Genomic DNA, 56,326 nt, shown 5'->3' with positions numbered 1-56,326 from the left:
CTCGCATCGGAATCGGGCCGGTACTTGATGAACACCGAGGCCGACGACGGCTTCATCTGCTGCGCAAGCGGGTCGTTGTTGGGCAGCACGATCTGCACGCGCGCGACGATCACGCCGTCGATCTTCGAGAGGGTCGCCGAGAGTTCCTGCGACAGGCCGTAAATGAAGCGCACACGCTCCTCGGTCGGCGTGGAGACGAGGCCGTCCTTCTTGAAGAGGCTGCCCAGATCGTCGTAGCGGTTGTGCGGCAAACCGCGCTCGCGCAGCACCTGCATGGCGCGAACCAGTTGCTTGTCGTCGACCTCGAGCGTCCAGGTCTTGCCGTTGTCGACCGTGCTCTTCGACGCATCGACGCCCTGCTCCAGCAGCGCCACGACCATCTCGTTCGCATCCTGTTCGGTCAGGTTGCGATACAGCTCCTTCTGGCAGCCGGCGAGCACCATGCAGCCGGCCAGCGCCAGCCCGAGCGCGCCCGCGCGCACTGCGCGAGCGAATGGCCGCGCCGCCGCATGCGTCTTGTGCTTGAGTTCCCGCATCGCCTATTGATTCTTCATCAACGTTTCGACCGACGACTTCGACGAGTTGACCACGCCCATCTTGGCCTCCATGTCGAGCTGCGTGCTGGCGAGTTCGAGCGTCGCCTTCATCGCGGCGGCGGTCATTTCCTGCACCGACATGCGGTTCGCGTCGCCTGACAGCGCGAGCACGTCGTTCACGGACTTCTGGATCTCCGCGTCCTGCGACGCCGCCATCTTTGCGATCACATTGGTGCTCATGTCGTCGCCGTGATTGGGCGGCGCCATCCGCGGGTTGTGCATCAACGCCTTGAAGCGGTCGCCGGCCTGTTGCAGCGATGCGTCGCCGCCGGCCGCGTGCGCCGCGGGCGCAGCCGCTTGCAACGCGGCCGCGATCTGCTGGTTCGTGACGGACAGTGCCATGCTCAGCCTCTTTGAATGAGGGGTTCCCGACGACGCCGCTGCGCCGCCCGCCGGATTCAGATACGCATTCAGATACGCAGATAGCCCTGCTGCGCGAGCGCCTCGTTGTGAGCGGCGGCGGGCGGCGGCGCGGCGACGACGGGCGGCTCCTGCGGCAGCTCGTCGTTGAGCGAGGTGATCGACAGCGGCACTTCGAACGTGCCGCCGTTGCGATAGACGCGAATCGCCTCGCGCAGGTCGTCGCGGGCTTCGAGGGCGCGCACGAGCTGCCGCGTGTCGCGATCCGGATTCTGCGCGAGCGCGGCGCTCGCCCATTGCCGCCAGCCGGTATCGCCCTTCACGGAGAGGCAAAACGCGAGCAGCGCCTTCGCATACGAGAAATGCGGCGCGCCTTCGATCACGCGCGAAAACACACGAATGGCGTCGTCCCAGTGGCCGCGCTGCATGTAGAGCACGGCTTCCATCGTATCCAGTTCGGCCATGCGCGGACGCAACAAACGCAGCGCGTCCAGTGTCAGTTCGATGTCGTACGGATCCGCTTCGAGGGTGGGGAAATTGTTGAGCAGCGCGCAGGACAGCGTGTCGATCAGACCGCCCACGATGGCCTGACTGCAGTTGAGGTAATCCGGCGTGGCGGTACTCATGGCGAGAACTCCTGCTGATGGACTTGTCGACGAAGCACTGCGCACGCGGCCGAACAAGGCATCGGCAGTGCGGCGCGCAGCGATGCACCAGGATACCGTCCGCGGTAATCCGGCACATGCGCGATACGAAGCGAGCGTGATCCACGCGAAGCGCGCGAACAGGTTGGATGCGCGTCGCGAGCGAGGCGGCTCGCATGAGATTGCGGCGAACGCGCGCTTGTCACGCCGGGCCACGCCGGCTCCTGTCGCGTCGCGCCGCGCACCGCGCACCGCGCCGGGAGCGTCGCTTCGTTTGCCGCATGCGGGCTTCGCATCCGCGTCACCCGGTGGCGAACGGCCCGTTACCGTCGGGCTACGAAGGAGCGTCGCGCGTCGGGCATCGCATGCGACGAGGCAGAACAGGACGACGCGCAGCCGGTGACCCGAGCAGGAACTCATGAGCGAAGAAAAGACCGAGCAGCCCACCGACAAACGGCTGCGCGACACGCGCAAGGACGGCGAGACGTCGAAGAGCACCGACCTCGTCGATGCCGCGACGATGGCCGCCGTCGTGGGCGTGCTCGCGTTCGCGGCCGCGAACTTCGGCGGTGCGCTGCGCTCGATTGTGAGCACGGCGCTCGAATTCGCGTCGGGCCGCCATGACGAGCCGCTCATGTTCGGCAAGCTCTTCGATCTCGGCAAAGAGGCGCTGATCGTCATCGTGCCCTGCGTCGGGGCAGCGGCGTTGGCGGCGGTGGCCGCGCTGATGCCGCAAGTGGGCTTTCAGATCGCGACCAAGCCGGTCGTGCCCGATCTCAAGCACGTGAGCCCCGTCGACGGCGTCAAGCGGATTTTCTCGTGGCGCACGGTCATCGACCTCGTGAAGATGGTGATCAAGGCGGCCATCATCGGCGCGGTGATGTGGTTCACCATCAAGTGGATTCTGCCGTTGATCGTCGGTTCGCTCTATCAGCCGCTGCCGGAATTGTCGAAGCTCTTCTGGTCGCTCGTGATCAAAGTGTTTGCTGTGGCCGTGGCGGTCTTCATCGTAATCGGTGTGGTCGACGTCAAGCTGCAGCGCGTGCTGTTCCTGCGCAAGCTGAAGATGTCGAAAGACGAAGTCAAGCGGGAGCGCAAGCAGATGGACGGCGACCCGAAGATCAAGGCAGAGCGCAAGAAGCTCGCGCGCGAGTTCGCGACCTCGGCCGCGCCCGCGCAGCGCGTCGGCTTCGCGAATGCGCTCATCGTCAACCCGACGCACTACGCGGTCGCGATCCGCTATGCGCCGGCCGAGCATCCGCTGCCGCTCGTGATCGCGCGCGGCATGGACGAAAGCGCGGCGCAACTGCGGCGCTTCGCGCGTGATGCGAACGTGCCGATCATCGGCAATCCGCCGGTTGCGCGTGCGCTCTACAAGGTCGGCCTCGACGAGCCGATTCCCGAGGAACTGTTCGAGACCGTCGCCGCGATCCTGCGCTGGGTCGACGCGATCGGCGCACGCCACATGGAAAACCAGGGCGGCACGCCCACGCGCGACTCGCGCGACAACCTGGAAAGCCGCAATGTTCAAGACACTTAAGCTGCCCGCCGGCGGCGAAATCGGCATCGCGATGCTGGTGGTCGCGATCATCTCGCTGATGATCCTGCCGCTGCCGCCGTTTCTCATCGACATCCTGCTCGCCATCAACATCACGATCAGCGTGACCTTGTTGATGGTGACCATGTATGTGCCGAACGTGGTGTCGCTTTCCGTGTTTCCGTCGCTGCTGCTGTTCACCACGTTGTACCGTCTCTCGCTCAACATTGCATCGACCAAGTCGATCCTGCTGCATGCGGATGCGGGCAATATCATCGAAAGTTTCGGCGAGCTGGTGGTGGGCGGCAACCTCGTGGTCGGCATGGTCGTGTTCGTCATCATCACGACCGTGCAGTTCATTGTGATCGCGAAGGGCTCCGAACGCGTGGCCGAAGTCGGCGCGCGCTTCACGCTCGACGCGTTGCCCGGCAAGCAGATGAGCATCGACGCCGATTTGCGCGCGAATCTGCTCACGCCCGAAGAGGCTCGCCGCAAGCGCGCCACGCTGGCGGTCGAAAGCCAGCTGCACGGCGGCATGGACGGCGCGATGAAGTTCGTCAAGGGCGACGCGGTGGCCGGGCTCATCATCACGCTGATCAATATCATTGCAGGCATTGCGGTGGGCGTCGCGTATCACGACATGTCGGCGGGCGAGGCGGCGAACCGCTTTTCGATTCTCTCGGTCGGCGACGCGATGGTCTCGCAGATTCCCTCGCTGCTGCTCTCGGTGGCCGCGGGCGTGATGATCACGCGTGTCTCCGACGAACGCGACGCGCGACCGCTGTCGCTCGGCGACGAAATCGGCCGGCAGCTTTCGGCCAGCGCCCGCGCGCTCTACTTCGCGAGCCTGCTGCTGCTCGGCTTCGCCGCCGTGCCCGGCTTCCCGAGTTCGCTGTTCCTGCTGCTCGCGGCGATCCTCGCGTTTTGCGGCCACCGGCTCGGCAAGCGCAAGCCCGCGGCCACGACGCATGCCGGCGAAGCCGTCAACGCAATGCAGCGCGCCGGCTCGAAAGCGGAGACGCCCGCCATCCTCACGCGCGCGCCGCAATTCACCTGTCCGCTCGGCGTGCGTATTTCGCCCGACCTGGTCGCGCGCCTGTCGACCGCCGCGCTCGACCGCTCGTTTGAAACGGAACGCGCACGTCTGCAGGAGTATCTCGGCTTGCCGTTTCCCGGCATCACGATGTGGACGAGCGACGCATTGCCCGCATCGAGCTGCGAACTGCTGATGCACGACGTGCCCTATTGCGCGATCGAATTGCCGCCCGGCAAGGTGATGCTGCCGGACCCGGCGCTCACCGGCACGCGCGAGCCGCTTTCCGCCGACGCCGAAACGCTCGCCGCCGGCGCCGATGCGCGGGCTGAAAAGCGCCGCGGACTCGACGGCGGTCCGGGGCCCACATGGTGGATCGACGAAAAGAGCTTGCCGCCGAAGCAACCGGCGTGGCGCGCCGAGCAGGTGATCGCGCATGCCTCCGTGGCGATGTTGCGCAAGCACGCGTCGCTCTTTCTCGGCATTCAGGAAGTGCAGTGGATACTCGATCAGCAGAACGCCGAATATCCCGGTCTCGTCGCGGAAGTGCAGAAAGTGCTGCCGCCGCAGCGCATTGCCGACGTGCTGCGGCGGCTGTTGGAAGAGCAGATTCCGATTCGCAACGTCCGCAATATTCTGGAGAGTCTCGTCGTGTGGGGCGCGAAAGAAAAGGACATGCTGATGCTGACCGAATATGTGCGCGGGGACCTCGCGCGCTTTCTCGCGCATCGCGCGGCGGGCGCGGGGCGGCAATTGCCCGCGGTGCTGTTCGATCTGCCGGTCGAACAGCATATCCGCCAGGCCATCAAGCAGACGCCGACGGGCAACTTCCTCGCGCTGCCGCCCGACGAAGTCGGTTTCCTGATCGACCGGATCCAGTCTTTTGTCGGCGATACGCCGCGTGACGGCGTCGCGCTCGTCACGTCGATGGACATTCGCCGCTACGTGCGCCGCATGATCGAGGCGCGGCTCGGCTGGCTCGCCGTGTACTCGTATCAGGAACTCGCCGAGCACGTCGAACTGCAGCCGCTCGGCCGCGTGACGATCTAGCCGCGCCGGCGTCATTCACGTTCACGCTCATGACCCTTATCGAACCGCGGCCGCTGCGCATCATTACCTCGGACGCCGGAGAGCGCCCCGCCGCCGATGCCGACGCCGCGCGCGCGCGGCGCTTCGATTACGCGGCCCTCGTACGCCGCGCGCGCGCGCAGCGCGCTCCCGTGTCATTCGAGGAAGCGGCGACGGCAACGCAAGCGGACTGTGCGGGCGAAGAAAGCGGACACGCCCGGAACAGCGCGCACGCGCTGCGCAAGCGGGATGGCCACGCCCACGATTCGAGCGCCGGCCCCGAGGCCGATGCGCCAGAGGACGGCGCGTTGGCATCGGCAGCCGCCATGGCCGCGCACGACGCGCTGCTGCAGCGTTTGCCGGCGGCGACGATGCCTGCCGTCGACGCCCTCTTTCGCACGCAAGGTCACTTTCTCGAACTGGCCCGCTCGCTCGCGCGAGAGGTCGCGGCTTTCTGCGCCGACCCGGCCATCGGTGACGCCGGCAACTGGGAAGTGCGTATTGCACTCGACGAGCGCATTCTGCCGGACACGACGCTGTATCTCTCCCTTTCGCGTTTCTGGTTGTCGCTTCGGTTCGACACGCGCGGCATCGAAACGCGGCAGTTACTCTTCGACCACAGTGCGATGCTCGAACGCGAGCTCGCTGCGCTGCTGAACGCGTGGGGCACGCCACGCGACATCGAGCTGACGGTGTGGTGAGCGCGCCGCCATCGTTGATCCCGGCCGACGCAGGCCGCATCCTTGAACCGACGCCGCATGGGTTATTCGATTGCCGAAATGCCAGGGCTGGATGTTGCCGCCGAAGAGCCAGCCTCGCATGCCGCGCTGGACGCCCGCTTGCATGTCTCCGCACATACGGCACCCATCGCCCCTCTGCCGCTGCCCGCCGTGCCGCCGCTCACGGCGCGCCTTGCGCGGCTCGTCTGCCATGCGGGCAGCGCGCAGTGTCTCGAGCGCGACGCGGCTGTCGTCGAATGGCAAGCGAGCGTGGAAGACGAGGCCCATGACACGCGCGCATCTTTCGAACAGCCGGGCGTACTCGATCTCGCCCATCCGGCCGGCGCGATCCGCGTGCTGTTCGATCTCGCCGCGTTCCCCGCGCTCGCCATTGCCGCGCTGCCCGACGGCTCGCGCGCACCGGTGCCCGGCGACACCGCGCGTGCGTTGCGGACCGCGGTCGCCGGCGTGCTGCTCGCGCCGCTCCTTACGCACCTCGCTGCGCTCGGCCTTGGCGCCATGCACGTCGCGCAGCTTGCGCACAGCGGGTCGCACGCGCTCAAGGAAGCCGACGCCGGGAATAGCGCGGCATTCGACGCCACTTTCTCGCTTGACGGAACACGGCACCGCGCGCGCGTGCGGGTCGCGGCGGCCGTCGTCGAGGCGCTCGAAGCCTTGCACGCCGCCCGGGCGGCCACGTGGACGGCGAATGCTGTTGCGGCGCACAGTTCGTCGCGAAGAGATGCCAGTGCATCGGAGTTGGGCGGCTGCATGATGCCGGGACGTCTGATACTCGGGTCGCGGCGCCTGCCCGTCGACACGTTGCGCGCACTCGAACCGGGCGACGTCCTGCTGCGTTCGCTGCCGGGCCATTTGCGCGCGCTGCTGCAGGAGAACGGCGCGGGTCATGTCGACAAAGCCGGCGTAGCCCACGCAGCCCACGCAGCCGAGGGAGCCGGCGGCCACGCCGCGCCAATCGCGCGGCCTGTCAGCGCGACCATGGCCTGGGGCTCGCCTGGCCTCATGCGCGTACACGCGCAAGTCAACCTGGAAGGCCGCAGGCTTTCACTCACGAAGGAGCCCATCATGACCGATGAGCTGGATCCCGTTCGCCCGGACGATCTGCTCGCGCCGGATCAGCAATCGAATCCGATCGACATCGGCGAACTCGATCTGCCCGTCCAGTTCGAAGTCGACACCGTCGCGCTGCCGCTCTCGCAACTGTACGCGCTGCGCCCCGGCTATGTGCTCGAACTGCCGACGCCGGTCGCCGAAGCGCAGCTCAAGCTGGTCACGCATGGCCAGACCATCGGGTACGGCGAACTCGTTACCGTGGGCGACCATCTCGGCATCCGCATTCTGCGCATGGCGCACGGCGATGGTCCAGTTCAGTGACATCACGGGACTGCTGATCGTCATCGTTGCGATCAGCCTCGTGCCTTTCGTCGCGATGGTCGTCACCTCGTACGCGAAGATCGTCGTCGTGCTCGGCCTGCTGCGCAATGCGCTCGGCGTGCAGCAGGTGCCGCCCAACATGGTGCTCAACGGCGTCGCGATTCTCGTGTCGCTCTACGTGATGGCGCCGGTCGGCATGCAGGCCATGCAGTCCATGCAGGGGCAGGCCATTGCCGGCCAGCCCACTCAGGCGTTGATCCAGGTGTTCAGCGCCGCGCGCGAACCGTTCCGCACGTTCTTGCAGAAGCACACGAACGAACGCGAGAAACGCTTCTTCATCCGCTCGGCGAACGTGGTGTGGCCGAAGGACGCCGCCGCCAGCCTGCACGAGAACGACCTCATCGTGCTCGCGCCCGCCTTCACGCTGACCGAGTTGACCGACGCGTTCAAGATCGGCTTTCTGCTCTACATCGCCTTTATCGTCATCGACCTGATCATCGCCAATGTGCTGCTCGCCATGGGTCTGAACCAGGTGACGCCGACCAACGTGGCCATTCCGTTCAAGCTGCTGCTGTTCGTCGTGATGGACGGCTGGTCGACTCTGATTCACGGCCTCGTGATGACCTATCGCTAGCGCGGCCCTGCTGGCTAGCCAACCGGAGAGATCGGCAGATGGATATCGACACGCTCGTACGCTTCACGACGCAGGGCATGCTGCTGTGCATGTACATTTCGCTACCTATTGTGATCGTGGCCGCGCTGGTGGGACTTGGCGTGTCGTTCCTGCAGGCCATCACGTCGATGCAGGATCAGACGCTCTCGCACGGCGTGAAGCTGATCGCGGTCACGCTAGCGATTGTGATCGCCGCGCCGTTTTCGGCGGCGGCGCTGTTGCATTTCGCGAACGAAATCATGCACACGGCGGTGCCGCAATGACGCGTGTCGTCACACCTGTCGCTACGGCCTCGCCAACGGCGCACGCGGATGCCGCTCGCGCACCTTCGCAGCAGCCGGCCGTGCCCCGCTTCGCGGTGCTGTATCGCGGCACGACGACCTTCAACTATGGCCGCGCGCAGCAAGCGGCATTGCGCGGTTCGCTGCTCGCACGCAAGCTCGCGGGGCTCAACGCGCGCAAGCGCCAGGCAGCGCACCGCGCGGGCGGGCGGCGGCCCTTCGTCGCGACCGGCAACGCTGCGAGCGAGCATGCGTCAGAGGCCGGCGACGCGGTCCGTATCACGCGCGACGCAGGCGGCGGGCGCGGCAGCGGCGGTCAATCGCATGACGGGCGCGATGGCGCGGAAGGCGACGATCACGCACCGCGCCCGCGGTTTCGCGCGTGCGGCGGGCACACGGCGATCGCGCGTGCAGCGCCTCACGCACTGCAGACATTCGTCGCGGCACGAGCGCCTTCGACCGATCTCCACGACACGCTGCCGCGCCTCTGGTGCGACACGCTGCTCGCCTTGCGCGACGAGGCCGCCGCGCGTCCGCACGCGCCGCTCGACGCGTTGCTGCACGAACGCTTCATCGACCTGCTAGGCGTGCAGTTACACACCGGTGCACCCGGCGATGCGAGCCTCGCCGCGTGGCGGCAGCGTCTCATCGACGCGTCGCGAACGCGAGGCGCGGGCGCTTGCCATGCGCCCGTGGAAGGCCGCGCATCCACGGAACGAATTAGCCGCGCCGGCAGGCTGAATCTGCTGTTGCCGCTGCTGCTGCTCGCGTACGGCAGGCCCTCGACCTTGCCCATGCGCGAGCGCGCGATGAACGTGCGCATCGTGCAGCGCGGCGCGGCGCTCATGGCGGCCGGGCGCAGCTGATGCATCGCGCCTGGGGCGCCTGTGCGCGCAGTTTCGCTTTCCATGTATCCGCTTCGCATTGTGTGCTGGAACGTCATCGGCGGCGGCTAGAGTAAGTGTCGAAAGGCGTGCCGCCGTGCGCCGCATCATTCCTTCAACGGGCTTTCCATGACGAAGCTGCTGCGTATCCTGACTGGCGTGCATGCCGGCGCGGAACTGCGTCTTGGCGCCGGCGCGCACCGGATCGGCGCGGACGACGATGCCGACATCCGCATCTCCGACTGGCGCGGCGACGAGGTGTCGCTTGTCGTCGAAGCCGGCGGCGTGGTGAGCGCGCGCCGCTTGACGCCGGTCATGGCCGCGTCAGAGGGCGAAGTCGAGTCCGGGTTCGCCGCTAACGAAAGCATCCGGCACGACAGCAACGCGGCGAAAACCGACGACGTGCGTGCATCGGAAGGCGATGACGAGCCGGGCACGGTCATCCTGCTCGAGTTCGTGCCGATGCAGTTCGGCGATACGGTCATCTGCATCGGCTCCGACGACGCCGCGTGGCCGAGCGATCTCGATCTGCTCTCCACGCTGCTTGTGAAGCCGGACGAAGCGCGCCGCGCCGCCGAGCGCTCGCGCCGCCGCAGAATGACCGGCATCGTGTCCGCCTGCGCGATGCTCGGCGCGGTGCTCGTGATCGGTTCGGTGATGCTGACCACGGCGGTCAGCCGCGCCGCGTTGCCGCGCGACGCCGGCGACCTCGCACAGCGGGTGAATCTGGAGCTGGCCGCCGCGCATCTGAAGGAGCTGCACGCACAGGCGCGCGGCTCCACGGTGACCGTGAGCGGCATGGTCGCGACCGCTGATGAAGACACGCAAGTGCGCAAGATGCTCATGCGGATGTCGCCGAACCGCATCGCGCGCCATTACGACATCGCGCAGAACGACGTGCGCAATATCGCGGATTCGCTCGCCTTGGAGGGGCTCAAGGTCGCGTACACCGGGCGCGGCACCTTCGAAATCAGCGGCAAGGCTGCGAATCCGCACGACGTGGAAGCGGCCGTTGCGCGAATGCGCCACGATCTCAGCGACAACGTGAAGGACGTGCGCGTACGCGTTGCCCAAGCGGAGGACACGATGCCCTCGGCGCCTTCGTTCTCCTTCCTGATGTCCTCCGACGACGTGCGGTACGGACAGACGCCCGACGGCGTCAAGCATATCTATACGCTGCCGGAAGATCCGGCTGCGTCGGCGGCCGCTGCTGCGAACGCTCCCGCCGATACGCACGGCAACGCCGAGGCCGCCGCGAAAAGCAGCGCCGAGCAAACGGCCGGCGCCAGACTTGCGGATGACACGCCTGCCGCCGGCTCGCAGATTGTCACGAGCGGCGCCGCGCGTGGCGTGATGCAGCCGGTCGAGGACACTCCGTCGACGCCGCCCTCGCCCGCCACCCGCGCGGCGAACACTACCGCCTATTTGCCGCTACCGAAGTGAGGTTCCCATGACCCCGACATCGAACATCTACGCACCGCTCGAAGCGTGCGCCGCCGACTTCAACGATCTGCAAAAGACGCTCGCCGACCCCGCAGGCGGTCCGCGGCTTGCCGCGATCCGCGAGGCGCTGGAGGCGACCGCGAAAAACGTGGGCGAAGCGCACGGCGCAACGGAGCTCGACCGCAACGATCTGGCGAAACTCTATCGCGGTCTGCTTGCCGCGGGACGCATCGTCGGTCAGCTCGCGGACAAACGCGGCGCGGCCTGAAGGGCGCGCCACCGGCGCAAGCGCCGGACACGAGGCTCGCGCTGTGCGGCGGCGGCTGGCTGTCACACAGGGCAGCATGTCTTCTTAACCCGAAAACGAGGAGGTCTTATGTCTATCGGTCCAGCAATGGGTGCGATCACCGGCATGGCGGCACAAGGCAGCACGGCTGCCATCGGCGCGGCTCAGGCCACGCTGCAGATGTCGCTGGCAGGTGCGGTGGCCAACACCATGAAAACCGCGGGTCAGACGATCCAGGGCGGCACTGGACACTGAACCGTCGACCGCGCGGCGAACGGGCACGGCCAGGCCGGCGCGAGCCGGCATGGACCGGCTCAAAGGTTTGCTGTGCGCCGCCGGTTGCCGCAATCGCGGTATTTCAACGGCCGGCTCGCGGTTCGCCGCGTGCCGGCTCTTTGCGTCGTCGGCAGAATGTGACTGAGTTGCGCGGGCCTTCCACGTGGACACCAACGATCGTTCCGAGCGCTATGCGGCATTGGTGCGCGACCTGTGCGCGACAGTCGGTCTCGCGGATGCCGAGCACGTCTTGCAGACGCGCTCCATCGAGGTGGAAGGCTTCGACGTGCGGCTCGAACACTTCGAGAACGACCTCGACGCGCTGTACGCCAATTTTCATTACGGCACGGTGACGGCCGGCCGCACGCTGGTCGTGTTCCGGCTAATGCTGGAAGCCAACTTGCTGATCTATGCGCAGGACCAGGCCCAGCTCGGACTCGACACGGATACGGGAGGCATCGTGCTCGTGCTGCGCGTGCCGATGACCTACGACGTCGACGGCGCCGCCCTTGCCGATCTGCTCGCGCATTACGCGGAGCATGGCCGCTATTGGCGCAAGAGCATTATCGAATCGACGGATGAGATGTTCGAGGGGATTGTCGCGGGCGAGTTCACGTGGCTGCGCGCGTGATGCGAAGCAGGCGCGCAGCCGCTCGGCCGCCGCGTCATCACGTTGCGCCGTGAATGATCTCGCCGACGTGCTTGGTGAATTCGGCCAGCACCGCTAGGTTGGCGAGCATTTCTCTCGCGGCGGTTGCGTCGAATGCGCTCTCTTCAACCGAAGGCGCTTCGGAAAATTGCGTTTGCACCTGGCGAACGGGCAGCGTGCGGGTCCACGAAGACGCGACGTCGTCGCCCATGCGCGCCGCGCCCGGCTGGATCACCACGACGCTCGGCTTGCGCAGTACCGGCAGATTATCGCCGCCCTTGCGCGACAGGCTGAACCTGGCGGTTCCGGGCGGCCCGCCCGGCCCTTGCGGCGGAGCAAGATCGCGCAGCAGCGCGAGTTCGCCGACGAGCTTGACGCGCGTCGGCACGAGCGCGGCGCCCCTGGCGGTTTTCTCGTGCGTCGCGCCGTCATGCACGCGCTCTATGCCGCCGACGCTCGCCGCCGGCAATGCGGCAATGGCTTTGCTGCTCACGGTTGGAGTCTCCCAGGTTCGGCGCGGCAAACCGACGTGTGCCGCCATGAGGGCACCTTAGCCTGCGCCGGCGCGACAGGTTCCCGTCGTGCGAAACGACGGCAGGCGATGCGAAGCGCGGCGAGGGGTACGTGTCGGCGCACGGCTGGGGTTTGCGTTGGCGGGTTCCGGTCCGCGATTTGCCCTGCGCGCTTGCCCTTGTGCACTTTCGCATTCTCGCGCGCGTCTTCGCAGGCTCTGCGATCTGTGGTGCAGCTTCGCAACGACAATGGCTTCAACTCGGATCCAACCCGCATCAAATCCGCATCAAATCCGCATCAAATCCGCATCAAGCGCCGCGTGGAGATCGCCGATGTCCCCCTTCCGCTTTCCCGCCCTGATCGAATCCGCCGATTTGCTGATGCGGCCGCCCGAGCCGCGCGACGCTAAAGCGCTCTTCGACGAAATGCTCGGCGACGTCGCCACGACACGCCACCTCAGTTTCAGACGTCACACGCAGATCGACGAGACGCTTGCCTTCATCGAGGATTCCGCGCAAGGCTGGCGGAGCGGCGAGTTGATCCGCTGGGTGCTCGAGGACCGTGCGAGCGGCCGGCTTACCGGCATGATCGAACTGCTGCCGCACCCGCCGCGCGTCGAAGTGGGCGTGATGATCAGCCGGTGCGGCGGTGCGCGCCGCCGACGCGCCGGCCTGCATGCGCTGCGCAAGCTGCTGGCGTGGATGCTCGCCCAGCCGCCGATTCTGCGCATTTACGCGTATTGCGCCGTGGACGGCGATGCGCACAGCAGTATGGAAAAACTCGGCTTTACGCTCGAAGCAAAGCTGACCCATTACGAATGCCGCCCCAATCTCGGCCTGCTGGCGGGCGACAGCTACCTCTATGCAATGACGCGGCCGCTGCAGGCGCCCGAGGAGACGCCCGCGACACGCTGGCTCAGCGAATACGCGGCGCTGGACGCGGGCCTCGAAGCCGGCGCCGCCGACGACACGGCAAATACGCCGACGCATGCGCAGCAGCCGCACATCGCCGCTTCGTGATTCGACGCCGCGCTTCGCATTGCGCGGCGCGGCACAAACTGGGCTGTCACATTGCGAGGACATAGTGCAACGCGGTCTCCTTCTGCCGCGTCGACATGTTCCGCTATCGCCCGCTCGATGTATCGTCTGCCGACAGTCTGATTGAAAACGCGCCTGCCGCAGCGCAAGCGCAGGAAGCTACCGCCTCCGTGAAGCCGGCGCAGCGGCACCTGCCTGGCTGGATTCGCGGTTCGCTCGCGCGGCCGGCCCGGATGATCGGCGCGCGCCGCGTCGAACTGAGCACCGCGCTGTTCCAGCACAGCACGCATGGCAGCGCGTCCGGACCCGAGCATCACGCGCCGGGCGATCGCCGCTTCCCGCCGGCCGACACCGCACGACACGCACTGCGTGACACGAATCCGCTCGCGGATACGGGACTGCTGGCCGCGCGCGCCGCCTATGCCGGCCGCGCGCGCGAGTTCGTGCCCGACGCGGTGCAATCGCCTTCGGGCACGCGCGCAACAGCCGAAGCGGGAGCAACCGCGTCGTCGCAGTGCTTGCCCATGGACACCCTCACGACGCGCGCCGATCTCACCGCCTACGTGCAACAGCGATTCAGCGCCGGCCCCGCGCACGCAGACGACGCCGCGACGCTCGCCGGCCGTCTGCATCGACTGTGTGCGACCGCGGGAGACACCGGCGCTGCTGCGCCGCTTCACAACGCCCCCGCCGATTCCGACGACTTACAGGCAACGCTGCGCGGCGCGCTGCTTGCCGACGCGCTCGCGCAGGCGGGCGCGGCCGATTGCGGATCGGCCCATGTGATGATCGAGCGGATCGGCATGCTCGACTTCGCCGCCGCACATCTGCGCCGTTCGCAGAGCAGCGCCGAGCGCGACGCATGGCGCGCGGCGCGTGTGCTCGCACGCTCCGGCGAGGGCCGCACGATTCTCGCGGCATTGCGCACAGCGACGCTCAATCCCTACGACGACGATCTGCACCGCTTCAGCATCGAAGCGCTGCTGACGAGCGCCAACGCACTCGAGCCGCTCGGCACGGACGAGCTGGTTCATGCCGACGATCCCGCACCGGGCGCGCTCGCAGCGCGCGCCAACCGGCTTGGGGAGAGCCCGGCCCCACCCGCGCGGGCCTCCCAGGCCGCGAGCGTCGCGCCGCTTGCCGCGCGCGCATTCGACGCCGCATCGGCCTTGCTCGCGCACGGACGCGACGCGTTGACGCCCGATCAACACGGCGTGCTGTTCGCGTGGCGCCAGGCGTTCGGAGAAGACGGGCGACACAGCGAGCTGTCGCAAACAAGGCAACGCCTCGCCCGCTTCGCCGCAAACACGATTCCGCGCGTCGGCGAAAAGCGCTGGAAAACCTTGCTGCCGCGCATGTTCCGCGGCCGGCACGGCTCGCCGCTGTCGGCGCTGCGCCTCGGCACGCAAGGCGTGCCGCGCAAGACGATCGCCGCGGAACAGGCAAAGGTGCGAAAGCACCTGCAAGCGGCCTTGCCGCACCTCATGCAAAGCCCGGCGATGAGTCCGCGCGCGGCGCTCGCTCATGCGCGGCCGGAGGCCTCGCTTGCGGAACTCGCGGCGCTCGGTGTCTGGCTCGAACGCGGCGGCTTTCCACCGGGCCGTCTCGACGACGACGTCCTGCGGGCCATCGCGCAGCGCGCTCACGTGCTGTGCAGGGAAGCGACGCAGCCGCTGCCTGCCGGGGCCGACGCTGCGGGATCGGCGGTGCACGTCAAGGTGCCGCGCCGGGTACGGGCGAGCGCGCGCGAGGCCACCGCCAGCTGGCTCGCCATGACGCCGCAGCAGCTCGCCCGGAGCAAACCGTTCCGCACGCTTGCGAAGCGGCCGTTCACCGTCGAGCGGCTCGCCGTATGGGGCAAGGTCGCGGGCGTGCCTCACGGCTCGCCGTTCTGGCACACGGTAAACGAGCTGCGCGCGGCCCTGCGGCACGAGCCGGATGCGCGCGCCGCCAACACAGTCGACGATGTGCGCGAAACGCTGCTCGACGTGGCGGCGAACCTGCAATCCGGGCAGCGACTGCGGCTCACGGATGGCGGCAGGCAAGGCGTCAGCACGCGCGGCCTGAACATCACCATGGAGACCGTGTTGCGCGGACACGGCATGCCTGTGTCGCCGCGCCTCGACCTGCGCGCGTCGCGCACCCGCGAGGCCGTGGTCGACATCAGCCGCTCGACGCACGGCGCGACGCTTTTCATCGGCACGGCGAAATCGAGCATGCATCACGTCGGCGCGGGGCTGCTCGTCGGCTACGACATGACGACGGCATTGACGGCGCTGCGCGCGGGGCTCGTCGCGAACGCCACACTGCATGCCCAGGAGCTCAGCGAGCCGCGCGGCGTGACGCTGCGCGTGGCGCGCCGGCCGTTGCCCGACGGCAGCGGCTACGACGACGCGACGCTGCGCGCGAAGCTGGCCGGCATCGTCGAGCATCTGTTCGACGAGTCGGGCGAAGCGCACGGCGACGGGCCCGCGGGTGTCTGGAACCGCCTCGCATCGCGTTACTGGGACGACCCCGACGTGTCGGTCAGCTGGACCGACGGCTACACGCTCAACCGGCGACGCGGCGTCACGCTCGACGCCAACGCGACGCTGAAGGTCGCGAGCTTCGGCGGCGAAACAGTGGTCGATCCGGCAAGCGGCAAGCGCACTCATCCGCTGTCGGTGCGGACCGGGCCCTCGGCGGGCGGCGGCTGGCAGCGCTCGCGCCAGAGCGCGCAGGCGCGCGAGCGCAGCGGCCGCGTGCAGGTTGAGGAACACCGCGTCGGCATGGGCAGCCATTGGCAGTTGCGCGGCGGCATCGCGCCGGGCTTTTCTCATCCGCTCGAGGCCGAAGGCCGGCGCACCGTGGGCCTTTTTTCGATCGACGCCCCGGCCGCGACAATGGCGCTGCGCGAGCGCAACCGCCTGGCGAAGCTGCTGCTGGTGCGCGAGGACGGCCGGCTCAATCACCGAGGCTCGATTCTCGACATCGAGTATCAGGACGCCCGCACCTACACACGCGCCGTGGACGCCGCGCGCGGCGAACTGGTCGCGCTGTTTGCCGCCGAGGCTCGCGCGCGTCGCGAGCGCAACGCGGCGCTGGGCACGGCGCTTTATGCGGAGGGCGCGCCCGGTGCGGCGGAGGCGCGCCACGAACCGTCGGCCGAGGCGCAGGCGGCTGAGCGCATCGACGAACACCTCGCCAACGTGCGGCGGAACCAGCGGCCCAATCTGACCTACGTGCAACGCTACCGGTTGCGCCGGCACGCCGCCTTGCGGCTCGACGCCAACGAGGCGGCACTGGCACAGGCGGGCGGCGAGCCACGGCTTCAGGCGCGCATCGCGGCGGCCAACGCGAGCATTCTCGACGACCCCGCTTCGTGGATGGCCGTCGAGCTGAAGGTGAAGGAGCGCAATGCGAGCGCGCGCAGCTTTGGACCGAACGTGGTGCTGCAACTGACGACGCGCACGGGCGCCGTCGGCGATCGCGAGATCGTCACCGAGGGCGTGCCGTTCAGTGTGCTGGAAGCATTGGACCGGTGAGTTCGGTTGCCGCTTCGTGCGGGTGGCGGGGCGTTCGCGTCGTCGGGCGCGGCTTGGTCGCAGGCGGACGACAATCGGCGGAAACAGGCAGATTGAGCCGTTCCACGGCACAGGAGGAATCATGTCGACGCCGGTTGGCGGTAGTTCGCCGTTTCGCGATCCTCGCATCGGCTATGGACAATATGGCGCGCCGGGCCCGGACGACGCCAACCCGCAGCCGGGTGCAGAGCGCTGGGGCGGCGGTCAGACGCAGCCGGGCTCGAACCCGACGATCGACGGCCTGCCGGGCGCCGCAAGCGGTCCGGCTGCGGGCGGCGCGCAGCGCGTGCGATGGGGCGTGGGCGGCGGCGGTGTTGGGCAGGGCACACCCGGCGCCGCCAGGGGGCCCCGTGCGGGCGCCTCGGGACCACAGGCTTACGCCGCGGCCGGCCAGCCGCACGCGGCTTATCCGCCACGTCCACCTCATCCACCTCATCCACCCCATCCGCCGGGCACGCCGAACTATCAAGGCCCCGCCCAAGGCTTCGTCCAGCAGCAAGGCAACGGCGCCGGGAAGCGTTGGGCGCTGGTGGCCGGCCTGATGGCGTTACCGTCGGTGCTATCGCTCGGCATGATGGGCGGCGGTATGTCGTTCGGTGCGATGAGCGCGCTGTTTGGCCTCAGTTCGATTGCCGAAATGGGCCTCGTGGGCATGTTGCTGTTTCGCGGCAGCCGCGGCGCGGGCCAGTTCGCCTCCCGTTGGGCGCAGTATGGGCAGCAGCCCGGCCCGTTTGCCCAGCCGTGGCGAGGCGGACCGCAGGCGCCCTATTCCGGCATGCCCGGCCGGCCGCCGTTTCATGGGCCGGCCTACTCCGGGCCGCCCGGTTGGCAAGCCAGTGCGGCGCCGCACGGCTCGCCGGCTTCGGACGCGCAGCCTTATTCGTGGCAAGCGCCGCATGCGCCATCACCGCAATCGGGATGGGGGCAGGCGTTCGCCGCGCAAGCCGGCGGTTATCCCGCCGCGCCTGCGCAACCCCAGGCGGGCGCGGGATGGGCGCAGCAGCCTGCGAATTGGGCGCAGCCCGTTGTGCGCCCGCCCCGGCCGCCCCGGCCGGCTTTGCCGCCGGCGGGATGGCAGGTCGTCAGCGAGGACAACGGCGCGGGCCCGCGCCGCCCGCGCGCGTTGCCGCCCGCAGCCGATGCAAACGGACAATAACGCTTCGCGATGAGCATGCTGTTGGCCGCGAACGCGGGCGTTCGTCGAGTGCTCTCCGGGGCCGGGGGTGCAGGGATCCGTTGCCTGCGGCTATCCAACGCCGGCGCCCAACGCTTGCACCCAACGCCTGCTCTTCGCAGCACCGCCACTCGCTTCGCCGCTGCAAGCTTCCTGCATGGACCGATTTTTACGCTGGAGCGGAAGTCAATGCCATCGGAGGACGCCATGTCGCTTGCCCCTAGCGTGCAGCAGTTTCTCGCGCGACGCGCCGGCGCGGGCGCCCAGACACTCGATGCGATCGATCTGCACCACGCGCGGCAGCGCTTCGACTACTACACGCCGCTTGGCGATGTGCCGCCGCGTGCGCTCCCGGCCGTCGAAGACCTGACGATCGACACGCGCGACCACGCCCACTTGCACGCGCGCCTCTACTATCCCGCGCCGCCGTGCTGGGCGGACCCGCAACCCGCGCTGCTCTTCTTTCACTCGGGCGGCTATGTGGTCGGCAGCGTCGCGACCGCCGACGCGCTATGCCGCACGCTCGCCGATGAAGCCGGTTGCGCGGTCGTTTCGGTGGGCTATCGGCTCGCCCCGGAATATCGCTTCCCGCATGCGGTCGACGACGCACTCGACGCCCTCCACTGGCTGCATCGCAACGCGGCGTCGCTGGCCATCGACGGCAGCCGCCTCGCCGTGGGCGGCGAAAGCTCGGGCGCGACGCTCGCCGCCGTCTGTGCGGTGAACGCGCGCGACAGCGGGATCGCCCTCGCGCTGCAACTGCTCGTCTATCCGGCGCTGTCGGCGGCCATGGACACCGAAGCGCATCGCCGCTATGGCGACGGCTATTTTCTGTCGCTCGACATCATCCGCTGGATCCAGCGGCATTACCTCGCCACCGCGGACGACCGCCGCGACTGGCGCTTCGCGCCGCTCGACGGCGAGCGCGACGCGCCGCGCGACTGGAGCCGGCTCGCGCCCGCGTGGATTGTCTCGGCACAATACGATCCACTGCAGGACGAGCACGCCCGCTATGTCGACAAGCTGCGCAGCTTCGGCAACGAGGCCAGCGTCGTCTTCTATCCGGGCATGATTCACGGCTTCTTCTCGATGGGCGGCATGATTCCCGAAGCCGCGCTCGCGCACCGCGACGCCGCCCGCATGCTGCGTTCAGCGTTGCGCATCCCTTGAACCGGACACCCGCTCGATGCCCGTCGCGGTATTCCGCTCGTCGGGCAGGACGTTCCAGGCGCGCAGGATCGCTGCGATCTGCCGCGCGTAGCGGTCGCGCAACACGGGCGTCGCCGAATGGTAGGCACCCACCGCCGCCCAGGTGTTGCCGTACTTCACGATCTGCCGACGCAACTGCCACGCGGCGATGTAGATGTTCTTGCACGGCGCCATCAGTTCATCGCGCGTAATGCCGTAGCGCGACAGCGCGCCGAGATGAATCGAGTTGATCTGCATGACACCGTAATCGGTCGAGCCGTTCGCGTTGAGATGCGTCGCGCCCGGCTGGTTGCGCGATTCCTGCCAGGCGATCGCGCGCAGAATGAGCGGATTGACGTGCTGATAGGCCGCGGCATCGTCGAAACAGTTCGCCTGCGCGAGGGCCGGGGCGCTCGCCGCGAAAGCCACGGCGATCGCCACGCTCGACGGATGCATGCGCGCCGTCGCGCGCGGATCGACGCCTCGCCGGTCGCCCCGGCGACCCGGGCGGAGGGTGGAAAGAAACGGCTTTGCCATAAGAACGCGCGTTGCGAATCGGGGCTCCTATCATGCACGCCGTGCCCTACGCGAGGCACGATGCGCGCGAACCGGAGCCCTGCCGTGCGAAGCGCGCGGGTCTTGCCCGGCTGCTTGCGCGTGGCTTGCCCGGCACTTGCGCGTGACTTGCGCGGCCCTCCTGTGTCTATTCCACCCACCGCGATTTGCTTACGGCGAAACATCGGTTCGTTCAGCGCGCACCCGCAGGTACGATGGCTTGGACTACGCATCTTCAACCTTTGGCCCGCCATGTCCACGACAAGAACACCGAACCCCCGCCGCTCATTCATCAAACGCTCAGTGGGCGCCGCTGCGGCCGCCGCATCCGTCGCCGTGTCGCCGCTCGTTTCGCCGCTCGCATTTGCGCAAGCGCCCTCGCAAGGCGCGCCACGATCGCTGCGCATCGGCAATCAGAAGGGCTATCTGAACCTGCTGAAAGGGCGCGGCACGCTCGAGAAGCGCCTCGCGCCGCTCAATGTGTCGGTCAGTTGGACGGAGTTCGCCGCCGGTCCAGTGCAATTGGAGGCGCTCAATGTCGGTTCGATCGATTTCGGCGATGTCGGCGAAGCGCCGCCCATCTTCGCGCAGGCCGCCGGCGCGCCGCTTGCCTATGTGGCAGCGACGGTTCCGCGTCCGCAATCCGAAGCCGTGCTCGTGCCGCCGGGCTCGCCGATCCGCTCAATCGCGGACCTGAAAGGCAGGAAGATCGCGCTCAACCGGGGCAGCAACGTCCACTACTTTCTCGTCAAGCTGCTGCGGCAGCACGGCCTGCAATACGCGGACGTGAACGTGGCCTTCCTCGCGCCCGCCGACGCGCGCGCGGCCTTCGAGCGTGCCTCCATCGACGCATGGGTGATCTGGGACCCGTTCTTTGCCGCCGCGCAAAAATCGCTCGGCGCGCGCGTGCTGGCGGATGCGAGCGGCGTGGTGGGCAATCGCGGGTACTACTTCTCGTCGCAGAGCTATCTGGCGAAGAATCCCGACGTGATCCGCATCGTGATCGAGGAAATCGAAAAAATCGACCAATGGGGCAGCCGCAACAAGGACCAGCTGGCGAGCGAGCTCGCGCAACTGTGGGGCCTGCCCAAGCCGGTGGTGGACGCCGTCGTGGCGCGCCAGCAGTTCGGCACCGAGCGCATCACGCGCGCCATTCTCGGCGAGCAGCAGCAGATCGCGGATGCGTTCCTCGACCTGGGTCTGATCCCGAAACACGTCGACGTGCTGAGAGCCGGACCGCCGAACCTCGCCTGAGCAGCAGACGGCAAGGGGTAACCGCACCGCAACCGCGCCGCGACCCCACCACAACCGCGTGCCACCCGGTTCAACGGATAACCCGGCAAAAGTCAGGGTTGCTCTCCCGGGAACCGTGGACTACATCTAAAGCCGGGGCGCGCCGAGCGCATTCAATGCGTGCAATGCGTTGTTCAACGCGCGAAGCCGCCCCGCCCGCGCCACGAGCCAGACAGAAGGAGACACCGTCATGGGTATGCGCCCCGATCCGACCTTCCACGCGTCGCCCCGGCTTGCGATGGACGCGCCCGCAGAAGAATTCGCCTACACGCTGCTGCTGAGCCCAGACTTCGCGCAACCGGACGCGCTGGCCGTCATCGACGTCAAACCCGGCTCGCCGACCTATAGCCAGGTGGTCCACACCGTGCCGGTGCCGAACAAGGGCGACGAGTTCCATCATTTCGGCTGGAACGCCTGCTCGTCGGCGCTCTCGCCGCTCACCGGGCACGCCTTTCTCGAGCGGCGCTATCTGATCATTCCGGGCATGCGCTCGTCGCGCATCTACATTGTCGATACGAAGCCGCATCCAACCCAGGCGAAGATTCACAAGATCATCGAGCCCGAGGAAATCTTCCGCAAAACCGGCTATTCGCGTCCGCATACCGTGCATTGCGGGCCGGAGGGCATCTACGTGAGCACGCTCGGCGGCGCGGGGCCGGACGGCACAGACGGGCCGCCCGGCATCTTCATCATGGACTGCGAAACGTTCGAGGTGCTCGGCCGCTGGGAAATCGACCGCGGTCTGCAGCAAAAGCACTACGACTTCTGGTGGAACCTGCCGCGCGACTACATGGTGTCGAGCGAATGGGCACTGCCGCCGCAGTTCGAGAACGGCATCGTGCCCGAGGATCTGCTCGCGAACCGCTACGGGCACGCCGTGCACTTCTGGGATCTGCGCGCCCGCCGCAACGTGCAGACCATCGATCTCGGCGCGAATCATCAGATGGCGCTGGAAGTGCGGCCCGCGCACGACCCGAGCCGCGAGTATGGCTTTATCGGCGTGGTGGTCGACACGACCAACCTCGAAGGCTCGATCTGGACGTGGTGGCGCGAAGGCGGTCAGTTCCATATCGAGAAAACGGCGACCATTCCGCCCGAGCCCGCGGACCCTGCCGCGCTGCCGCCGCTTCTGCAAGGCTTCGGCGCAGTGCCGCCGCTCGTCACGGACATCGATCTGTCCATCGACGACCGCTTCCTCTACGTCGCCTGCTGGGGCACCGGCGAAATGCGCCAATACGACGTGACGGAACCGCGCAAGCCGACGCTCACGGGCTCGGTGCATCTTGGCGGCATCGTGCGGCGCACGCCGCATCCGAACGGCGAAACCTTCGCGGGCGGCCCGCAGATGGTCGAGATCAGCCGCGACGGCAAGCGCGTGTACTGGACCAACTCGCTTTACTCGACGTGGGACAACCAGTTTTACCCGAACGGCGTGCCCGCCGCCCAGGTCATGGCGCATGCGGATCCGGCAGGCGGTCTCGCGCTCGCGGACGATTTCTGGGTGAAGTTTCCCGAGGGCTACCGCGCGCACCAGATCCGTCTGGAAGGCGGCGACTGCTCGACGGACTCGTTCTGCTACCCGTCGGTGGGCGTTTGAGCACAGGCTGGGCGCAGGCGGGCCTGTGGCTCGCGGTGGCCGCGAGCGGTTGTTATCACGGCGTCAATCCGGCGATGGGATGGCCGCTCGCCGTCTCTAACGCGCTGATGCAAAGGAAGACGTCCGCCCTTTTCAGCGCGCTATTCTGGCTCGCCGCCGGGCATGTGCTGGCCATCGTCCTGATGATGCTGCCGTTCGCGATGCTCGGCGCGCTGCTCGCCTGGCAACACGCGCTTCAGACGGGCGCGAGCGTGCTCGTGATCGGCTTCGGCGTCGTACTGCTGGTCGCGCGGCGCCATCCGCGCGTGCTCGCACGCATTGCGCCGTCGCGGCTCGCGCTGTGGTCGTTCGCGATCGCGCTCGCCCACGGCGCGGGTCTGATGCTCGTGCCGATCTACCTCGGCCTGTGCCGCGCAGGCGACCTGGACCGTGCGCACGAGGCCGCGCAGACGTTGATGCAGTCGCGGCTCGGCATGGCGCTCGTCGTCTCCGGCGTGCATGCCGTCGCGATGGTGCTCGGAGGCGGACTCATCGCGTGGCTCGTCTACCGGTATCTGGGCCTGCGGTTCGTGTCGCGCAGCTGGTTCAACCTGGACGCCGTGTGGGCGCTGAGTTTCATTCTCGTCGGCACGGTCGCGCTACTGCTCAACGCCGGCGATGTGCCGCTCTCATGAGGGAAGCGGACGCCCCGCGGCGTAGCGCGAACCGCGTCCGGGAAGGCTCGATGTCGGGTAGGAAAAGTATGTTTGCACGCGTGGCGCATCGTCGCCGCAGCGACGCCCGCGCTATTCCACGTTCGACGCCTCGCGAACCACCGCCGACACACTGTCGAAATTGCGGTCGCCCATGCGTTTGAGCACCGCGAGCACTTCGCCGTCCGCGCCGCGGCGTTGCGCGAATTCGACCAGCTTGTCGCGCGTGGTCGGGAACTGGGCGCCTTCGAGTGCGCGTGCGATGTCCTCCAGACGCGGTTCGTCGGGATGCCGGTGGTTCTGCGAGCGGGCGGGATGCTGAGCCATATTCGTCTCCTTGCCGGTTGGAAAAGCTGCATGCGTGGCGTTTCGCATAACGTGTGCCGCGTTCGTCTCATGCCTTGAGGTCACTGCCGCCCGCCGCCTGCGTGCTGAAGCGCCGCTCGGTCACTTCGTGGAACCAAAACCTCTGACGATAGAGGCCATACGTCTGCGAAAAATTTCAACGGCTGTAGAGCAAATACACATGGCTCCCCGTTTTCCGATGCGAGAACCGGGGCGGTTCGCAGGCGGCTACGCTCGGCGCGCGCGCCTTGGAATGCCACTTGCATGCCCATTGCCACTGACCGCCGAACGAATCGCCATGAATGACCCTGTGCCGATGCAATCCGAATTACTCGATCCGCCGTCGCGCGACACCGCCGACGCGCCGCCCGCCGTCCCCAACGGCGAGGTGCTGGACACCCGCTCCACCTGCGAATGGATCCTGAAAGCGCACCGGGCCAGCGTGCTGATCGACGCCGCCGCGTATTACGCAGTACTGCGCAAGATGATTCCGCGCGCGCGGCATTCCATCTTCATCCTGGGCTGGGACATCGACAGCCGCATCGAACTCGTTCCCGGCGGCGTCGACGACGGCTATCCGCCGAAACTCTCCGAATTCCTGTGCGCGGTGCTGGACGACAATCCGCAGTTGCGCATCTATCTGCTCGGCTGGGATTTCGCCATGCTGTACGCGTTCGAGCGCGAATGGCTGCCTTCGTACAAGCCGGCATGGCACGCGCACCGGCGGCTGTGGTTCCGGCTCGACGGGCGGCATCCGCTCGGGGCCTCGCATCACCAGAAAATCGTCGTGATCGACGACAGTCTCGCGTTCACCGGCGGTATCGACCTCACGGGGTCGCGCTGGGACACGCCCGAGCATCGGCCCGACGATCCGCTGCGCAAAAATCTCGGCAAAACCAGCTATCAGCCGATGCACGACGCGCAGCTGATGTTCGACGGCCCGGCCGCCGCCGCCCTCGCGCACCTGGCTCGCGAGCGCTGGCGCCGCTCGCGGCGCAGCGGCAAGGCCGGCCGGCCGTTCAACGGCAAGCCGCCGCCGCGCACGGACTTGTGGCCGTCCGATATCGAGCCGGATTTCAGCGACGTGGATCTCGGCATTTCGCTCACCGGGCCCGCCTACGACGGCCGGCCGGCCATCCAGCAGGTGAAGGCGCTGCATCTGGCCGCCGTGGCCGCCGCGCGCCGCAACATCTACATCGAGAACCAGTACTTCACCGCGAATTCGGTGGGCTCGGCACTGCAAAAGCGCATCGCGGAACAGGACGGCCCCGACCTCGCCGTGGTCTGCCCGTACCGGCAGAGCGGCTGGCTGCAGGAGGCGACGATGGGCGTGCTGCGCGCCCGTCTGCACAAGCTGCTGAAAGCGGCGGACGGCAACGGCCGTTACGCAATGTACGCGCCGGCCCTCGATGCGCCGAAGGGCCGCTTCATCAACGTGCACAGCAAGATCATGATCGTCGACGAGCGCCTGCTCGTGATCGGCAGCGCGAACCTCAACAATCGTTCGATGGTGCTCGACTCGGAATGCTGCATGACGATCGACGCGCGCGGCGATCCGCAGCGGGAGGCGGCGATTGCCCGCATCCGCAACCGCCTGCTCGCGGAACATCTCGATTCGAGCGAAGCGGCGGTCGAAGACGCGCTCGCGCAACATGGCCGGCTCAACGCGGCAATCGCCAGCATCAAGACCGCCAAAGGCGAGGCGGCACGCACGCTCGAACCGCTGACGCCGGAGGTGCCGCCCGAACTGCGCGACATTGCCGACCGGGTTCATGTGCTCGATCCCGAAGCGCCGATTGCCGCCAACGAACTGCTCGCGCAGTTCCTGCCGGAGCCGACGCATCGGCCGGTCGTCGCCAAATTGCTGGTGCTCGGCGCGCTCGCGCTCGGCGTCGTCGCGCTGAGCGTGGCGTGGCGCTTCACGCCGTTCGGGCACGAACTGAGCTTCGCGAAGCTGACCACGGAGACGCAACGGCTCGCCGCCACGCATTTCGGCCCCCTCGCCGTGGTCGCGATGTACGCGCTCGCCGCCCTGCTCTCGGTGCCGGTGACCCTGCTGATCGCGGTGACGGGCCTCGTGTTCGGCGCCATAGCCGGCGCGGCCTACGCGCTTGCCGGCACGCTGATCGCGGCGGCGGCGGGCTGGGCCGCGGGCGCCTGGCTCGGCCGCGACGCCGTGCGCGAACTGGCCGGCGCGCGTCTGAACCAGTTGAGCGAACGGCTGCGCAGCAAAGGGCTCGTCGCGGTGATTCTGTTGCGGCTCGTGCCGGTCGCGCCGTTTTCGATCGTCAATCTGGCGGCGGGCGCCTCGCATATCCGCTTCTGGGACTTCATGGCGGGCACGGCCATCGGCATGGCGCCGGGCGTCGTGCTCGCGACCTCGTTCGCGCGCCAGCTGGTGAGCGCGGTCAGACATCCGACGCCGCTTTCGTTGCTGCTGGTGGCCGCGATCGGCGTGGCGCTCGTCTCCATGTCGCTCGTGTTGCGGCGCATGCTGATGAGGCGGCAATGAGCGGGCGCGCTAACGAAACCCCGACCCTCGAAGAAGCGCAACCCGCGCCGCGCGTGCACACGTACCCGGCGCACGCGAGCCATACGGGCGAGCCGTTGCGCATCGTCACCTACAACATTCACGGCGCGGTCGGCACGGACGGGCGGCGCTCGGCGGCACGCATTGCAGAGGTCATCACGGCATTGAATGCGGATGTCGTCGCGCTCCAGGAGGTGCCGCTCGGCGGCGCCGCGAGCATCGACGTGCTGCGCGAACTGCAGGATCTGACCGGCATGCACGCGGTGCCCGGCCCGACGCTCGACGGCCCGGACCGGCGCTTCGGCAACGCGGTGCTGACCAATCTGCCGGTGCGCGCGGTGCGCACATTGGACCTGTCGTTCGGCAGCCGCGAGGCGCGCGGCGCGCTCGACGTGGATATCGACACCGGCAACGGGCTCATGCGGATCGTCGCGACGCACCTCGGACTGTCGGCGCGCGAACGCCGCGCCCAGGTGCGGCTGCTGCTCGAAGCGTTCGATACGCCGGATCTGCCGGTGATCCTGCTCGGCGATCTGAACGAGTGGTTCGTCTGGGGATGGCCGCTGCGGGCGCTGCTCACGCGCTTTGGCCGGGTGGCTGCGCCGCGCACGTTTCCGTCGCGCTTTCCGGCGTTCGCGCTGGACCGCGTGTGGGTGCATCCGGCCGCGCGGCTCGTGGATATTCAGGTGGACAGAAGCGGCCCGGCGCGCATTGCGTCGGATCATCTGCCGCTGGTGGCGCGCGTGTGGCGGTGAAGGCCGCATCCGAAAACCGGGCCTTGCGGCTCGTCAGGCTCGATGGAACGGCGCGTGCTGCGCTTGCAATAGACATTGCACGCCGATGCCGTTTGCAATCGACCTCAGCCAGGAGATGACTCATGACCGCGCAGCAAGACCCTGCTTCCACCAACGAACCTGCTGCACCGCCCTCGCCGTCCACGCCCTCGAAAGAAGGTCTGTCGGGGCCCGGGCCGGCTCAGCCGCAGCCGATTCCTTCGCCTGCGCCCGGCACGCCGCGCACGCCGGGCGGCAATCAGCTCAACGCCATCGACGAAGCCGACGCCGACAAGGTCGTGCCGAAGGATCCCAAAGAGACGCAATTGCGCGACACGATCTCGCCGCCGGGCGCGGGCAGTCATAGCGTCGACGACGCGGGCTCGCCGCCCAAGCCGTTGTAGCCGCGCGGGGGCGTCCGCCCCTCACGCGCTCAAGCCTCGATTTTCGACATCACCGCGGTTGCCGGATCGTAGCGGTAGCCCTTCTGCTCGAGGCGTTCCGCGAGCGTTGCGCTGATGAGCTTCTGCTGCGCGTCGCGCGAAACGAGATCGTGGTCGGGCTTGAGCCGCTCCAGTTCCGACGAGAGCCTGCGCAGCAGCGCGACCTCGGCCGCGCTGCGGGCGTCGAGGAAGGTCACTTTCTGATTGGTCGCGCCGAGCCGCCGCTTGAGTTCCTTCGCATGCGCGATCCACTGCTCGGCCAGCGTGCGCAGCTCGCCGTAGGCCTTCTCGTGCGCCTTGGCCTGGCTCGCCAGCTGGCGGCGCAGCGAGTCGATTTCCTCGGCCATCAGCGCTTCCTTCGACTCGTGATCCGGCGACGGCGCGTCCGTCGACGCGCTCTGCTGCTGAGCCTGCGCGTGGGCCGCTTCCAGTTCGGCGAGCCGCTGCTCGAGCGCCGCGGCGCGTTGTTCGGCCGCCTCCGCACGGCTTGCCGCAGCCGACGCGTCCTGCGCGAGCCGGGCCGTCTCGGCGGTCGCCACCGTGTTGGCTTCGCTCATGGCTGCAAGCTGTTCGCGCGCGGCGGCAAGCTCCTGCTGCGCGCGCTCCACTTCGGCGCGCTGCGCCGCGGCTTCGTCGCCGCGAGCGGCATGCGCCTCACGCTGCGCCGAGAGCTCCGCGTGTGCGTGGTCGAGCTGTGTCTGCAAGGCGGCGAGCTGTGCGAGGCTTTCGCTCGCCTGCAGCGCGGCGTCTTCTGCACGCGACGACGCCGCGCTCGATTCCTCCGCCCAGCGTTGTACTTCGCGGGCGTGCGCTTCGCCGGCTTCGCCGAGGGTGGCGGCCTTTTGGTGCGCGGCGTCGCGTTCCTCGGTGAGGCGGGCGATCTCTTCGTCGCGGGCCATGGCCGCGGTGCTCAAGGCCTCGCGTGCCTGACGTTCTTCGACGAGGGACGTTTCAGCCGCTTGCAGACGGGCTTCGGCGGCCGATGCCCGTTGCTCGGCCTGTGCAATGCGCGCCTCGGCGGCGGCTTCGCGTTCCTCGGTTTGCACGACACGCGCCTCAGCGGCCGCGGCCCGACTCTCGATCTCGGCCTCGCGGCTTTCGAGCTCGGCGACGCGGTCTTCGGCGGCCTTGGCGCGCTCACGCAGGCCCGATAGTTCGGTCGCGAGGCGATTCACGGCGTCTTCCGAAATACTGAGCGCGTTGGTGAGGGTCGCGACACGCTCGCGGGCCAGCTCGGCTTCGGCGAGCGTGTTCTGATATTCGGCAAGCGCCTCGTCGCGCTCGGCGGCGACCGCTTCCGCGTGGCCTCCTGCCAGCGCAAGCCGCTGGTTGACGACGCGCTCGGCTTCCTCGCGCGCGCTCGCCCACAGCGTGCCGGCGGCGCTCAGCATGGTTTGCGCGACGTCGTCCGGCAAGCTCGTCATGACCGGCGCCAGCGCTTGCCCCGACGCGGGCTGCCGCGCCTGCCGCCAGCGCTCCACGGCCGCGGACACGGCGACAATCGAACCGCTGCGGACTTCTGCCCAGATCGCCAGCGCGGAAACCTTCTTGCCTTCGCCGGTCATGCGGTCCGCTATTTGAGCCACCCGTTCGTCGGTGACGGTGTCTGTTTCCATGGACATGAACGCCTCGTGATTCAAAGTGAGCTGGCGGGGAGCGAGCTTTGCCCGCCGTGGGTCGTGGCGGGTATTTTACCTGGCAATTCGGCACGGCCACGCCAGCGCGAGCTCACGTGAGCCGCAATGCGCAGGGATCGCGTCGTCACGGGCCGGTATAGACGACTTTCCAGACGACGTTGCCCACGTCGTCGGCGACATACAGCGCGCCCGCCTTGTCGAGCGCGACGCCGACGGGCCGCCCCAGCGCGTGGCCATCCGCACTCAGGAAGCCGCTCAGAAACGTCTCCGGCAGCTTCTCGGGCAGGCCGTTCGAGAACGGCACGAAAATGACCTTGTAGCCGCTCAGCTCCTTGCGATTCCACGAGCCGTGCTGACCCACAAACGCGCCACCCCAGTAATGCTGCGGAAAACTCCTGCCGGTGTAGAACGCGAGTCCGAGCGACGCGGTGTGATTACCGAGCGCGTAGTCCGGCGTGAGCGCGCTTGCCACCTTGTCGGGCTGCTGCGGCTTTACGCGGGTATCCACATGCTGGCCGTAGTAGCTGAAGGGGAAGCCGTAGAAGCCGCCGTCTTTCACCGCCGTCATGTAGTCGGGCACGAGGTTGTCGCCCAGTTCGTCGCGCTCGTTGACCGCCGCCCACAACGCGCCGCTGTCGGGCTGCCAGTCCATGCCGTTCGGATTGCGCAGGCCCGAGGCAAACACGCGCGAGCGGCCTGTCGCGAGCGTGAATTCGAGAATCAGCGCGCGGCCTTCTTCGGCCTCGACGCCGTTTTCGCCGGCGTTGCTGTTCGAGCCGACCGTCACATAGAGCCGCTCTCCGTCGCGGCTCGCGAGCACATTCTTGGTCCAGTGATGATTGATCGGTCCCGCGGGCAGATCGGCGACCTTCTCGCCGGGCGCTGTGATCTGCGTGTCGCCGGGATGATACGGAAAGCGCAGGAGCGCGTCGGTATCCGCGACGTAGAGCGAGTCGCCGACCGCCGCCATGCCGAACGGCGAGTGAAGCCCCGAGATGAACACGCTACGGCTTTGCGCCGTGCCGCCCGCGCCGCGCAGCAGCACGATCCGGTCGGGGCTCGGCACGCCGGCGCCCGCTCGCTTCATGACGAATTTCATCACCTGCTTGCGAACCCAGCCGACAATGCCGCCGTGCTCGTCGTGCGGCTCGGGCGCATTGCTCTCGGCGACCAGCAGATCGCCGTTCGGCAACGCATATAACCAGCGCGGATGCTCGAGCCCGCTCGCGAACGCGCTCACGGTAAAACCTGGCGGCGCGCTCGGCGTGGCCGGGTTCGCGCTCGTCTGCACGGGCGCGATATGGATGGTGGGCAGCAGCGACGTGTGCGGTGCCGGCAGTTCAGGGTGCGGGCCCAGACCGGTGTCGCCGATATCCTCGGCCGTCGACGCGCATGCCGCAAGGCTCAGCAAGAGCAACGGAAGGAGCGCGGTCATGGCACCGCGACGCGCCCTGGCGGATACGGTGTGAAGCTCATTCATCGCCTGGGTCTCGCAGCGTAGGGACTCGCATCGTGTAGCTCCGTGAACATGTCTAGATCTCGCTGCGTCTGAGCAGATAATCGAGCCCGCCCACCCGATACCAGCGGTAGCCGTAAGGCTCGAGCACGACTGCATGGCGGCCGTCGTCGCTCTCCTCGCTGTGATCGTCCGAGAGCAGGTTGATGAGCCGGTTCTGGCCCGGCTCCGCGCAGCCCGAGCGGAATTTCACCGTGCACGCCTCGGCGCCGAAGTTATGCAGGCAGAGCACCGAGTTGTTGCGCCAGTCATAACGAAGCGCGAGCACGTCGTCGCGCGAGGCGCGCAGCACGTGAAAATCGCCCCAGCTGATTTCCGGCACCTCGCGGCGCATGCGGATCATCCGCTCCATCCAGTTCAGCAAGGAATTCGGATCGCGCCGCTGCCCCGCCACATTGATGCGCTCGAAACCATAAGCGCCGCCCGTTATCACGCGGCACGGCGGCTTGGGGTGCTTGGTGAAGCCGCCCTGCGGTTCGGCGGACCATTGCATCGGCGTGCGCGCGCATTCGCGCTCGGGCAGGCGCAGGTCGTCGCCCATGCCGATTTCATCGCCGTAACGGAACACCGGCGTGCCGGGCAAGGTCAGCATCAGGCTATAGGCCAGCTCCAGACGGCGCCGGTCGCCCGCGAGCATGGGCGCGAGCCGGCGGCGGATGCCGCGCTCGTAGAGCTGCATGTCCGGATCGGGTGCGAACGCGGCGAACACGGCTGCGCGCTGTTCGGGCGTCAGGCGGCCGAGGTCGAGCTCGTCGTGATTGCGCAGAAACACGCCCCATTGTGCGGTCGCCGGACGCGGGCGCGTGGCCGTCAGCGCCTTCTTCAACGGCGCGGTGTCGCCGGTTGCGAGCGTGTAGAACGTGTTCTGGTTCAGCTGGAAATTGAACATCATCTGCAGACGCTCGCCTTCGTCGCCGAAATATTCGAGGTCCGTATTCGGCAGCACGTTCGCCTCGGCGAGGATGATCGCGTCGCCCTGCCGCCACTGCAGAAACTCGCGAAACGCGCGCAGCATGTCGTATTGCTCGACGGGTTTGCGCACCTGCGGGCCTTTGGTCGCGATCACGAAGGGCACGGCGTCCATGCGGAATCCCGACACGCCGAGCTGGATCCAGAAGCCCATGATCTTCAGCAGTTCGGCTTGCACATACGGATTCGCGGTGTTCAGATCGGGCTGGAATTCGTAGAAGCGATGGAAATACCAGCGCTTCGCCTCCTTGTCGAACGTCCATGTCGACTTCTGCACGCCGGGAAACACCACGCCGTCTTTCGCATTCGGCGGCTGCCTGTCGGACCACACATACCAGTCGCGATACGGCGAGTCAGGATCGCTGCGTGCTTCCCTGAACCAGGGGTGCTGATCGGACGTGTGATTGACCACGAGGTCGATCATCACGCGCAGGCCGCGCTCGCGGCACGCATGCGTGAATTCGGAGAAGTCGCCGAGCGTGCCGTATTTCGGATCGACGTTGTAATAGTCCGAGATGTCGTAGCCATTGTCGCGGCCCGGCGAGGGCTGGAACGGCATCAGCCAGATCGTCGTCACGCCGAGCCCTTGCAGATAGTCGAGGCGGCGCAGCAGGCCCTTGAAATCGCCCACGCCGTCGCCGTTCGCGTCCATGAAGCTGCCTACCGAAAGGCAATAGACAATGGCGTTCTTGTACCAGAGATCATTGAGCATGCGATCCGCGCTTCGCGCCATAACAATCGATCGTTGAGAGGACTTGCAATGTCGGAACTGGCATGGTGGCAACGCGGCGTGATCTACCAGATCTATCCGCGCTCGTTTCAGGACAGCAACGGCGACGGCATCGGCGATCTCGCGGGCATGACCTCGCGTCTTTCGTATCTCGCCGATCTGGGCGTCGACGCAGTGTGGGTTTCCCCGATCTACCCGTCGCCCATGGCCGACTTCGGCTACGACGTTGCCGATTACTGCAATATCGACCCAATGTTCGGCAGCCTCGCCGAGTTCAAGCAATTCGTGGACCGGGCCCACGAACTGAAGCTCAAGGTGCTGCTCGACTTCGTGCCGAACCATTCGTCGGACAGGCATCCGTGGTTCGTGGAAAGCCGCTCGTCGCGCGACAATCCGAAGCGCGACTGGTACCTGTGGCGCGATCCGGCGCCCGGCGGCGGGCCGCCCAACAACTGGCTGAGCCGCATGGGCGGGTCCGCGTGGGAATGGGACGCGCATACCGGCCAGTACTACTACCACGCGTTTTTGCGCGAACAGCCGGACCTGAACTGGCGCAACCCGCACGTGCGCCGCGCAATGGACGACGTGCTGCGCTTCTGGCTCGGGCGCGGCGTGGACGGCTTTCGGGTCGACGTGCTGTGGCTGCTCATCAAGGACGCGCAGTTCCGCGACAACCCGCCCAATCCGGCCTATCGGCCCGGCGAGCCCGATCATCACCGGCAATTGCAGACCTATACCGAGGACCAGCCCGAAGTGCACGACATCGTGCGCTCGATGCGCGCGACGCTCGACGAATACGGCGAGCGCGTGCTGATCGGCGAAATCTATCTGCCGGTCGCGCAACTCGTCCGGTACTACGGCGTCAACGGCGACGGCGCCGACATGCCGTTCAACTTCCAGTTGCTGAACGCGCCGTGGAATGCCGGGGAAATCGCGCGCATGATCCGCGATTACGACAGCGCGCTGCCCGCCCACGCGTGGCCCAACTGGGTGCTCGGCAATCACGACAATTCGCGCGTCGCCTCGCGCGTGGGGGCCGAGCAGGCGCGCGTGGCCGCCGTGCTGTTGCTCACGCTGCGCGGCACGCCCACGCTCTATTATGGCGACGAGATCGGTATGACGGATGGGGTGATTCCGCCCGGCGCGGTGCAGGACCCGGCGGAACTGCGCCAGCCCGGCATCGGCCAGGGGCGCGATCCGGAGCGCACACCGATGCAATGGGACGCGTCGCTGCCCAATGCCGGTTTTACAACCGGCAGGTCATGGTTACCGACGGCGACCTACACCAGCGTGCAGGCGCAGGACGGCGACGCGTCGAGCATGCTGTCGCTGTATCGGCGGCTCCTCACGTTGCGCCGCAACAATGCAGCCCTCGTGCAAGGTTCGATCGAACATGTCGCCGCTTCTGGCGACGTGCTGACTTACGAGCGCCACTGCCGCAATCAGCGCTTTTTCATTGCGCTGAACATGGGTCGAGCGAATGCCGAGGTGCAGTCGCCTGCGGGCACCGTGCTGTTGTCGACGGTACCTGGCCGCGACGGCCAGCCGCTCGTGGAAGGCGCGAACCGTCTCGCGGGCTGCGAGGCGCTGATCGCGTCCATCTGAGCGCTATGCGCCGCTTGCGGCGAGCGCCTTTTCGGCGCTCTTCGGCAACACGACCCTGAAGGTCGAGCCCTGGCCGACTTCCGAGCGCACCTCGATACGCCCGCCCTGCTTCCTGACAATGCCATACGAGATCGACAGGCCGAGCCCGGTGCCCGTGCCGACCGGCTTCGTCGTGAAGAACGGATCGAAGATGCGGTCGCGATGTTCCGGCCGGATGCCCTGTCCGGTGTCCTCCACCTCGACCCACACGCTGGTGTCGTCGTGGCCGGTGCGCACGGTGATATGGCCGTGCCCCTCGATGGATTGCGCGGCGTTCATCAGCAGATTCATGAAGACCTGATTGAGCTGCGACGGAATGCATTCGAGTTCGGGAATCGCGCCGAACTCGCGCTTCAGATCCGCCTTGTATTTCAACTCGTTCCAGACGATGTTGATCGTCGTATCCAGATTGCTCTCCAGATTGGCCCGCTGCTTCTCCGCCTTGTCGACATGCGAGAAGTCCTTCAAGCCCTGCACGATGCGCTTGACCCGCTGCAGGCCTTCCACGGATTCGGAGAGCAGCGCCGGTATGTCCGTGCGCAGATAATCGATGTCGATCTCGCGCTTCAATGCGGCCAACGTCGCGCGCGATTCCGCAATCAGCTCGGCCTCCGTGCGCTCGTATGCGGCGAGCGCGGTCAACAGATCCGCGACATAGCGTTGCAGCGTGCCGAGGTTGGCATTCACAAAGCCCACGGGATTATTGATTTCATGCGCGACGCCCGCCGCGAGCTGACCAATCGAGGCGAGCTTCTCCGACTGCAGCAACTGGCTGTGCGCCTGCGCGAGTTCGTTGATGAGTGCCTCCTGACGCGCCTTTTCTTCACGCAGCGCGGCATACGCGCGGGCGAGTTCGCGCCGGTCGGCCTGGAACTGCTCCACGGCGCGCGCCATTTCGCCGATCTCGTCGCGGCCCTGCGCGACACGCGACGCGTCCTGTCCGCGCACCGCATCGCCGCTGCGCAGATTGCTGCTGACCACTTCGAGTCGAGCGAGCACGTGTTTGCCGAGAAACGCATGTGCGACGAGCCACGCGAACAGCAGGCTCACGGCAACGAGGCCCGTAATCCAGCGCTCGTTGCGCGCGGAGGTATCGGCGAGCCGTTGCACGGCCTGCTGAAATTCCTCGGTGCATCGGTCCGATTGAAGCTGCGCCGACGCCACCATCGCGCTTGCCTGCTGACGCAAGCCTTCGCTGAAGGTATCGCGCGACGCGCGGCTAGCCGGATCGCCTTGCGCGGCCGCCGCGCTCGCGCCTGCCGGGTTCGACGTATGGGCAAGGGCCGCACGCAGATCGCTTTCGCGCAACTGCGCGACGATGTTCACCGTGTTGCGAAACAACTGGCTTGCCTGATGAAGGTCGAGCACGCTCACGTCGTCGTTGGCGGCGGCGAGCCTGTCCGAAAGACGGTCGAAGATCTCCAGCTCCCGCACGATGTCGGCATAGCTCGCGCGCATCGCATCGAGCGAATTGGCGCCTGCGAGCCGTGCCGATTCGCGCTCGATCAGCAACGTGTGCTGCACCAAAGTATCAGCGGCCTGCATGCGCGTGAGTTCGCCGGTGGCCAGCACGCGCGTCTCGTGCGTCGCCACGCGCAGCGTGTAGACGGCGGTCAGGCCGCCCGTCGCGATCAGCAAGGCGAGCACAACCGTGGCCAGCGTGAACTGCCAGCGCAACGAGCGCGGCAACAGCTTCAGGCGTGTCGCGGCGAGGCGCATGCGCGGGCTCCCGGTGAATTCGTCAGCGCGGTCAGATGGGTCATGGGGGTCATGGCGGTCATCGCTTCCAGATGCCGCGGTAGACGTTGCGATAGCCGTTGCCGGGATCGAACTGTCCGTGCAATCCGCCGTCGAACCGGATGTTCGCCGCCGTCACCAGATGAACCGGCGACACGTAGCCCGTTACCGGCTGATGCGCGAGCAGGCGGTTCAGTTCGTCGACCAGCTGCCAGCCCTGCAAATTGAGCGGCTCCGCGACGGTGCCGGTCTGGAAAGTGCCTGCCTGAATGCGCAGAAAAGCCGCTGCGCTTCCGTCACCGGCGGACAGCATGCTGACGCTGTGGTTCTGGCCGCCGGCGCGCGTGAGCGCGGGCGCGGCGTAGTCGAAGTAGATGTCGTTGATGGCAAGCGCGTAGTTCCAGCGTTTGCCGTACTGCGCGGCGAGTTCGTCGGTGAGCGCGGGCATCAGCTCGGCGCTCTTCGATATCGCGACGTCGCGCACCGCGAGCAGGCGGCAATCGCGGCACGCGCGAATCACGTCGAGCATCGCCTCGGTCTTGGCTCTCGCGATCTGAAAGTTTCCGTCGGTCAACACGACGACGCCCGCGCGCCCGCCGGACTGGATCACGGCGGCCATGGCCGTGATCCGCGCGACGTCGAGCGGATTCGTCGACACGTTCATCGCCACTGGACCGTTCGCCATCGCGCCGGCCACGGGGCCGACATGCCAACCGACGAGCGGGATGCGGCGCGCGGCGAACGGCAGCAAGTCCGCTTGCATCTCTGCGGCGTCCACGCCGACCAGAATCGCGCCGTCCGGCTGCAAGGCGAGCGCTGCGGCAACGGCCTTGCTGCGGCCCGCCGCGGTGCCGCGTGCGTCGTACACGCGGGTGTTCCAGCCCATCGCGTTGGCGGCTTCCTTGATGCCTTTCGCGACGCCCAGCACGCCGCCGTTGCGCAAGTCCTCGCTGATGATGGCAATCGTCGCGCCGGGCACCGCCGCCGGCCCGGACCTGGGGCCGTTCCAGCGCGACGCGGGTTCGCTCGCGCTATCCACGGCGCGCTGCATCGCGGCGAGATCGAGCGGCGCGTTGGCCGCCGCGCGGTTGGCGGATTGCGGTGCGACCTGCCCGCACACCGGGCGGATGCACAGGCCGCAGAGCACGAGCAGCGCGGCCGCGAGCCCAAGGCGTGTCTGCATGAATCCTCCGGATAGGCCGAACAATGTGCCTCGCGTGCGGCCGGACGATTGGGCAATCCGGCGCTCCGGTGGTCCGGCAGCCCGGCGCACCGACACTTCCGCGCGACGCGAGATGTTCCTCTTCCTCGTGTTTACGGCGGATTCGCGTGCCGCTTGATACACGGCGCATTACGGGAAACCCTCGGATTGGGCGAAGCCGCGTTCGCGCACCGGCTCGCCGTATGCATTTTGAGCCAGGGTAAATACCGCTCCGCGCCGGTGCCTTACGCTCCGTTAATTCACTCATGGCAGCGACGCCGGACCGGACGCACGAGCGCTCACGGAGTCGGCGACGAGAGCGCTGCCTGCTTTGTCATTTCACGGGCCCTTTCGGTGAAAACCAATCTGTCGGAAGCTATTGTCGAGCGGGTGAATTGCGGTGTCTTCACCGTGGATCGCGAGCTGCGCATTCTGACTTGGAACCGCTTCATGCATTCGCATAGCGGACGTTCCGCCGAATCCGTGGTCGGCCAGCTTCTGCTCGACGCTTTTCCCGAGTTGCCGCGGCAGTGGCTGAGCCGCAAGATCGAGGGCGTGTTCGTGCTCGGCACGCCGGCTTACTCGTCGTGGGAGCATCGGCCGTATCTGTTTCGCTTCGAGCATTCGCGCCCGATCACCGGCACGATCGACGCGATGCGCCAGAACTGCAGCTTCATCCCCATCGAAGACGACCACGGCGAGGTCGTCGCGGTGGGCGTCGCGATTGTCGACACGACCGACGTCTGCATCGCCTACGGCGAGCTTCAGGACCGCGAGAAGGCGGTCACCAGCGCGCTCGCCGAATTGACCGTGCGCAACGAGCAGCTGACGTCGCTTAACGAAGCGCTCGCGCATGCGCATCAGCAATTGCTGCAATCGGAGAAGCTCGCCGCGATCGGTCAGCTCGCGGCGGGCGTCGCGCATGAGATCAACAATCCGGTCGGCTTCGTGCTGTCGAACCTCAACACGCTCGACGGCTACGTGAAGACGCTGATCCGCTATACCGCCGATGTCGAGCGCATGGTGAGCGAAGCCGCGCCGGCGTTGCAGAAGAACATGCGGGCGTTCGCGGAACAGGCCGATCTGGAGTACCTGCTCGCCGACGCGCCGACGCTCGTGCACGAATCGAAGGAAGGACTCGCGCGCGTGCGCACCATCGTGGTCGATCTGCGCGACTTTTCGCGCGTGGACAGCACCCATGTGTGGGAGCTCGCGGACATTCATCGCTGCATCGAATCGACGCTCAACATCGTCCATAACGAGGTGAAGTACTGCGCCCACCTCGTGCGCGAATATGCGGAGATACCGTTCGTGCGCTGCATTCCGTCGCAGATCAGCCAGGTGGTGCTCAATCTCGTCGTCAACGCGGCGCAGGCGTACGGCAATCATCACGACCAGCACGGCGCGCCGCGCGGCACGATCACGGTGCGCACCGGCATGGACGCGGCCGATCCATCGAACGTGTGGTTCGAAGTTGCCGATGCGGGCTGCGGCATCCCGCCTGAACACCTGAAACGCATTTTCGACCCGTTCTTTACGACGAAGCCGGTTGGCCAGGGCACCGGCCTCGGTTTGTCGGTGACCTATGGGATCGTGAACGCGCACCGCGGCACGATCTCCGTCGTCAGCACCGTCGGCGAGGGCACGACGTTCCGCGTGACGCTGCCTGTCGACGGAACCCTGCTTGAAGAAACCAGCCAACCCGAAGCGCTCGTGCAAAACGGTTCGCTGGATGCAATCGCGTTGCCGGCGCAATCGCCGGCGGCCACATGAGGTAAAGCTATGCCATTGCCCGTACTTGTTGTCGACGACTCGACACTCGCCCGAAAACTTTTGATCCGCTCGCTGCCCGAGGAGTGGGATGTCGAGATCACCCAGGCCTCGGATGGCGCCGCCGCGCTGGAGCTGTATCGCGCCGGCAAGGGCGCCGTGATTTTTCTCGATCTGACGATGCCCGTCATGAACGGCTTTCAGGTGCTCGAAGCGATCCAGCACGAAGGCCTCGACACGTTTGTGATCGTCGTGTCGGCGGACGTGCAGTGCGGCGCCGTCGAACGCGCGAAGGCATTGGGCGCGATCGGCTTCATTTCCAAGCCCGTTTCCCCCGAAGCGATCCTGCCGATTCTCGCGGAGTACGGTCTCCATGAATGAACAGTCTCTCAACGAAGACCAGCGCGACGCCTTGCAGGAAATCTGCAACGTCGGCATGGGTAAGGCCGCCGCGGCGCTCGCCAGATTGCTGGGTGCCTTCGTCACGCTTTCGGTGCCTGACATCCGGCTCGTCGGCGTCGAACAGCTGCGCGTCGCGCTGGGTGCGCAGGACGACAGCGAATTGCGGCCCGTGCGCCAGGCGTTTCAGTCCGACATTTCCGGCGAGGCGATCGTGCTCGTCGGCAAGGACGGTCAGCGCGAATTGCAACAGCTGATGGGGCACGACGTCGGCGAACCCGATACGGAAGTGGAAGTGTTGTGCGACATCACCAATCTGCTGGTGGGCGCCTGCGTGCAGAGCGTGTTCGAGCAGCTCGGGCGGCACATCTGCTTCTCGCAGCCCACGCTGTTGCCGCTCGCGGGCAAGACGCACGACGCCTTGCTGCCCGGCGGCAGGTGGGACCTCGCGCTGTTGCTGGAGATTCATTTCACGCTCGAGCAAGGCGGCTTCGGCGCACGCATGGTGCTGCTGTTGCCCGATGCGGCGATCCGCGGCATGAAGGAAGCGCTCGATCATTTTCTCGAAGCACTGTGATGCGGGCCGACGCGATGCGACCGTCACGCGACATCAATCACGAGGTTAATCATGTCTGAGCTTCAGGCAACCGGCACTCCGACCGAACTCGCTGCAACGGCACCGGCCGCATCTCTGGATGCCGCCGATGCAGCGCCCGCCGCGGTCCCGACGCTGCTGCTGGTGGACGACGAGCCGGGCGTCATCTCGTCGCTCAAACGCCTGCTGCGCCCGATGAAGTACGAAGTGCTGAGCGCGAACAGCGGCGCTGAGGCGCTGGCGCTGCTCGAATCGGCGAGCGTCGACGTGATCATTTCCGACATGCGCATGCCCAACATGGACGGCGCGGAGTTTCTCTCGCGCTCGCGCACCGTGACGCCCGACGCGATCCGCATTCTGCTCACCGGCTATTCTGAAGTGGATGCGGTCGTGCGCGCGGTCAACGAAGGCCACGTCTATCACTATCTGCACAAACCGTGGGACGACCAGGACCTGCTGCTGACGATCCAGCGCGCGCTCGAACAGCTCGCGCTGCAACGCAAGGCGGAACGGCTCACCGCGCTGTTGCAGGAGCAGAACGAAAAGCTCTCGTCGTTCAACATGGAGCTCGAGCGCGAGGTCCATGCGCGCACCGAGGAAATCCGTCAAACCGTGATGTTTCTCGAAGGCGCGCAGCAGGACCTGAAAAGCAACTTTCTCACGATGGTGAAGGTCTGCGCGAACATGGTCGAAATGCGCTGCGGGCTGCCGGGCCATTCCGCGCGTATCGGCGAGACGGCGAGACAGCTTGGCGCCGCGCTGGGTCTGAGCGACTACGCATGCAACGAACTGCTGATGGCGGGCCTGCTGCACGGCATCGGCAAACTCTTTTTGCCCGATGCGTTGCTGAAGACGCCCGTTGCGAAGCTGCAGCCGCAGGAAGCGAAGCTCTATCAGCTTCATCCGCTGCATGGGCAGATGGCGCTCACGCCGGTGTCGCAATTGAGCGGCGTGCAGACGATGATCCGTCACCAGTATGAGCGTTACGACGGGCGCGGCACGCCCGATGGACTCATCGGCGGATTGATTCCGCTCGGCGCGCGCGTGCTGGCGCTTGCGCGGGACGCGGAAGACCTGCGCATCGGCGTCATCGCGCCGCAAAAGATGAACGACGCGCAGATCATCTCGACCGTGCGCGCGCAAAGCGGAATTCGCTACGATCCCGCGATCGCGGAGAAGTACATCGAACTCCTGACGAAACACGCGGAACTCACACCCGAAGGCGTGCCGGATCGCGTCGACGCGTCGCATCTGAAGGAAGGCATGAAACTCGCCGACGACTTGCGTACGTCGCGCGGCACGCTGCTCATGACGAAGGGCAAAGTGCTTTCCGCCGATCAGGTCGCGCAGATTCGCCGCTACGAAATTCACGAGGGTGAACCGTTCGTGATTCTGGTCGAGCGCGCGGCGGATGCGCGCAAGGCGGAAGCGGCCTGATCTATCGTCGGTCAGGCCGCTCAGTTGGCTGAGGCGCAGGGCGTTCTCATCAAACTCAACTGCGACTTGCGCGGCACAGCGCGGCTGCCGCAAAGCCGGCTGCGAGCGCGCTGTACACGTAGAACATCGAGCGCTTCGCCAGGTGTGCTTCGAAGCCGGGCGTGAGCCGGCTCGGCACCGCGTGATAGTCGACGGTATAGGCGACGGCCGCGGTCGTCGCCGCGCTCGCGACGATTTCCGCCACGCCCGCGCGTCGTTTTACACGACACTGCCAGCGGTCCAGCAGTCCTTCGAACAGCACGCCCCAAAAAACCGCCGACGCCTGATTGATCGCGAGGCCCGTCAGCGTAAAGCGCGCGCTCGGGCCGGTCTCGCTGAATGCGCGGCGCGGCCACAGGCAATGAGTCACCGCGTTCAGCGGCGCATACGGCGTGCTGCCGTCGGCGCGCGCCCGCGCGGCTGCCATGGCGGCTGCGGCGCTGCCTGCCGCTGTGCCCGAGATCGTCGCGCGGCATAAAAGATTGACGATGCGGTTCATCAGCTTGCTCCCGTTCCGTGCGCGGAGTCGTCGAGGCCGTGACCGGCTTTTTTCTCGACCAGATAGCAGCCGCGCTCCACGCCGTCGCGCAACGCCTCCGCGCGTGTCGTCCATTCCGGCGTGACCGGTTCCACGTCCGGCAGCGCGAACGGTTTGCCGTCGACAGACGCGTCGAGCCGTGCGACCCAGGCTCCGCGGTCGTTCTGCTTCGCACTCACGACAATGTCCACGCCGCGATGCGTGACGCGCATCGTGCCGTCGCTTTGGGTCTCCAAGTCCGTGCTGCGTAAATCCGTGCCTGCCATGCGTGCCTCCGGTGTTTCGCCATGTGTTGCGCCTGCGTTGCGCCAGGCGTTGCCCCACATCCGCCCGTCGCCGCATGCGGTGTCGATGCGTCGGTATGTCGGTATGTCGGTTGCAGCAACGCTTGTGCCCTGAGATGGCACAGGCATTGCTCGTCGCCAGACTCAGACACGGATCCAGACTCTTCGAGCATCGACGTGAAAAGCACAGGCGACATTCTCATCGGCATCTCAGGCTGGCGCTATAAAGGATGGCGCGGAACCTTCTATCCGGAAGGCCTGAAGCAGGCCACCGAACTGCGCTACGCAGCGGGCCTCATGCAGACGATCGAAATCAACGGCACGCACTACAGCCTGCAGTCGCTCGACAGCTGGCACCACTGGTACGACGAGACACCGCCCGGTTTCGTGTTCAGCGTGAAAGGCGCGCGTTACCTCACGCATCTTTTGCGCTTTCGCGACGAGACGGCCACCGTCGCGTGCGCTAATTTTTTCGCGCAGGGGCTGCTCGCGCTGAAAGACAAGCTCGGGCCGATACTGTGGCAATTCCCGCCTTCGCTGCGTTTCGACCCGGCGCACATGGAGCGTTTCCTGAGCCTGTTGCCGCGCGACACCGAAGCGGCGCTCGCACTCGCCGAACAGCACGACCGGCGCGTGAAGACGCCCTACCTCCAGATCGACCGCAAGCGCAAGTTGCGTCACGCGGTGGAGGTGCGTCATGAGAGTTTCGTCGATCCCGCGTTTGTGAAACTGCTGCGCCGTCACAAGGTCGCGCTTGTCGTGTCGGATTCGACCGAGGCATGGCCGCAATTCGAGGATCTGAGCGCGGGCTTCGTCTACATGCGGCTGCACGGCACGGAAACCAAATATTCGGGCGAATACTCCGATGCTTCACTGGAACGATGGGTGCGCAGAATCGAGGCATGGAGCCGCGGCTCGCAGCCCGCCGATGCGCGGCTTGCAGCGCCCGACCTGCAACCGCCTCGCGCGCAAACACGCGACGTGTACTGCTATTTCGACAACGACGCCAAAACCAACGCGCCGTTCGACGCACAAAGGTTGATGGAACGCCTCGGACTGCGCGCCCACGAGGCGGCCGCCTGATAGACGTTCACCTGCGGCCTACTTGCGCCGCTGCGCCAGTTTTTTCGCGTCCTGCAGCGCGGCGACGATCGCCGCATACGCGCGGTGGCGCGTCTCGGGATCGGGTGCGCGCAGAGCAAACGACGGGTGGTACGTTGCGACCACCAGACGGTCGCCGTGTTCGATGACCTTGCCGATTGCATCCTGCAAGCGCGATTTCGGATCTTCCAGCACGGCCTTCAGCGCAGTCGCCCCCAAGGCGACGATCACCTGCGCGCCCACGCTTTCAAGCTCCTGATCGAGCCAGTAGCGGCAGGCATCCACCTCGCGCTGCGCCGGGGTTTTATGCATGCGGCGCTTACCGCGCGGCGTCCATTTGAAATGCTTGACGGCGTTGGTCACGTACACATCCTTGCGGCCGACGCCTGCTTCGACGAGCGCATCGTCGAGCAAGGCGCCCGCCGGCCCCACGAAGGGCAGACCTTGCAGGTCCTCCTTGTCGCCGGGCTGTTCGCCGACCATCATGATCGGCGCGCGGCGCGGACCGGCGCCTGGCACCCCCTGCGTCGCGTTGGCCCAAAGCGGACAACGGCGGCAATCGTCGAGCGTCGCGGGTTGCTGGTCGGGGTCGACCTCAGGCTGCGCAGCGATCTCGCCTTCTGTCTGCGATGTGGGCTTCGTGGTCTGCTTCGACGCGCGCTTCGATGTGTGCTTCGTGGTGGCCATGGTTCGTCGCGTTGCGCTTTGCCTTGCGTTGCGGTGCGGCATACGGTAGTGATCTAGCCGCAGCAAGCCGCGTTCCGTTGCAACGGCGACAGCGACATCGCGACCAGGCGCGCAATGTGCTTAAGCACTAGTCCGCTGATTGTCTCGCGCTCAAGGCGCCATGCACGCGCTTTTGTCCCGTCGAGCCGCTATCGGCAGTCCATCGGGGCGCACGGTAAATTTTTCACGGCGAGTTACCGGCGCCAGAGCCGAAATCGCAAGGAGAAACAAGGAGAAAAACGATGACCCTGCTTATCTATCTCGTCGGATGGATTATTTTTATCGGCGGCGTGGCTTGGGGATTGACGGCGCTGCACGTCGCACAGCACATCATCGCGATTGTCGCGGTCATTCTGTTCGGTATCGCGGTCATCACCGGTGCGACGCGAGCGCGGAATCGGGACCGGTCGTAGCGCGATGCGCCCGCCGCCTTTGCGCGAGCGACGCGAGCGCGCGGGCGAGCCGCCGTGCGTGGATGGCAAGCAGTCCCCACTTTGAGTTGACGATCTGCGTGGTCCATGCGGTCGTCGCCTCGCCGCGCGCCCAATACGACTTGAAGCGCTCCGCGCCCACGCCGAAGTCGAGATCGAAGCCGTTCTCGAACGCCCACTTCACGCATTGCTCGACCGCGATGAGGCCCGGACAGCAGCGGCCATAGTACGGATCGTAGCCCGCGAAAATGGCGCTCGCCCACGGATTGCCCACACTGACGATGATCCCCCCGACCGGCGCGTCGTCGAGCGTGACGACGATCAGCCGCGCCATCGACGGCACGTCGCGCGAATGGATCAGCTTGCCGAGAAATCGCTCGAACTCCGGCGAATCGAGCCATACGCTGCGTTTGCCGACCCGGTCGCTCCAGCTGCGCTTGCAGTTGAACATCCATTCGATCAGGGACGCGGTCTCCCGCTCTTCGGCTGGATCGACCACACGCACGGCAACCGTGCCTTCCTTCGCGAGCCGTTTGACAAAAGTGCCGGGGCGTTTGCCGAACAGCGTGCCAAGCGAACGGCAATACTCGTCCCATGTGCCCTGCCCGCGTAATCGCGCCGCCGACGCCTGATGCGCTTCTGCAAACAGCACGTGCCGTTCGCGCGAAACCAGCGTGTAAAGGTGAAGCGTCTCGCGAACATAAGGCATGTGAATGAAGTCCGCGCCGCAACGCCGGCGCGCCGTCTGCCATGCGCCCTCGATCAATGCGGTGGCCGACGCATCGTCCGCGACGAGCACGCTCGTGTAGTCGCCGCCTTCGGGCCCGAGCGGCACGAGGTAAGTCCATAGCGCGCGCTTGACGGCTTCGAGCGGCCAGATCATCACGAGTTGCCCGTCATCGCGGCAGACAATGCATCTGAGCAGACGTCCATGAGGCTTCGACACGTGTTCCCAGGCGAGCCATCCATAACTGAACGACTGATAGTAGTGACCCTGCGCGCGCGTCCACAGCGCGTCCCATTCAGGCTGCAGCGCGCGAAACTGCGCTTCGTCGGTAATGACGTCATAGCGCCGGGCGCGATGCGTTGTCTTGTTCATACCATCTCACAGGGTGCCGATCCGCTTGCCGCTTGCTGGCGTCCGTTGCCGGGTCGCCGGGTCGCCGTCATATCTGTAGATGCCGACGCAGGCGTAACGGATCCCCCGGCTTCGCGCAGGTGTGACGAGCATGCACCGGGCGCCTCGCGGTGTGTGTGCGCGGCCGCACGCTTGACGGCGCATGCGGGCGGTGCGACCGACGCGGCGGCTCAAGCCATTTCTGTCTTCCTGCTAAGAATCGGCCAAATGCTTGGTTGCTCCGCGCGCGTGCCATGCCGTACCGTTGCCGGATTGCGCCCTGCGCGTTTGAATTCGGAGAACCCATGTCCGCATCTTTACCGCACGACCACCCGCCGCACGCAGCGAGCCTTGCCGACGCCGCGCAGCTTTTCGACGACAGTGCGCTCACGCGCCGTTTTGCGCCCGTCTTCGCGCGCATCGCGCAAGGCGCCGTGCATCGCGAGCGGCATCGGGAGCTTGCCTACGATCCCGTCGAATGGCTGCGCGAAGCCGGCTATACGAAGCTGCGCGTGCCCACCGAATACGGCGGCGAAGGCGTCGCGCTCAGTGAGTTTCTCGCGCTCGTCACGCGTCTGGGCGAAGCGGACTCGAACCTGCCGCAGATCTTGCGCGTGCATGGCGGCTTCATTGAATCGCTGCTGGAAAATGGCGACGACGCCCTGCGCGACCGATGGCTCACGCGCATCGCGCAAGGACAGATCATCGGCGGCGCGGTGGCCGAGCGCACTGCGGTCACGCACAACAGCGTGCGTCTTGTCGAAGCGGACGGCGCATGGCACCTGCACGGAGAGAAGTACTACACCACCGGCACACTCTACGCGGACTGGGTCGACGTGACCGCGCACGACGGGCAGAGCGACGTGCGCGTGCTCGTCAGGGCCGATGCGCCGGGGCTTGCGCGTATCGACGACTGGGACGGCTTCGGCCAGCGCCTGACAGGCAGCGGCACCGCGCGTTTCAATGGCGTGCCGGTGGCGCGCGAGAACGTGTACCGCCGCTACGACGCATCGGCGCCGCGCCGCAACAGCGTGCTCACGTCGTATTACCAGGCGCTGCACGTCGCGAACCTTGCGGGCATCAGCCGTGCGGCGCTGCGCGATGCCGCGACCTTCACGCAGGCAAAGACGAGAACGTTCGGTATCCCAGGCGAATCCCGTCCGCGCGACAACCCGCTCGTGCAACGCGTGATCGGCCGGCTTGCGAGCCTCGCTTATTCGACGCAAAGCATCAGTGCATCGCTCGCGCGTGCGATAGACGAGGTATTAGTTGCGCGTCAGCACGGCCGCACGACCGAAGAAACCTATTTTCGCCTCGACATCCAGACCTTTCAGGCGCAGCAGATCGTCATCGAGCAGACGCTCGAGGCCGCCACGCTGCTGTTCGAGGTGGGCGGCGCTTCGGCAACCAGCGAATCGCGGCGCTTCGACCGCTACTGGCGCAATGCGCGCGTCCTCGCGTCGCACAATCCGGCCATCATTCGCGAGGCCGCCATCGGCGACTTCTATCTGAACGGCACGCCGCACAACGAGCGTTTCGGCATCGCGCAGCCGACGCCCGCGGCAGCCTGAGACGCGCGCCGCCAGGCGGCGCCTTGATGTGGCACAGTAGCGTCAGTGCACGCGCATGGCGCGCGGCATACCACTGCCCTGACGAGCCCCATGAAGAATCTGCCCGCCTACGAGCCGCCCGTCGACGAACAGCAGCTTCTGCTGAAATGGATCCGGCGCGCGCGCGAATCCCAGATGAGCCATTACGACATGGCCGACCTGCTGTCCGCGCGCGACCGCCAGATGGGCTGGCTCGTCACGGTGCTGGCCGCGTTCGTGGGGACGGCTGTGTTCGCGTCGCTGAACTCGAGCGCCGTGTCGTTTGAAATCAGGATCGTCGTTGGGCTCGTGAGCGTGGTCGCCGCGGTCTCGTCGGCGCTGCAAACGTATCTGCGATATGCCGAGCGCGCCGAAAAACATCGCGCAGCAGGCGCGCGTTACGGCGCGGTGCGGCGGCGGCTCGAATCGGTTTTCGCGGGCGACCCGGATGCGCGCGACGGCCATTATCTGACCGCCATTCGCGACGAACTGGACCGGCTCGCGCAAGATTCGCCGAATGTGCCGCCGCGCAACTTTTATCGCACGCAGCGCGCGTTATCCACCGATCCGCGCCGCGGCAGCGACGCGTAAGCAACGTATCGGTGCGATATCTTCAAGCGTCCAGATCGGTCGCATCGACGCCCAGTTCGGCGGCCATGCGCCGCACCACCGCGTGCAGCCGGCTGACTTCGTCCGCGAGTCTTTTTTGCTCGGCTTTCAGGGCCTCGAAGGCGGAAAGCGGCACGGTTTCGTCGGCGCCGCCGCCTGACTGCGCGAACTCGCTCATGTTCACTTCGCCGCACAGCAAATGCATCCAGCGATGTTCGCGCTCGCCGGGCGTGCGAGGCAGTTTGACCACCCGCGGCGGATCGTTGGCGGCCAGTTCGTCGAGAAACGCCTCGACCGACGAGATGTCGGCAAAACCATGCAGCCGTGCGCTGTTCAGACGCAATTCCGCCGCCGTCTGCGGGCCGCGCAGCAGCAAGGTGGTCAGCAACGCAGCAGACTGACTCGGCAGACCCAGCACACGATTCATGTTGTGCTCGAAACGCGGCACGCGGCTGCTGCTGCCTTCCATGACGAGGCTTAAGCGTTTCAGACCGTCGAGCGCGGTGAGCACTTCGGCTTCCGTCGCGTTCATGACCGGCGAGCGGCCCGTCTTCTGATTGCAGCCCAACGTCAGTGCATTCAGCGAAAGCGGATAACTGTCGGGCACGGTGTGCTGCTTTTCGACGAGCACGCCGAGCACGCGGCCCTCGAGCAAGGTCAACGCGCGAATCGAGGGGCGGGAGGGAACATCGGAAGTCGAATTCATGGAATGGCGCGGATGAGCCGCTGTGATCGTCAATGAAACGCCTGACCATCGCTCAGCGAGGCGGCACTTTTCTGGTTGTGGGCACTATGATAAACGGGCGTCGCGCTCGCGGCGGCATCAATCGCTGCGGCGCATGCGGCCTGTGGGACGGCACGGCTAGCCGCCAGAAAACACTTGCCCGAACGATTTTTGCCCGGTACCGTCGTGGCGTTCTGCAACGCAGCGCGGGAGAGATCGCCGGAAGTCGCGGCGACGCCGACGGAGCAACCGCCCCGGAAACTCTCAGGCAAAAGGACCGCGCAGCCGGAACATCTGGAGAGCGGCGCCGTGCGCGCCCACCGAAGGGGATTCCCACATACGGCCAGAGCCTTTGCTCGCAGCGCCGGGAAGAAACTCTCAGGTACAGGGACAGATGGGGCATCGGCACCGGTTTCGAAAGAAATCGAACCCGGTGATGCTCAACCCACTCTGGACCATGTCATGTCACGAATCGCCATTATCGGCGCCGGCATTACCGGCGTCACGACCGCTCACGCCCTCGCCCAGCGCGGCCACCACGTTACCGTGTTCGAACGCCACCGCTACGCGGCCATGGAAACCTCGTTTGCCAACGGCGGCCAGCTTTCCGCGAGCAACGCGGAAGTCTGGAACAGCGCGGCCACCGTGCTGAAGGGCCTGCGCTGGATGCTCACGCGCGACGCCCCGCTGCTCGTCAACCCGGTGCCGAGCTGGCACAAGTATTCGTGGATGGGCGAGTTCCTGCGGCAGATTCCGCACTATCGTGCGAATACGGTCGAGACCGTGCGGCTTGCCATTGCCGCGCGCGAGCACCTTTTTTCGATTGCCGAGCGCGAAGGTATCGACTTCGATCTGGAGCGGCGCGGCATTCTGCATGTGTACAAGACGGCCAAGGAGTTCGACGCGGCGGCGAAAGTCAATGCGCTGCTGCGCGAAGGCGGGCTGGATCGCAGTGCGGTGACGTCGAGTGAATTGCAGCGGATCGAGCCCACGTTGCACGGTGAATTCTACGGCGGTTTCTTCACGCCGTCGGATTCGACGGGCGACATCCACAAGTTCACACGCGGTCTCGCGGATGCCTGCGTGCGCCACGGCGTGCAGTTCCATTACGACGCGGAGATCGCGTCGATCGAGCAGTCCGGCGAAGAACGCTTCTCGCTGACCGTCAATCTGGAAGGCGACACGCAGCGTTTCGCCTTCGAGCGGATCGTGGTGTGCGCGGGCGTGAAAAGTCGCGATTTTGCGGCGATGCTCGGCGACCACGTGAACGTCTATCCGGTCAAAGGCTACTCGATCACCGTCTGTCTCGACGATGAAACCAGCCAGGCGCGTGCGCCGTGGGTCAGCCTGCTCGACGACAGCGCGAAGATCGTGACGAGCCGGCTCGGCGCGGACCGCTTTCGCGTGGCGGGCACGGCGGAAATCAACGGCTTTAACCGCGACATCCGCGCCGACCGGATTGCACCGCTCGTCGACTGGACGCGCCGCCATTTTCCCGAGGTGTCGACCGCGCGCGTGATTCCGTGGGCGGGCTTGCGTCCCATGCTGCCGAGCATGCTGCCGAAGGTGGGGCGCGGCAAGCGGCGCGGCGTGTTCTATAACACCGGACATGGCCATCTGGGCTGGACCCTCTCGGCGGCGACCGCGCAGGCTGTGGCGGGCGCGATCCAGTAGCCGGCCGCTGCGAGGACAGACGCGGCGTCTGCTAATGTAGTGTCCGTGTGCGGTCGCGTGCGGTCGCCTGCGGTTGTGTTACCGTCGGACCCGCGTCTTCCTGAACTCGACAACGTCATGGCTCATTCGCGCTTTGCAGCGCCGCAGGGCGAGGCCTCAGGCCACGCCCACGGCGTGCGTCTTTCCGACGCGCACATTGCAGCCGAGGCAATGCGGCGCCTCGCATGGGACGCCGCCGTTCCCGTGCGCACGATCGCGGTCGACGTGCATGACGGCCGCATCACACTTCGCGGCGAGCTGGCGCGACCCGCGCAAAAGCTCGCCGCGCTGGAAGACGTGACGCGGCTCTTCGGCGTAAGCGGCGTGTGCGATCGGCTGGTGGTGAAGGTCGTCTGAGCGCTGGCCTGCACAACGCACGGGCCCACGGGTGGGACAACGCCCGGGCAATCACGGTGCTTCACCCACGCAACACAGCACCACCCAGCAAAGCGCCACGCAGCAAAGCGCGGCAATGCCGCGCGATCTGTTTTTCCTCTTGCGTGTGGAGCGCCCTCACCTTGCCCGACGCGTCGCCTTCGCGAAGGCCCAGAAAATCCAGACCTTCGCAGATGCGCTTGCGAATCTCCGCGCTGTGCTCGCCGATGCCGCCGGTAAACACCAGCAGATCGATGCCGCCGAGCAAAGCCGCATAGCCGCCGATGGTCTTGCGCACCGCGGTCGCAAAGGCGTCCAGTGCCAGCGAAGCGTGCTCGTCGCCCGCCGCCGCGCGTTGTTCGAGCGCCTGCATGTCGCTTTCGCCGTCGGCGTAACCGGCAAGGCCGCTCTGCCGGTTCAGCAGCGTTTCGAGCGCGTCTGCATCGAGCTTTTCCACGCGCAGCAGGTACAGCAGCACCCCCGGATCCAGATCGCCGCAGCGCGTTCCCATCGGCACGCCGCCCGTCGGCGTCATGCCCATCGACGTATCGACCGATCGGCCGTCGCGCAATGCACACACGCTCGAACCGTTGCCGAGATGAGCGAACACGGCGCGCGGCGGCAGCGCCGCGCCTAATTGCGTGACGAGCGATTCGTACGACAGCCCGTGAAATCCGTAGCGGATCACGCCTGCATCCGCGTAGCGTCGCGGCAACGCAAGCTGCGCCGCGCGCGGCGGCAGCGTGGCATGAAACGCGGTGTCGAAACAGGCAAAGTGCGCGGCGTCCGCGAAGGTTGTCTGCGCTTCGTCGATCAGCGCAAGCGCCGGCGGAATGTGCAGCGGCGCGAAATGCACGGCATCCTGGAGGCGCTGGCGGACCTCGGGCGTGAGGCGCTGATGCGTTCGCAGATGCGGCCCGCCATGCACCACGCGGTGGCCGACCGCAGTGGGTTGCGCATGATGCTGCGCGCCCAGCACGGCCGAGAGCTTCTGCAACGCATCGGTTTGCGACTCGAGCACGTGCTGCTCGTCCACCAGGACGCCGCCGTCCGGCGCTTTGATGCGCAGGCTGCCGTCGCCGCGGCCAATGCCTTCAGCGCTGCCCTCCAGTAACAGCGACTCGTCGTCATCGGCAGGCGCAAAGAGCCCGAACTTCAGCGACGACGATCCGCTGTTGAGCACCAGAATGGTTGGCGGCGATGCGCCGTGCTGCATGTTCATGACGGACCTCGCTCAGTGTTGCCACGTCCAGTTGCGGATTTCTTCCTTGTCGATGCCCTCGGCATGCGCATAGGCGAGATGCTCGATGATCTGCCCGCGCAGCCACTCCTTCGTGTGATCGCCGACGCCGCGCAGCCTCGGCACGCGATCGATCACGTCGATGGCGAGCGAAAAGCGGTCCACCTGATTGATGATCGCGAGCTCCAGCGGCGTGTTGATGTTGCCCTTCTCGTGATAGCCGTGCACGTGCAGATTGTCGTGATTGGTCCGGCTGTAGGTCAGTTTGTGAACCAGCGACGCGTAAGAGTGGAAATTGAAAATCACCGGTTTGCTGGTCGTGAAGAGCGAATCGAAGTCGCGGCCCGACAGACCATGCGGATGCGCGTGCTCGGGCATCAGCCGGAATAGATCGACCACATTCACGAAACGGATCTTCAGGTCCGGGAAGCGTGCTTTGAGGATCTGCACGGCGGCGAGCGCCTCCATTGTCGCAATGTCGCCGGCGCACGCCATCACCACGTCGGGCTCGGCGCCCTGATCGGTCGACGCCCAGTCCCAGATGCCGATGCCCTTCGTGCAATGCGTGACGGCGGCCTCCATGTCCAGATACTGCAGATGCGGCTGTTTGTCCGACACGATCACGTTCACGTAATCGCGCGAACGCAGACAGTGATCGGCTACGCTCAGCAGACAGTTGGTGTCGGGCGGCAGATAAATGCGCACCACGTCCGGGCTCTTGTTGGTCACCACATCCAGAAAGCCGGGATCCTGATGCGTGAAGCCATTGTGATCCTGCCGCCAGACGAGCGACGTGATAAGCAGGTTGATGGACGGCACCGGCTGACGCCAGCGCAGTTCGCGCTTCGCTTTTTCGAGCCACTTGGCGTGCTGGTTGAACATTGAATCGATCACGTGCACGAACGCTTCGTAAGTCGCGAAGAGGCCGTGGCGGCCGGTCAGCACATAGCCTTCGAACCAGCCTTCCAGCGTGTGTTCGCTGAGCATTTCCATCACGCGTCCGTCGGCCGACAGCGCGCCGCCGTCGGCGTCGTTGGGCTGGGCGTCGGCGAGCCAGGTCTTGCCGGATGCCTCGTAAATCGCCGTCAGCTTGTTGCTGGCGGTCTCGTCGGGGCCGAACACGCGGAAGTTGCTCATGTTCCTGCGCATCACGTCGCGCAAAAACTGGCCGAGTACCTGAGTGGGCGACGAATACGCGGACGCATGCTGCTTCACCTCGACTGCGTAATCGCGAAAGGCCGGCATGTCGAGCATCTTGCACAGCACGCCGCCGTTCGCGTGCGGATTCGCGCTGATGCGGCGTTCGCCCTGTGGCGCGAGTTCGCGCAATGCCTCGACGAGCCGGCCGTTTTCGTCGAACAGCGACTCGGGCTCGTAACTGCGCAGCCACGCCTCGACCAGTTTCAGGCTCTCGCGGTTGGTCGCCGGATCGGCAATCGGCACCTGATGCGCTCGCCATGAGCCTTCCACCTTGTGACCGTCCACTTCCTTCGGGCCGGTCCAGCCTTTTGGCGAACGCAGCACGATCATCGGCCAGCGCGGCCGCGTGGCGTCGTGGTTGGCGCGCGCGTGCTGCTGGATCGCCCGGATTTCGCCGATGCACTGTTCGAGCGTCGCCGCCATCTGCTGATGCATGACGGCCGGATCGTCGCCTTCGACGAAATACGGTTTGTGGCCGTAACCGGTGAGCAGCGCTTCGAGTTCCTCGCGCGGAATGCGCGCGAGCAGCGTCGGGTTGGCGATCTTGTAGCCGTTCAGATGCAGCACCGGCAGCACCGCGCCGTCGCGCACCGGGTTCAGGAACTTGTTCGAATGCCACGAGGTAGCGAGCGGCCCGGTTTCGGCTTCGCCGTCGCCGATCATCACCGCGACGATCAGATCGGGGTTGTCGAACGCCGCGCCATAGCCGTGCGACAGGCTGTAGCCGAGCTCGCCGCCTTCATGAATCGAGCCCGGCGTTTCCGGCGTGCAATGCGAGCCGATGCCGCCGGGAAACGAAAATTGCCGGAAAAAGCGCCGCATGCCGGCCTCGTCTTCGCTGCGGTCGGGATAGATTTCCGAGTAATGTCCCTCCAGATAGCAGTGGGCCAGCGTGGCAGGCGCGCCGTGCCCTGGCCCCGAAATGTAGATCACGTTCAGGTCGAGCTTCTTGATGAGGCGGTTCAGGTGCACGAGCAAAAAGCTTTGGCCGGGGTCCGAGCCCCAGTGCCCCAGGAGACGGTTCTTGATGTGCTCGGGCTTCAGCGGTTCGCGCAGCAGCGGGTTGTCGCGCAGATAGATCATGCCGGCCGACAGGTAGTTGCACGCGCGCCAGTAGCGATCCATTCTCTGCAGCGTGTCGGGGTCTAAAGTGTGCGGCGGGGCGGGACGGGAGATTGCTTCAGCCATGGCGTCGCTCCTCGTAAGGACTGTCAGGCAGGTTGGCGGGCGTTGCGAAGCGTGCGCCGGTGAGCGTCATGCGCACGGCATGAGAGAGATGCAGCGAAAGGCGCTGTGCGGATGCTGCACGTGCCGGTTCGGCAACGGGCATTGAACGCCGGCCGTCAGCCGTGTGACCGGATGCACGCATCATGGTTCGGAACCGCGCTGGAAAGTTTGATCTCGCTCAGGCGTTGCCGGCGTCGCGCGCGCTGGAGCAAGTCCTACGCCAGCCGCGCTGCACAGATGCGGTGAAACGCCTAAGCTTTGCAGAATTCCTGCGCGTGCGTCGTTACCTGACTCGTTGCGCCGCTTGTGCCCGACTGGTTGCCCTGCTGGTTGCGCTATTGGTGGCGCTGTTCGTGGCCCTACTCGTCCTTAACCCTACACATTGATCATGTCCACATCCAACCGTCTGAAAGCGCCACTCGTTCTGCTTCTCACGCTCGTGCTGCTGTGTGCCGGCGTGGCCGTGCTGGTCGGCGTGTTCGGGCTGCTCGTGAAGCTGTTCGGCCACGCCTGAGGGGGCGCGCCGCGCGCGTGCGCGCGTCGCCGGTGCAAACTGTGTATGCTGCCGGTGTTCATGCGCCGAGCTGCGCAGCATCCTAGCAAGGAGATTGCATTGACGAATTCCGCCGACTCTTCCCCGCCTTCCGGGCAAGCCATCGACCTGCAACTGCTCGAACTCGCGCAGCAGGTATTCGATCTGGCGCGCCGCGGCGATGCCGCGATGCTCGCCGCGGTGATCGAAAAAGGCGTGCCGCCGAATCTGCGCAACGAGAACGGCGACAGCCTTCTGATGCTCGCCAGCTACCACGGTCACGTGGATGCCGTGCGCACGCTGCTGGAACGCGGCGCCGACCCCGACCTGCGCAATAACAACGGCCAAACGCCGATTGCAGGCGCGGCGTTCAAAGGCTTCGAGGGCGTGGTCGAAACGCTGCTCGCGCATGGCGCGGATGTGGAAGGCGCGTCGCCCGACGGGCGCACCGCGCTGATGGTGGCCGCCATGTTCAACCGCACCGCCATCATGGACCTGCTGATCGCGCACGGCGCGAAGCCGGACGCGCGCGACGCCGCAGGCGCGAGCGCACTCGACGCGGCCGGCCGGATGGGCGCGGCCGACGCGCAGGCAAAGCTGCGCAACGCCTAGGGCTTGCCGGTCAGCAGCGCTTTCACGTCGAGTTGCGCGAGGTCGCCGATCCGCTCGATGCTCACGTCCGCGGGGGGATTGCTCAAGATCTCCTTCGGATCGAGCGCGTAATGGCCTTGACGCGGAAATACCGTGGTCAGCCTGCCGCCCCAGGCTTTCTTCATGGCCGTGAGAATGCGCAGCTTGTCGTCGACCATCACATAGTGGCGCGCCGGGTAGCATTCCATCACCTGGTCGAGCATCAGCTCCTTGTGAATGTAGATCAGCACCCGGCCCCCGACTTCTTCCCACAAGCCCGAACGCGCGACCTTGCGCGGCTGGAACACCACGTCGCCGTCGGACAGAATCACCGTGGGTCCGTACTGGCCGACGTGGCGCAATGCGTCGAGCGCGCCGGGATAAAGCCGGTTCGCAAACGGGTAGTCGATCAGAAACGACGACATCAACAACAGGCGCGTGTCCCGCGGATGCTCGGTGCGATAGCGCTGCAACGCGCCGAGATAGTCTGCATAGCCGAGCTCGCTGCGCAACTGCTCGAAAATTTCCCAGTAGCGCGTGCTGTTGTCGGTGCCGAACTCGCGCATCATGTGCGCGCGTAGATCCGACAGCACATGATCGTTGTCGAGCAAGGTGTTGTCGCAATCGAACAGGAAGACGACGTCGTGCGGCGTGGTTCCGTTGGCTTCTGCGGCTGGCATGTCCGGCTCCCTGAATGGGCTGTACTGTGCTTTGAGGCGGGGCGAGGCGAAGGGACGCGAGGCGATCGGCGCGATCAACTTGCGACCGATCAGCCCTGCGGGCTTTGGGGCGATTCAGCCGGCTTCTCGGCATGGCCGCCGAAGTCATGGCGCATGGCCGACAGCACGCGGTTCGCGAAGTCCGCCTCGCCGCGCGAACTGAAACGCCCGAACAGCGCCGCGCTCAGCACCGGCGCGGGCACGCCTTCGTCGATGGCCGCGGCCATGGTCCAGCGCCCTTCACCCGAGTCGGATACGCGGCCTGCGTAGCTCTTAAGATCTGCGTCGCCCGCGAGCGTGCCCGCGATCAGGTCCAGGAGCCACGAGCCGATCACGCTGCCGCGTCGCCA

At 66.5% G+C, this 56,326-nt stretch carries 54 protein-coding genes and 1 riboswitch (2 of these 55 only partly in view); of the genes, 34 read left to right on the top strand and 20 right to left on the bottom strand.

Annotation, left to right across the window (positions count from 1 at the left end):
* The 3 genes from sctJ to HV711_RS09685 form a co-directional block, all read right to left on the bottom strand.
* Positions 1-536, bottom strand: partial view of a type III secretion system inner membrane ring lipoprotein SctJ gene (sctJ, locus tag HV711_RS09695; RefSeq protein WP_051224699.1) — the 5' portion only. The gene continues 313 nt to the left of window position 1, outside the view; the window shows 536 of its 849 coding nt (coding positions 1-536); it begins with the start codon at positions 534-536; its stop codon lies beyond the left edge, outside the window.
* A 3-nt stretch (positions 537-539) separates the two neighbouring features.
* The gene (locus tag HV711_RS09690; RefSeq protein WP_013592494.1) at positions 540-938 is read right to left on the bottom strand and encodes a type III secretion protein HrpB2; all 399 of its coding nucleotides are present in this window, start codon (positions 936-938) and stop codon (positions 540-542) included.
* A gap of 68 nt (positions 939-1,006) precedes the next feature.
* Positions 1,007-1,582, bottom strand: a complete 576-nt coding sequence (locus tag HV711_RS09685) for an HrpB1 family type III secretion system apparatus protein (protein ID WP_028359969.1) — start codon at positions 1,580-1,582, stop codon at positions 1,007-1,009.
* A 436-nt stretch (positions 1,583-2,018) separates the two neighbouring features.
* Between HV711_RS09685 and sctU the strand changes: the two genes are divergently transcribed.
* From sctU to HV711_RS09630, 11 genes are all read left to right on the top strand, one after another.
* A complete protein-coding gene (gene sctU, locus HV711_RS09680; protein ID WP_035484445.1) occupies positions 2,019-3,140 on the top strand; it encodes a type III secretion system export apparatus subunit SctU in 1,122 nt (373 codons plus the stop codon).
* Positions 3,124-5,220, top strand: coding sequence for a type III secretion system export apparatus subunit SctV (gene sctV / locus HV711_RS09675; RefSeq protein WP_028359967.1), 2,097 nt, complete (start codon positions 3,124-3,126; stop codon positions 5,218-5,220). The genes sctU and sctV overlap by 17 nt, the downstream gene beginning before the upstream one ends.
* A 29-nt stretch (positions 5,221-5,249) precedes the next feature.
* A complete protein-coding gene (gene sctP / locus HV711_RS09670; protein ID WP_035484444.1) occupies positions 5,250-5,939 on the top strand; it encodes a type III secretion system protein SctP in 690 nt (229 codons plus the stop codon).
* 57 nt (positions 5,940-5,996) lie between these two features.
* A complete protein-coding gene (gene sctQ, locus HV711_RS09665) occupies positions 5,997-7,352 on the top strand; it encodes a type III secretion system cytoplasmic ring protein SctQ (protein WP_035484443.1) in 1,356 nt (451 codons plus the stop codon).
* Positions 7,336-7,986, top strand: coding sequence for a type III secretion system export apparatus subunit SctR (gene sctR / locus HV711_RS09660; protein ID WP_013592500.1), 651 nt, complete (start codon positions 7,336-7,338; stop codon positions 7,984-7,986). Before sctQ ends, sctR begins: the two co-directional genes overlap by 17 nt.
* Positions 7,987-8,024: 38 nt before the next feature.
* A complete protein-coding gene (sctS, locus tag HV711_RS09655; RefSeq protein ID WP_035484442.1) occupies positions 8,025-8,288 on the top strand; it encodes a type III secretion system export apparatus subunit SctS in 264 nt (87 codons plus the stop codon).
* 80 nt (positions 8,289-8,368) lie between these two features.
* Entirely contained in the window at positions 8,369-9,172 is an 804-nt protein-coding gene (locus HV711_RS09650; protein WP_244142672.1) for a hypothetical protein, read from the top strand.
* 147 nt (positions 9,173-9,319) lie between these two features.
* A complete protein-coding gene (locus HV711_RS09645; RefSeq protein WP_035484440.1) occupies positions 9,320-10,633 on the top strand; it encodes a hypothetical protein in 1,314 nt (437 codons plus the stop codon).
* A gap of 7 nt (positions 10,634-10,640) precedes the next feature.
* Complete coding sequence (locus HV711_RS09640) at positions 10,641-10,901, top strand: hypothetical protein (protein WP_013592503.1); 261 nt, start codon at positions 10,641-10,643, stop codon at positions 10,899-10,901.
* 108 nt (positions 10,902-11,009) lie between these two features.
* Positions 11,010-11,174, top strand: a complete 165-nt coding sequence (locus HV711_RS09635; RefSeq protein WP_006047110.1) for a hypothetical protein — start codon at positions 11,010-11,012, stop codon at positions 11,172-11,174.
* 184 nt (positions 11,175-11,358) lie between these two features.
* Complete coding sequence (locus HV711_RS09630) at positions 11,359-11,826, top strand: CesT family type III secretion system chaperone (RefSeq protein WP_028359961.1); 468 nt, start codon at positions 11,359-11,361, stop codon at positions 11,824-11,826.
* Between the two features lie 37 nt (positions 11,827-11,863).
* Here HV711_RS09630 and HV711_RS09625 read toward each other — a convergent pair whose 3' ends face one another.
* Positions 11,864-12,337 (bottom strand): hypothetical protein, encoded by a 474-nt coding sequence (locus HV711_RS09625; protein ID WP_014973529.1) that lies wholly within the window; start codon positions 12,335-12,337, stop codon positions 11,864-11,866.
* A 352-nt stretch (positions 12,338-12,689) separates the two neighbouring features.
* On the opposite strand from HV711_RS09625, the gene HV711_RS09620 reads away from it, so the two are divergent.
* From HV711_RS09620 to HV711_RS09605, 4 genes are all read left to right on the top strand, one after another.
* Positions 12,690-13,376: a GNAT family N-acetyltransferase gene (locus HV711_RS09620; protein WP_035484439.1), complete on the top strand. Its 687-nt coding sequence runs from the start codon at positions 12,690-12,692 to the stop codon at positions 13,374-13,376.
* A gap of 95 nt (positions 13,377-13,471) precedes the next feature.
* Positions 13,472-16,918: an autotransporter gene (locus tag HV711_RS09615; protein WP_175145068.1), complete on the top strand. Its 3,447-nt coding sequence runs from the start codon at positions 13,472-13,474 to the stop codon at positions 16,916-16,918.
* A 121-nt stretch (positions 16,919-17,039) separates the two neighbouring features.
* Positions 17,040-18,113 (top strand): hypothetical protein, encoded by a 1,074-nt coding sequence (locus HV711_RS09610; protein ID WP_175145067.1) that lies wholly within the window; start codon positions 17,040-17,042, stop codon positions 18,111-18,113.
* 225 nt (positions 18,114-18,338) lie between these two features.
* Entirely contained in the window at positions 18,339-19,301 is a 963-nt protein-coding gene (locus tag HV711_RS09605) for an alpha/beta hydrolase (protein ID WP_035482406.1), read from the top strand.
* Here the strand turns inward: HV711_RS09605 and HV711_RS09600 are convergent.
* The gene (locus tag HV711_RS09600) at positions 19,281-19,775 is read right to left on the bottom strand and encodes a lytic transglycosylase domain-containing protein (RefSeq protein WP_175145074.1); all 495 of its coding nucleotides are present in this window, start codon (positions 19,773-19,775) and stop codon (positions 19,281-19,283) included. The genes HV711_RS09605 and HV711_RS09600 overlap by 21 nt on opposite strands.
* 351 nt (positions 19,776-20,126) lie before the next feature.
* Here HV711_RS09600 and HV711_RS09595 point away from each other — a divergent pair, with 351 nt between their 5' ends.
* The 3 genes from HV711_RS09595 to HV711_RS09585 all read left to right on the top strand — a co-directional run bounded on the left by HV711_RS09595 (position 20,127) and on the right by HV711_RS09585 (position 23,438).
* Positions 20,127-21,128 carry a sulfonate ABC transporter substrate-binding protein gene (locus HV711_RS09595; RefSeq protein ID WP_035482375.1) on the top strand — a complete coding sequence of 334 codons (1,002 nt, stop codon included), beginning with the start codon at positions 20,127-20,129 and terminating at the stop codon, positions 21,126-21,128.
* A gap of 229 nt (positions 21,129-21,357) precedes the next feature.
* On the top strand, positions 21,358-22,764 hold the full coding sequence (locus HV711_RS09590) for a selenium-binding protein SBP56-related protein (RefSeq protein WP_035482378.1): 1,407 nt from the start codon (positions 21,358-21,360) through the stop codon (positions 22,762-22,764).
* A complete protein-coding gene (locus tag HV711_RS09585; protein WP_035482381.1) occupies positions 22,761-23,438 on the top strand; it encodes a hypothetical protein in 678 nt (225 codons plus the stop codon). The genes HV711_RS09590 and HV711_RS09585 overlap by 4 nt, the downstream gene beginning before the upstream one ends.
* 111 nt (positions 23,439-23,549) lie before the next feature.
* Here the strand turns inward: HV711_RS09585 and HV711_RS09580 are convergent, their stop codons facing one another.
* Positions 23,550-23,783 carry a DUF2795 domain-containing protein gene (locus HV711_RS09580; RefSeq protein ID WP_013592514.1) on the bottom strand — a complete coding sequence of 78 codons (234 nt, stop codon included), beginning with the start codon at positions 23,781-23,783 and terminating at the stop codon, positions 23,550-23,552.
* 316 nt (positions 23,784-24,099) lie between these two features.
* Between HV711_RS09580 and HV711_RS09575 the strand changes: the two genes are divergently transcribed.
* The 3 genes from HV711_RS09575 to HV711_RS09565 all read left to right on the top strand — a co-directional run bounded on the left by HV711_RS09575 (position 24,100) and on the right by HV711_RS09565 (position 27,508).
* The gene (locus tag HV711_RS09575) at positions 24,100-26,313 is read left to right on the top strand and encodes a VTT domain-containing protein (RefSeq protein WP_035482386.1); all 2,214 of its coding nucleotides are present in this window, start codon (positions 24,100-24,102) and stop codon (positions 26,311-26,313) included.
* Positions 26,310-27,086, top strand: coding sequence for an endonuclease/exonuclease/phosphatase family protein (locus HV711_RS09570; protein ID WP_035482388.1), 777 nt, complete (start codon positions 26,310-26,312; stop codon positions 27,084-27,086). The genes HV711_RS09575 and HV711_RS09570 overlap by 4 nt, the downstream gene beginning before the upstream one ends.
* A 122-nt stretch (positions 27,087-27,208) precedes the next feature.
* Positions 27,209-27,508 carry a hypothetical protein gene (locus HV711_RS09565; protein WP_028359949.1) on the top strand — a complete coding sequence of 100 codons (300 nt, stop codon included), beginning with the start codon at positions 27,209-27,211 and terminating at the stop codon, positions 27,506-27,508.
* A 29-nt stretch (positions 27,509-27,537) separates the two neighbouring features.
* On the opposite strand, the gene HV711_RS09560 is transcribed toward HV711_RS09565, so the two are convergent.
* From HV711_RS09560 to HV711_RS09550, 3 genes are all read right to left on the bottom strand, one after another.
* Positions 27,538-29,169 carry a DNA-binding protein gene (locus HV711_RS09560; RefSeq protein ID WP_035482390.1) on the bottom strand — a complete coding sequence of 544 codons (1,632 nt, stop codon included), beginning with the start codon at positions 29,167-29,169 and terminating at the stop codon, positions 27,538-27,540.
* A gap of 139 nt (positions 29,170-29,308) precedes the next feature.
* The gene (locus HV711_RS09555) at positions 29,309-30,664 is read right to left on the bottom strand and encodes a PQQ-dependent sugar dehydrogenase (protein ID WP_082201504.1); all 1,356 of its coding nucleotides are present in this window, start codon (positions 30,662-30,664) and stop codon (positions 29,309-29,311) included.
* A 52-nt stretch (positions 30,665-30,716) separates the two neighbouring features.
* Positions 30,717-32,381, bottom strand: a complete 1,665-nt coding sequence (locus tag HV711_RS09550) for an alpha-amylase family protein (RefSeq protein ID WP_014971755.1) — start codon at positions 32,379-32,381, stop codon at positions 30,717-30,719.
* 48 nt (positions 32,382-32,429) lie between these two features.
* On the opposite strand from HV711_RS09550, the gene HV711_RS09545 reads away from it, so the two are divergent.
* A complete protein-coding gene (locus HV711_RS09545) occupies positions 32,430-34,004 on the top strand; it encodes an alpha-amylase family glycosyl hydrolase (RefSeq protein WP_035482394.1) in 1,575 nt (524 codons plus the stop codon).
* A 3-nt stretch (positions 34,005-34,007) separates the two neighbouring features.
* On the opposite strand, the gene HV711_RS09540 is transcribed toward HV711_RS09545, so the two are convergent.
* The gene (locus HV711_RS09540; RefSeq protein WP_035482396.1) at positions 34,008-35,762 is read right to left on the bottom strand and encodes an ATP-binding protein; all 1,755 of its coding nucleotides are present in this window, start codon (positions 35,760-35,762) and stop codon (positions 34,008-34,010) included.
* Positions 35,763-35,820: 58 nt separating this feature from the next.
* The gene (locus HV711_RS09535; RefSeq protein WP_035482397.1) at positions 35,821-36,963 is read right to left on the bottom strand and encodes a substrate-binding domain-containing protein; all 1,143 of its coding nucleotides are present in this window, start codon (positions 36,961-36,963) and stop codon (positions 35,821-35,823) included.
* A gap of 372 nt (positions 36,964-37,335) precedes the next feature.
* Here HV711_RS09535 and HV711_RS09530 point away from each other — a divergent pair, with 372 nt between their 5' ends.
* Genes HV711_RS09530 through nosR form a run of 4 tightly spaced genes read left to right on the top strand, consistent with a single transcriptional unit; the run spans position 37,336 to position 41,182 of the window.
* Entirely contained in the window at positions 37,336-38,754 is a 1,419-nt protein-coding gene (locus tag HV711_RS09530) for an ATP-binding protein (protein WP_035482408.1), read from the top strand.
* A 9-nt stretch (positions 38,755-38,763) separates the two neighbouring features.
* Entirely contained in the window at positions 38,764-39,132 is a 369-nt protein-coding gene (locus HV711_RS09525) for a response regulator (RefSeq protein ID WP_013590136.1), read from the top strand.
* Positions 39,125-39,727 carry a chemotaxis protein CheC gene (locus tag HV711_RS09520; protein WP_013590137.1) on the top strand — a complete coding sequence of 201 codons (603 nt, stop codon included), beginning with the start codon at positions 39,125-39,127 and terminating at the stop codon, positions 39,725-39,727. The genes HV711_RS09525 and HV711_RS09520 overlap by 8 nt, the downstream gene beginning before the upstream one ends.
* Positions 39,728-39,778: 51 nt before the next feature.
* Complete coding sequence (gene nosR / locus HV711_RS09515) at positions 39,779-41,182, top strand: response regulator c-di-GMP phosphodiesterase, NosR family (protein ID WP_035482398.1); 1,404 nt, start codon at positions 39,779-39,781, stop codon at positions 41,180-41,182.
* 55 nt (positions 41,183-41,237) lie between these two features.
* On the opposite strand, the gene HV711_RS09510 is transcribed toward nosR, so the two are convergent.
* Positions 41,238-41,720 carry a hypothetical protein gene (locus HV711_RS09510; protein WP_051224414.1) on the bottom strand — a complete coding sequence of 161 codons (483 nt, stop codon included), beginning with the start codon at positions 41,718-41,720 and terminating at the stop codon, positions 41,238-41,240.
* Positions 41,720-42,025, bottom strand: coding sequence for a DUF6566 family protein (locus HV711_RS09505; RefSeq protein ID WP_051224416.1), 306 nt, complete (start codon positions 42,023-42,025; stop codon positions 41,720-41,722). The genes HV711_RS09510 and HV711_RS09505 overlap by 1 nt, the downstream gene beginning before the upstream one ends.
* A 195-nt stretch (positions 42,026-42,220) precedes the next feature.
* Between HV711_RS09505 and HV711_RS09500 the strand changes: the two genes are divergently transcribed.
* Complete coding sequence (locus HV711_RS09500; RefSeq protein WP_035482399.1) at positions 42,221-43,126, top strand: DUF72 domain-containing protein; 906 nt, start codon at positions 42,221-42,223, stop codon at positions 43,124-43,126.
* Positions 43,127-43,144: 18 nt separating this feature from the next.
* Here the strand turns inward: HV711_RS09500 and HV711_RS09495 are convergent, their stop codons facing one another.
* Positions 43,145-43,831, bottom strand: coding sequence for a UdgX family uracil-DNA binding protein (locus HV711_RS09495; protein ID WP_035482400.1), 687 nt, complete (start codon positions 43,829-43,831; stop codon positions 43,145-43,147).
* Between the two features lie 281 nt (positions 43,832-44,112).
* Between HV711_RS09495 and HV711_RS09490 the strand changes: the two genes are divergently transcribed.
* Entirely contained in the window at positions 44,113-44,283 is a 171-nt protein-coding gene (locus HV711_RS09490; protein WP_006047080.1) for a hypothetical protein, read from the top strand.
* Here the strand turns inward: HV711_RS09490 and HV711_RS09485 are convergent.
* A complete protein-coding gene (locus HV711_RS09485) occupies positions 44,243-45,400 on the bottom strand; it encodes a GNAT family N-acetyltransferase (RefSeq protein WP_035482401.1) in 1,158 nt (385 codons plus the stop codon). The two genes, HV711_RS09490 and HV711_RS09485, sit on opposite strands and share 41 nt — an antisense overlap.
* A 323-nt stretch (positions 45,401-45,723) precedes the next feature.
* Here HV711_RS09485 and HV711_RS09480 point away from each other — a divergent pair, with 323 nt between their 5' ends.
* Together HV711_RS09480 and HV711_RS09475 are read left to right on the top strand one after the other, a co-directional pair.
* A complete protein-coding gene (locus HV711_RS09480; protein ID WP_035482402.1) occupies positions 45,724-46,989 on the top strand; it encodes an acyl-CoA dehydrogenase family protein in 1,266 nt (421 codons plus the stop codon).
* A 90-nt stretch (positions 46,990-47,079) separates the two neighbouring features.
* The gene (locus HV711_RS09475) at positions 47,080-47,598 is read left to right on the top strand and encodes an SLATT domain-containing protein (RefSeq protein WP_013590145.1); all 519 of its coding nucleotides are present in this window, start codon (positions 47,080-47,082) and stop codon (positions 47,596-47,598) included.
* 22 nt (positions 47,599-47,620) lie between these two features.
* On the opposite strand, the gene HV711_RS09470 is transcribed toward HV711_RS09475, so the two are convergent.
* A complete protein-coding gene (locus HV711_RS09470; RefSeq protein ID WP_035482411.1) occupies positions 47,621-48,322 on the bottom strand; it encodes a YceH family protein in 702 nt (233 codons plus the stop codon).
* 215 nt (positions 48,323-48,537) lie between these two features.
* A riboswitch (glycine riboswitch) is annotated at positions 48,538-48,630 on the top strand.
* Positions 48,631-48,802: 172 nt separating this feature from the next.
* Between HV711_RS09470 and HV711_RS09465 the strand changes: the two genes are divergently transcribed.
* On the top strand, positions 48,803-50,014 hold the full coding sequence (locus HV711_RS09465; RefSeq protein ID WP_175145065.1) for a D-amino acid dehydrogenase: 1,212 nt from the start codon (positions 48,803-48,805) through the stop codon (positions 50,012-50,014).
* A gap of 117 nt (positions 50,015-50,131) precedes the next feature.
* On the top strand, positions 50,132-50,410 hold the full coding sequence (locus tag HV711_RS09460) for a BON domain-containing protein (RefSeq protein WP_051224646.1): 279 nt from the start codon (positions 50,132-50,134) through the stop codon (positions 50,408-50,410).
* A gap of 61 nt (positions 50,411-50,471) precedes the next feature.
* Here the strand turns inward: HV711_RS09460 and HV711_RS09455 are convergent, their stop codons facing one another.
* Positions 50,472-51,650: an acetate/propionate family kinase gene (locus HV711_RS09455; RefSeq protein WP_028359934.1), complete on the bottom strand. Its 1,179-nt coding sequence runs from the start codon at positions 51,648-51,650 to the stop codon at positions 50,472-50,474.
* A gap of 12 nt (positions 51,651-51,662) precedes the next feature.
* Positions 51,663-54,056, bottom strand: a complete 2,394-nt coding sequence (locus tag HV711_RS09450; RefSeq protein WP_035483556.1) for a phosphoketolase family protein — start codon at positions 54,054-54,056, stop codon at positions 51,663-51,665.
* Between the two features lie 427 nt (positions 54,057-54,483).
* Between HV711_RS09450 and HV711_RS33810 the strand changes: the two genes are divergently transcribed.
* Both HV711_RS33810 and HV711_RS09445 read left to right on the top strand, forming a co-directional pair.
* Entirely contained in the window at positions 54,484-54,609 is a 126-nt protein-coding gene (locus tag HV711_RS33810) for a hypothetical protein (RefSeq protein WP_013590151.1), read from the top strand.
* Positions 54,610-54,708: 99 nt separating this feature from the next.
* Positions 54,709-55,239 (top strand): ankyrin repeat domain-containing protein, encoded by a 531-nt coding sequence (locus HV711_RS09445; protein ID WP_035483565.1) that lies wholly within the window; start codon positions 54,709-54,711, stop codon positions 55,237-55,239.
* Here the strand turns inward: HV711_RS09445 and HV711_RS09440 are convergent.
* Complete coding sequence (locus HV711_RS09440) at positions 55,236-55,937, bottom strand: HAD family hydrolase (RefSeq protein WP_014971770.1); 702 nt, start codon at positions 55,935-55,937, stop codon at positions 55,236-55,238. The two genes, HV711_RS09445 and HV711_RS09440, sit on opposite strands and share 4 nt — an antisense overlap.
* 89 nt (positions 55,938-56,026) lie before the next feature.
* Positions 56,027-56,326 carry the 3' end of a phosphogluconate dehydrogenase (NAD(+)-dependent, decarboxylating) gene (gene gnd, locus HV711_RS09435; protein WP_035483549.1) on the bottom strand. Its footprint extends 738 nt past the window's final position, so only the last 300 of its 1,038 coding nucleotides appear in the window; its start codon lies beyond the right edge, outside the window; the stop codon is at positions 56,027-56,029.

Origin of the sequence: Paraburkholderia phenoliruptrix (genome assembly GCF_902859825.1) — a bacterium.
GTDB lineage: Bacteria > Pseudomonadota > Gammaproteobacteria > Burkholderiales > Burkholderiaceae > Paraburkholderia > Paraburkholderia phenoliruptrix.
The sequence above is the reverse complement of the archived record's forward strand: the minus strand, read 5'-3'. Positions and strand labels throughout refer to the sequence as shown.

Coding starts and splice junctions, on each gene's coding strand:
- HV711_RS09605 (WP_035482406.1), top strand. CDS start 18,339: ATGTCGCTTGCCCCTAGCGTGCAGCAGTTTCTCGCGCGACGCGCCGGC.
- HV711_RS09580 (WP_013592514.1), bottom strand. CDS start 23,783: ATGGCTCAGCATCCCGCCCGCTCGCAGAACCACCGGCATCCCGACGAA.
- HV711_RS33810 (WP_013590151.1), top strand. CDS start 54,484: ATGTCCACATCCAACCGTCTGAAAGCGCCACTCGTTCTGCTTCTCACG.
- HV711_RS09560 (WP_035482390.1), bottom strand. CDS start 29,169: ATGTCCATGGAAACAGACACCGTCACCGACGAACGGGTGGCTCAAATA.
- HV711_RS09440 (WP_014971770.1), bottom strand. CDS start 55,937: ATGCCAGCCGCAGAAGCCAACGGAACCACGCCGCACGACGTCGTCTTC.
- HV711_RS09635 (WP_006047110.1), top strand. CDS start 11,010: ATGTCTATCGGTCCAGCAATGGGTGCGATCACCGGCATGGCGGCACAA.
- HV711_RS09525 (WP_013590136.1), top strand. CDS start 38,764: ATGCCATTGCCCGTACTTGTTGTCGACGACTCGACACTCGCCCGAAAA.
- HV711_RS09460 (WP_051224646.1), top strand. CDS start 50,132: ATGGCTCATTCGCGCTTTGCAGCGCCGCAGGGCGAGGCCTCAGGCCAC.
- sctS (WP_035484442.1), top strand. CDS start 8,025: ATGGATATCGACACGCTCGTACGCTTCACGACGCAGGGCATGCTGCTG.
- HV711_RS09450 (WP_035483556.1), bottom strand. CDS start 54,056: ATGGCTGAAGCAATCTCCCGTCCCGCCCCGCCGCACACTTTAGACCCC.
- HV711_RS09570 (WP_035482388.1), top strand. CDS start 26,310: ATGAGCGGGCGCGCTAACGAAACCCCGACCCTCGAAGAAGCGCAACCC.
- HV711_RS09685 (WP_028359969.1), bottom strand. CDS start 1,582: ATGAGTACCGCCACGCCGGATTACCTCAACTGCAGTCAGGCCATCGTG.
- HV711_RS09600 (WP_175145074.1), bottom strand. CDS start 19,775: ATGCATCCGTCGAGCGTGGCGATCGCCGTGGCTTTCGCGGCGAGCGCC.
- HV711_RS09565 (WP_028359949.1), top strand. CDS start 27,209: ATGACCGCGCAGCAAGACCCTGCTTCCACCAACGAACCTGCTGCACCG.
- HV711_RS09485 (WP_035482401.1), bottom strand. CDS start 45,400: ATGAACAAGACAACGCATCGCGCCCGGCGCTATGACGTCATTACCGAC.
- HV711_RS09545 (WP_035482394.1), top strand. CDS start 32,430: ATGTCGGAACTGGCATGGTGGCAACGCGGCGTGATCTACCAGATCTAT.
- HV711_RS09465 (WP_175145065.1), top strand. CDS start 48,803: ATGTCACGAATCGCCATTATCGGCGCCGGCATTACCGGCGTCACGACC.
- HV711_RS09615 (WP_175145068.1), top strand. CDS start 13,472: ATGTTCCGCTATCGCCCGCTCGATGTATCGTCTGCCGACAGTCTGATT.
- sctQ (WP_035484443.1), top strand. CDS start 5,997: ATGGGTTATTCGATTGCCGAAATGCCAGGGCTGGATGTTGCCGCCGAA.
- HV711_RS09495 (WP_035482400.1), bottom strand. CDS start 43,831: ATGGCCACCACGAAGCACACATCGAAGCGCGCGTCGAAGCAGACCACG.
- sctR (WP_013592500.1), top strand. CDS start 7,336: ATGGTCCAGTTCAGTGACATCACGGGACTGCTGATCGTCATCGTTGCG.
- HV711_RS09455 (WP_028359934.1), bottom strand. CDS start 51,650: ATGAACATGCAGCACGGCGCATCGCCGCCAACCATTCTGGTGCTCAAC.
- sctU (WP_035484445.1), top strand. CDS start 2,019: ATGAGCGAAGAAAAGACCGAGCAGCCCACCGACAAACGGCTGCGCGAC.
- HV711_RS09490 (WP_006047080.1), top strand. CDS start 44,113: ATGACCCTGCTTATCTATCTCGTCGGATGGATTATTTTTATCGGCGGC.
- HV711_RS09595 (WP_035482375.1), top strand. CDS start 20,127: ATGTCCACGACAAGAACACCGAACCCCCGCCGCTCATTCATCAAACGC.
- HV711_RS09610 (WP_175145067.1), top strand. CDS start 17,040: ATGTCGACGCCGGTTGGCGGTAGTTCGCCGTTTCGCGATCCTCGCATC.
- HV711_RS09550 (WP_014971755.1), bottom strand. CDS start 32,381: ATGCTCAATGATCTCTGGTACAAGAACGCCATTGTCTATTGCCTTTCG.
- HV711_RS09690 (WP_013592494.1), bottom strand. CDS start 938: ATGGCACTGTCCGTCACGAACCAGCAGATCGCGGCCGCGTTGCAAGCG.
- HV711_RS09475 (WP_013590145.1), top strand. CDS start 47,080: ATGAAGAATCTGCCCGCCTACGAGCCGCCCGTCGACGAACAGCAGCTT.
- HV711_RS09540 (WP_035482396.1), bottom strand. CDS start 35,762: ATGCGCCTCGCCGCGACACGCCTGAAGCTGTTGCCGCGCTCGTTGCGC.
- HV711_RS09620 (WP_035484439.1), top strand. CDS start 12,690: ATGTCCCCCTTCCGCTTTCCCGCCCTGATCGAATCCGCCGATTTGCTG.
- HV711_RS09645 (WP_035484440.1), top strand. CDS start 9,320: ATGACGAAGCTGCTGCGTATCCTGACTGGCGTGCATGCCGGCGCGGAA.
- HV711_RS09555 (WP_082201504.1), bottom strand. CDS start 30,664: ATGAATGAGCTTCACACCGTATCCGCCAGGGCGCGTCGCGGTGCCATG.
- HV711_RS09505 (WP_051224416.1), bottom strand. CDS start 42,025: ATGGCAGGCACGGATTTACGCAGCACGGACTTGGAGACCCAAAGCGAC.
- sctV (WP_028359967.1), top strand. CDS start 3,124: ATGTTCAAGACACTTAAGCTGCCCGCCGGCGGCGAAATCGGCATCGCG.
- HV711_RS09510 (WP_051224414.1), bottom strand. CDS start 41,720: ATGAACCGCATCGTCAATCTTTTATGCCGCGCGACGATCTCGGGCACA.
- nosR (WP_035482398.1), top strand. CDS start 39,779: ATGTCTGAGCTTCAGGCAACCGGCACTCCGACCGAACTCGCTGCAACG.
- HV711_RS09520 (WP_013590137.1), top strand. CDS start 39,125: ATGAATGAACAGTCTCTCAACGAAGACCAGCGCGACGCCTTGCAGGAA.
- HV711_RS09640 (WP_013592503.1), top strand. CDS start 10,641: ATGACCCCGACATCGAACATCTACGCACCGCTCGAAGCGTGCGCCGCC.
- HV711_RS09480 (WP_035482402.1), top strand. CDS start 45,724: ATGTCCGCATCTTTACCGCACGACCACCCGCCGCACGCAGCGAGCCTT.
- HV711_RS09590 (WP_035482378.1), top strand. CDS start 21,358: ATGGGTATGCGCCCCGATCCGACCTTCCACGCGTCGCCCCGGCTTGCG.
- HV711_RS09470 (WP_035482411.1), bottom strand. CDS start 48,322: ATGAATTCGACTTCCGATGTTCCCTCCCGCCCCTCGATTCGCGCGTTG.
- HV711_RS09575 (WP_035482386.1), top strand. CDS start 24,100: ATGAATGACCCTGTGCCGATGCAATCCGAATTACTCGATCCGCCGTCG.
- sctP (WP_035484444.1), top strand. CDS start 5,250: ATGACCCTTATCGAACCGCGGCCGCTGCGCATCATTACCTCGGACGCC.
- HV711_RS09535 (WP_035482397.1), bottom strand. CDS start 36,963: ATGCAGACACGCCTTGGGCTCGCGGCCGCGCTGCTCGTGCTCTGCGGC.